Raw genomic sequence first — 54,830 nt, forward strand, 5'->3', positions numbered from 1 at the left:
GGTGCGTTCAACGCACCGAAGGCCACCTTGGGGCGCTCGTCAGGAGTCCAGCGCGAGCGGCAGCGTCCGCCGGACACCGGCACCGTGCCGCCCGTGCAGCGGCACCACCGGGATCCCCGGCGCGGGAACGGAAGCACCCGCGCGTGCCCCGACCCGGATCGTCACTTCGGCCTTCTCGCGCCCACCGGGCGTCCGGGTCAGCGTGTACGACGTCGCCGTGAAAGCCGCGCCCGGGACGGCGAAGTCCGGCACCCGCGGCGACCGCGGCCGGAAGCACGCCTGCGCGCCGCCACCCCACATCCACGACTTCCACCGGTCGGGCGGCTCGGACGCAGCTCCCTGGACGCCCAGCGCCACCCGAAGCTCCTTCGCCAGCTCCCCGGCTTCCAGCACCGTGCTCTGGTACCCGGCTTCGGCCAGCGAACCCATCAGGCTCAACGCCGCCGACGCCGTGCTCCGCAACGCGCCGAGCTCACCCCCGCCACGGGCCACGGCCGCGATCGGGGCCAAGTCCGGCCGGTAGCGCACCGCCAGCCACCGCACCCGCAGCACCTGTTCGCCGTGCGGGATCGCCCACGTCAGCAGCTGCGCCGACGCCAGGGGGACGTCCGTGCGCCGGTACGCCTCGCGAAGGGCGTCGACCAGCGGTTCGGGCGCACCCGGCCCGGACGTCAGCCGCACCAGAGCGCTCCACCCGCCGTCGACCTCGGCGACGCCGAAGCGGTTGCCCGCGCGGTCGACGTGCTGGCGTACCTTCACCGGCCCGGCCACGCACAGCAGCGGGTCCGGGCTCTCGCGGCGCGTGTCGTGGCGCCGCAGGCGGTAGGCCGTCCACGTCAGCGCCCAGCCCGCCGGGTGGCGGCCGGCGAACCGCACCGACGTCAGCAGCACGACCGACCCGGCGAGCACGCTCACGCCGATCCGCACCGGGTGCGGGACGGCGTCCACCAGCCACGCGAGCAGGACGGCGATCGCCGCGATCTCCCACAGCGCGGCCTGCAGCGGCCGGATCGGCAGGAGCCACGGCAGCGGCGTGGCCGCGGAGCGGGACGGTGCCGGGCGGACGGCGCCGGCGGTATCGACGGACACGGGTTCCCCTTTCCCCGGCCTTCGACGCTACTGCCTCCCCGGATGTGGCGTGGGCGTAAAAATTACCCTCGCCGCCCCGTGGTCGGGTGCCTACCATCGAGCGCTCGGAGGGTCGACGCACAGCCGGGGGGCGCAGCAGCGTGTGGACGCAGCGGGACCAGATCCAGGCGTATCAGTTCCTCCGCCGCAGGCTGGTTTCCGCGCTCGTCGCCGCCGACGCCAACCACCCCGTCTCGCCCAGCCGCCGGCTCGTGCTGGGCACGGTGCTGGGGGTCGTGGCCGCCCTCCTGGTCACCGCCGTCTTCGGCATCATCGGCCTGCTGAACCCGGCCGGCGGCAAGGACTGGCTGGCCGGCGGCAAGGTGATCGTCGAGGAGGGCACGGGCGCGCGCTTCGTGCTCGGCGCCGACGGCGTGCTGCACCCGGTGCTCAACTACGCGTCCGCGCGGCTGCTGGCCGGCGGCAACGGCGACGCGACCGTGTCCGTGTCGCCGGAGAACCTCGGCAAGGCGGGCCGCGGTACCGAGATCGGGATCCCGGGCGCGCCCGACTCGCTGCCGTCGTCGAACGCCCTCGTGCGCACCCCGTGGACGAGCTGCAGCCGGACCACCCAGGACGCGCCCGCGTCGGCCGAACCGCGCACCGCCGTGCTGCTCGCCGCGCCGGCGTCCGGTGTCGAACTGCCCCGGGACCAGGGCGTGATCGTGCGGCTGCCGCAGGGCGAGCGGTTCCTGCTCGCCGGCGGTCGTCGCCACCGGCTGAGCGACGAGGCCGCGACCGCACTGCAGTTCGACAGCTACCCGGCGATCGCGGTGTCGGCGCGGTGGATCGACACCGTCCCGGCCGGGCGCGATCTCACCGCGCTGCCGGTCGACGGCGCCGGCGACCCCGGACCCGCGGTGGGCGGCCGCGCCACCCGCGTCGGCGAAGTCCTCGCCGTCGTCGACGCAATGGCCGCGCCCGGCACCGCCGCGTCGTACTACCTGGTCCGCTCCGGCGGCCTCGAGCCGATCGGGCAGACCGAGGCGAGCCTGCTGGTGACGACGGAGGCCAACGCCGCCGCCTACCCCGGGCCGCCCGCGCCGGTGGAGGTCCGCGCGGCCGACGTCGCCGCGGTCGCGAAGGTCGCCGCGCCGCGTGCCGGCGGCGCCGATCCGGCCGCCTACCCGGACCGCATCCCCGGCAAGGCGCCGATCAGCGGGAACTCCGTGGCGTTGTGCGTTCAGGGCAGCCGGTTGCTCGTTTCGGCCGAATTCCCGCTTCCCGCGGGGGCCAAAGCCATCCAGGTCGCCACCCGGACCGAAGCACGGGTGGCGGACGAGGTGTTCGTCCCCCCGTCGGGGGGAGCGGTCGTCGTCGAAGCCGGTTCGGTCACCACCTACCTGGTGACCGATACGGGCCGGAAGTATCCGGTGGTGAACGCGCAGGCTTCGGCCTCGCTCGGCTACGGAGGGGTCGCCAAGCCGCCGGTCACAGGTAGTTTGCTGGCATTGGTGCCGACGGGCCCCGCGCTGGACCCGGCCACGGCCGGACGGCCGGCTCCGTCGGGTGGAACGGGGTGAAAGTCGTGCACATGACAGAAGAGCGTCCGACCGAGGGTGAACTGGACCAGGGGCGGGTCCGGGTCGCGGTCATCGAAGACCATCCGCTGTACCGCGTCTCCGTCCAACGCGTGCTGGCCGAGGCCGATTTCGTCGAGCTGGGCGCGGTCGTCGATTCGGTCGCCCGGTTCCACGTGCACCGGCAGCCGCCGGGCAGCGTGGTCCTGCTCGACCTGGGCCTGCCGGGCGTCGCGGGCGCGGCGGCGGTGCTGGAGGTGTGTGAGCTCGGGCACCACGTGCTCGTGGTCTCCGCGCAAGCGGAGCCGGAGGTCGTGCTCGGCGCGATCGCGGCCGGCGCACGCGGGTTCCTGTCGAAGGACGTCGACGCCGACGAGCTGCTGATCGCGATCAAGACGGTCGCCGGCGGCGGTGCGTACGTCTCGGCGGTGGTCGCCGGGATGATCATGAAGGACAACGCCGACCGGCCCGCGGTGTCGGCCGAAGCCGAGCTCTCGCCGCGCGAGGAGCAGGTGCTGCGGCTGGTGGCGGCCGGGGAACGGGACGTCGACATCGCGCTGATCCTCGGCATCGGTGTCCGCACCGTGCGCGGCTACCTCGACCGGATCCGCGACAAGACCGGCGAACGGCGGCGGCCGGGCCTGGTCAAGGAGGCCATCCGGCGCGGCCTGATCGGCGGCTCGGGCCCCCGGCGCGGCGGCCGGAAATGAGCGATCCCGCGCCCGCCGGCCGGCGCATCTCCGTCGGCGTGATCGAGGACCACCCGCTCTACCGGTACGCGCTGACCCGCGTGCTGACCGAGGCCCCGGACATCGAGCTGGGTGCGGTCGCCGACTCGGTAGCCAGGTTCGCGGTCCAGGACCAGCCGGCGGGCAGCGTCGTCGTCCTCGACCTCAAGCTCCGTGGCGTCCAGGACGCGGCCGCGGTCCTGGAAGTGGGCCAGCTGGGACACAAGGTGCTGGTGGTGTCCGCCCACGCGGAACAGCCGGAGGTCCTCGGCGCGATGCAGGCGGGCGCGAAGGGCTTCCTGTCGAAGGACGTCGACGGCGACGAGCTGCTGCGCGCGATCCGCACGATCGCCGACGACAACGCGTACGTGTCGCCGACGCTGGCCGGGATGATCATCCAGGACAGCGAGGATCGGCACGCGGGGCCGAAGATCGTGCTGTCGGAGCGGGAAAAGCAGGTGCTGCGCCTGGTGGCGGCGGGGGAGCGGGACGTCGACGTGGCGGAGATCCTCAACATCAGCGTCCGCACGGTCCGGTCGTACCTCGACCGCATCCGCGACAAGACCGGCGAACGGCGACGGGCGGGCTTCGTCCGCGTCGCCATCCGCGAAGGCCTGCTCCGCTAGCCGTAACTCGCGTGATCCAACCCGTCACCCACGTGACGGAACCCGTAACTCGCGTGACCAGAGCCGTATCTCGCGAGTTCCGGCTCCAATCACGCGAGTCACGGCCCTAATCACGCGGGTGACGGGTCCAGTCACGCGGGTGACGGGTTCAGAGGCGGCGGTTGGCCAGGGCTCCTGTTGCGGCGCGGGCCTTGGCCGATACCGCCGGATCCACGTCGACCAGCAGCGTCTCCGGTGCCGCGGCCGCCTGGGCCACCACGCGGCCGAACCCGTCGGCCACCAGCGAGTACCCGATCCCCGTCGGCGCCTTCGGGTTGACCGTGACGCCCGTCGCCGCGGGGTCGGCCTGGCCGCAGCCCAGCACCCAGCAGCCCGAATCCAGGGCCCGCGCCCGCACCAGGACCTCCCACTGGTCGCGCTTGCCCGCGCCCGCGCCCCACGACGTCGGGAGCAGGACGACGTCGGCGCCGTCGTCGGCCAGCGCACGGAACAGCTCCGGGAACCGCACGTCGTAGCAGGTCGCGACGCCGTAGACGACGCCGTCCAGCTCGAAGGTGGTCGCCGCGGAACCGGGCGCCACCGTGTCGGACTCGGCGAAGCCGAACGCGTCGTAGAGGTGGATCTTGTCGTAGCCGCGGTGGTGCCCGCCGCCGGTGATCAGCAGCGTGTTGCGGACCCGGCCGCCGTCTGCGGGCGTGAACATCCCGGCGACGACGACCACGTCGTGCTCGGCGGCCACCGAAGCCACCGCCGAGGCCCACGGCCCGTCGAGCGGCTCCGCGACCGGCTCGAGCGGCCGCCCGAACCGCGCCATGGTCGCTTCGGGGAACACGACGATCCGCGCGCCGTCGGCTGCCGCGGCCTCCACGCCGGAGCGAATCAGCTTCAGGTTCGCCTCCGGATCGTCACCCGAGTTGACCTGGCACAACGCGATTCGCGCCACCGCTGCCTCCTGCATGCTGGGATCGGCCGTCACCGGGGAGTATCGCCGAAAACCCGCTGGGCGTGACCTCGTACCCTGGTGGGCATGTTGAACCGCACCGACCTGCGTGGGCAGGTCCCGACCGCCGCCGAACTGCGCGCCACGCTCCCTCGCGCCGAATACGACGTGGACGCGGCGCTGCATCACGTGCGCCCGGTGGTCGAGGCGGTCCGTGACCGCGGTGTCGAAGCCGTCCTCGAGTACACCGAGAAGTTCGACCGGGTCCGCCCGGACGCCGTGCGCGTGCCGCGGGCCGAATTGACGCAGGCGCTGGAGCAGCTCGACCCGCAGGTGCGCGCCGCGCTCGAGGAGTCGATCGCCCGCGCCCGGAAGGTGCACGCCGAGCAGCGCCGCACCGACGTCACGACCACCGTCGTCGAGGGCGGCACGGTCACCGAGAAGTGGGTGCCGGTCGAGCGCGTCGGGCTGTACGCCCCGGGCGGGCTGGCCGTGTACCCCTCGACCGTGGTGATGAACGTCGTCCCGGCGCAGATCGCCGGCGTCGGCTCCCTCGTGGTGTGCTCGCCGCCGCAGGCCGCGTTCGGCGGGCGGCCGCACCCGACCATCCTCGCCGCGGCCGCGTTGCTCGGCGTCGACGAGGTGTGGGCGGCCGGCGGCGCGCAGGCCGTCGCGCTGCTGGCGTACGGCGGCACGGACACCGACGGCGCCGAGCTGACCCCGGTCGACCTCGTCACCGGGCCGGGCAACATCTACCTCACCGCGGCGAAGCGGCTCCTGCGCGGCCTGATCGGGATCGACTCCGAAGCCGGGCCGACCGAGATCGCCATCCTCGCCGACGAGACGGCGGACCCGGTGCACGTCGCCGCCGACCTGGTCAGCCAGGCCGAGCACGACCCCCTCGCCGCGAGTGTGCTGGTGACGACGTCGGCCGAGCTCGCCGACGCCGTCGACAAGGACCTGGCGAGCCGCGTCGCCGCGACGAAGCACAGCGAGCGGGTCGCCGAAGCGCTGGGCGGCAAGCAATCCGGCGTCATCCTGGTGTCCACCGTGGACGACGGCTTGCGCGTCGTCGACGCCTACGCCGCCGAGCACCTGGAGATCCAGACGGCGAACGCGCGCGAGGTCGCCGCCCGCGTCCGCAACGCCGGCGCGATCTTCGTCGGCGCGTACGCCCCGGTTTCGCTCGGCGACTACTGCGCCGGGTCCAACCACGTGCTGCCCACCGGCGGGTTCGCCCGCCACTCCTCGGGGCTGTCCGTGCAGAGCTTCCTCAAGGGCATCCACGTCGTGGACTACACCGAGGACGCGCTGCGCGAGGTCGCCGGCCGCGTCGTCGCGCTGGCCAACGCCGAGGACCTGCCCGCGCACGGCGAGGCCGTCGCCGCGCGCTTCGGAGGCGAGGCCCGATGACCATCGGCGAAGAGGTCACCCTGGACGCGCTGCCACTGCGCGACGACCTGCGCGGCAAGTCGCCGTACGGTGCGCCGCAGCTGGACGTCCCGATCCGGCTCAACACCAACGAAAACCCGTACCCGCCGCCGCCCGAGCTGGTCGCGGACGTGGCCGAGGCGGTCCGCGCCGAGGCCGCCGAGCTGCACCGCTACCCGGATCGCGACGCGGTGGCGCTGCGGCAGGACCTGGCCGACTACCTGAGCGTGTCGACGCGGGTCGTGCTGTCGGAGGCGAACGTCTGGGCCGCCAACGGGTCCAACGAGGTGCTGCAGCAGATCCTGCAGGCGTTCGGCGGTCCCGGGCGCAGCGCGCTCGGCTTCGAGCCGTCGTACTCGATGCACCCGATCATCGCGTCCGGCACCCGCACCGAGTGGGTGCCGTCGCCGCGCCGCGCCGACTTCACGCTGGACACGGCCGCGGCGGCGTCGGTGATCCGCGAGAAGCGGCCGGACGTCGTGTTCGTCACCAGCCCGAACAACCCGACCGGCGCTTCGATCCCCCTGGACGAGCTGCGCGCGGTGCTCGACGCGGCCACCGGGATCGTGGTGGTCGACGAGGCGTATGCGGAGTTCTCGCCGCAGCCGAGCGCGGTCGAGCTGCTCGCGGACTACCCGGCCCGGCTGATCGTCTCGCGCACGATGAGCAAGGCGTTCGCCTTCGCGGGCGGCCGGCTCGGCTACCTGGCGGCGGCGCCGGCGGTGGTCGACGCGCTGCAGCTGGTCCGGCTGCCGTACCACCTTTCGCGGCTGACGCAGGCGGCGGCGCGGGCGGCGCTGCGGCACGCGGACGCCACTTTGGCCAGTGTGCACAAGCTGGCCGCGGAACGCGAGCGAGTGGTCGAAGCGTTGGCGGGCCTGGGCTACGACCCGGTTCCGAGCGACTCCAACTTCGTCCTCTTCGGACGGTTCGCTTCGCCTGCGGACGCCTGGCAGTCCTATTTGGATCGTGGTGTGCTGATCCGCGACCCCGGTATCGAAGGGCACCTGCGCGTGAGCATCGGCACCCCGGAAGAGAACGACGCCTTCCTCGAGGCGAGTAAGGAAGTCTCGCGATGACCCGCATCGGCAAGGTCGAACGGACCACCAAGGAGTCCTCGATCTCCGTCCAGCTGGACCTCGACGGCACGGGCCAGGTCGAGATCTCGACCGGCGTGCCGTTCTACGACCACATGCTGACGGCGTTCGGCGTGCACGGTTCCCTGGACCTCAAGGTCGAGGCGACCGGCGACGTCCACATCGACGCGCACCACACGGTGGAGGACACGGCGATCGTGCTGGGCCAGGCGATCCGCCAGGCCCTGGGCGACAAGAGCGGCATCCGGCGCTTCGGCGACGCGTGGATCCCGATGGACGAGACGCTCGCCCACGCGGCGGTCGACGTCTCGGGCCGGCCGTACTGCGTGCACGTGGGCGAGCCGGAGCAGTTCAACACCTTCACGATCGGCGGAAACTACCCGTTCGTGCTGACCCGGCACGTGTTCGACTCACTGGCGTTCCACGCGCAGATCGCGGTGCACGTCCGGGTGATCCACGGCCGCGACCCGCACCACATCGCGGAGGCGGAGTACAAGGCGGTGGCCAGGGCCCTGCGCGCGGCGACCGAGCCGGACCCGCGCGCGGGCGGCATCCCGTCGACGAAGGGCGTGCTCTAGAAAACCGCGCCGGGCACGGCGATCGCGTCGGTTCCGGCGCGCTCGGCGGCTTCGTCCCGCGTCAGGAAGGGGCCGAGGTGGGTGAGCACGAGCTGCCCGGCCCCGTGCGCGGCGCGGGCCGCGTCCTCCGGTGTCAGGTGCACTTCGGACGGTTCGGGACTGTCGGCCTCGCAGAGGAAGAGGTCGGCGCCGGTGGCCAGTTCGGTGAGTGCGGCGCACGGGCCGGTGTCGCCGGAGTAGGCGAGCACGCGGTCGCCGTCGGTGACGCGGACCCCGAAGGCCGGGAAGCCGTGTTCGACCGCGGTCGTGGCCAGGGTGAGGCCGTTGACTTCGGCGAAGTGGCCGTCGTGCAGCTCGTGGACGTGAAAAGCCTGGCCGATCGGTGCGGGGCCGGTGTTGCTGAGGAAGGCAGCGAGTCGTTCCCCGATCCCCGGCGGCCCGTAGAGCGGCATCGGCTTCGCGGGCCGGAGATCGGCGAAGAGCAGGGCGTAGACGGCGGGCAGCAGATCGGCGACGTGGTCGGCGTGCAGGTGCGAGATCCAGATCGCGTCGACGTCGGTGAGCACGGTGTGCTCCTGCAGTGCGGCGAGGGTGCCGGGGCCGGCGTCCAGCCAGACGGTGGCGCTTTCACTGCGCACGAGATACCCGGAGCACGGCTCGCCGGGACGCGGATAGGGACTGGCGCTGCCCAGCACGGTCAGGTCGAACGGCATGTGGCACCCTAACCGGCGTGAACAGTGGTGTGGTCGGCGTGCTCCTGCTCGCCCTTGGTGGCTTTCTGGTGGGCGGCGTCTATTCGACCTGGAAGACGGCCAAGTTCATGGCGGTGGTGCTGGGCGTGGCCGCCTTGCTCGCCATCGGCGGCGCGATCTTCTGGTTCTCGAGCTGACCCCAGCCCCCACCCTCTCCGGGGGACCGGCCCCACGTCCATTCTATCGGGGCCACCCCGCGCAGAGCCGAAAACAGCCCGGCCGTGACGTGGTTGTCCACATCACGGCCGAGCTGGGGACAACCTCGGTCAGCGGCCGGCGCCGACCAGTTCCCGGCCGTCGTCGCCGGGGGCGTCGTCCAGCTGCTTCGTGAGCTTCTCGCCCTCCACGTCGACGTCCGGCAGGATGCGGTCCAGCCACTTCGGCAGCCACCACGCGCCGCGGCCGAGCAGGGACATCACCGCCGGGACCAGCGTCATGCGGACCACGAACGCGTCCACCAGCACGCCGAACGCCAGCGCGAAGCCGATCGACTGGATCAGCGACGACTCGGCGAGCACGAACCCGGCGAACACGCTGATCATGATCAGCGCCGCCGCGACCACGACGCGCGCCCCGTGCCGGAAGCCGGTGACCATCGCTTCCTGCGGCTCCGCGCCGTGCACGTGCTCCTCGCGCATCCGCGTCACCAGGAACACCTGGTAGTCCATCGCCAGCCCGAACAGCACGCCGATCAGCAGGAGCGGCAGCATGCTCATGATCGGCCCGGTCGAGGCGACCCCGAGCAGATCCGTGAGCCAGCCCCACTGGAACACCGCGACCACCGCGCCGAACGTCGCCGCGACCGAGCCGAGGAAGCCGATCGTCGCCTTCAGCGGGACCACGACCGAGCGGAACACCAGCATCAGCAGCACGAACGCCAGCCCGACGATCAGCGCCAGGTACGGCAGCATCGCGTCCGACAGCTTCTCGGAGACGTCGATGTTCGCCGCGGTCTGCCCGGTGACGGACAGCTTCGCGCCCGTCGCGTTCTCCAACGCACCGGATTCGGTGCGGATCGCGGCCACCAGGTCCTCGGTCTGCGTGCTGCTCGGGCCGCTCTTCGGGATCACCGTGAGCAACGCCGTGTCACCTGCCTGGTTGACGCGCGGCGGCGTGACGGCGGCGACGTCGGGCAGCTTCTGGATGTCGGCCGCGGCCCGGCCGAGCGCGGCCTGGCGGTTGGTGCTCGCGCCGGTGTCGACGACGACCAGCAGCGGCCCGTTGGAGCCTTCACCGAAACTGCGGCTGGCGATCTCGTAGGCCTTGCGCTGCGTCGACTCCGGCGCCGCGGTGCTGTCGTTGGGCAGGCCGAGCTGCATACCCAGCGCCGGCAGCGCGACGACGGCCATCCCGGCCAGCGCGACCAGCAGCACCGGGATCCGGTGGCGGGCGACGAACCGCGCCCAGCGCTCGCCGTGCGTCGGTTCGACCGGCTTGCGCCGCAGCCGGATGCGGCCGCCGGCAACCCGGGCCCCGGCGAAGCCGAGGATCGCGGGCAGCAGTGTCAAGGCGATGAGGACGGCGATCGCGACGGTGACGGCCGCGGCGACCCCCATCTGGCCGAGGAACGGGATGCCGACCACGGTGAGGCCGGCCAGCGCGATGATCACCGTGAGCCCGGCGAACACCACGGCGGACCCGGCGGTGCCCGCGGCGCGCCCGGCCGCTTCTTCGGGGTCGCGGCCGATGCCCAGTTCGTGGCGGTAGCGCGAAACGATGAACAGCGCGTAGTCGATGCCGACGGCCAAGCCGATCATCAGCGCGAGGATCGGTGTGTTCGAGTTCAGCTCCAGGAAGCCGGAGGCCAGCATGATGCCCGCCATCCCGGTGCCGACCCCGATCAGCGCGGTGAGCAGCGGGATCCCGGCCGCCAGCAGCGAGCCGAACGTGATGACCAGGACGACGGCGGCGACCGCGACGCCCAGGCCTTCGGTGGCGCCGGTCGCGGGCGCACCCTGCACGGCGTCGCCGCCGAACTCGACGGTGAACCCGGCGGCGCGGGCGGCGTTGGCGGTGTCCAGCAGCGCCTGACGATCCCCGTCGGTGAGCTCGTACGCCTTCGCTCCGTAACTGACCTGGGCGAGTGCGACGCGCTGATCGGGGGCGATCGACCGCGCCTGGAACGGGTCGACCACGGCAGCGACCTTCGGCGCCGTCTTCAGCTGCCCGACCAGGGCTTCGACGGCGGCCTTGCCCTTCGCGTCGGTCACCGTGGTCCCGGCCGGGGCCTCGATCACCACGCGGGCGGTGGCGCCACCGGCCTTGGCCTGCGGAAACTTCTCGGTGAGCTGGTCGATCGCCCGCTGCGACTCGGTGCCGGGGATCGTCACCGAGTTCGACAGCTGGCCCGACAGCGTCAGCGCGCCCAGCCCGAGCGCGACGAGGACCGCGGCCCAGACCGCCGCGACCAGCGCTCTCCGCCGGAAGGAAAACCGGCCCAGCCGGTACAGGAAGGTCGCCACGAGTCAGCTCCGTTTCGCCCGGACGGGGCCCATTCACTCCATCAGGTGGGTTCCACGCTAGCCGATCGGCAAGGAGACTCCAAGCCGATCGGCAAGTATGTGACTTGCCGAACAGCAAGGTTTGTCCCTAGCCGGTCGGCTAGTAAGGCGGTTTGCTGATCGACAAGGGCTGACGTAGGCTCCGACGGCTGCTGAGGAGGAAGAATGACCGCCGGCCCGGCCGAGGACACCCGGACCCGATTGCTGCAGACCGCACTGCGGCTGTTCACCGAACACGGGGTCGAGGGCACGTCGCTGCAGATGATCGCCGACGCGCTGGGCATCACCAAGGCAGCCGTCTACTACCACTTCAAGACGAAGGCGGAGATCACCGAGGCGGTCGCCGAGCCGGGCGTCCGCGACCTGGACGAGCTGGTGCGGCGCGCGGCCGCGCAGAAGCGCCGGGGCGCGCAGGTGGACCTGCTGCTGGAGGGTTTCGTCGACCTGGTGATCCGCCACCGGGCGCTGGTGGCGTTGTTCTCGAGCGACCCGGGGATCGCGCGCGCGATCGCGAAGTCGGCCCACGGGGGCATGGAGGGCTTCGGCCAGGCGCTGCTCGGCATCCTTTCGGGCCCCGACCCGAGCGCGACGGCCCGGGTCAACGCCCTGGTGACGCTGACAGGCATCGCCATGGCGGGCGGCTCCCCGGACCTGGCAGGCCTCGGCGCCGAAGAGCTCCGCACGGAACTGCTCGACGTGGGTCGCCGCCTCCTCGGCCGCCCCCGCCGCCGAGCCACGAGTCCCGTCCCAGCACTGTAAGCAGGGCGACGCCCGCCAATCCCGCGAGTTCCGTTTTCAATCACGCGAGATCCGCTCCGGGTCACGCGAGTTCCGGCTTTGGTCACGCGAGTTGCGTGTACCTGCACGGCCGGTTCGCGGACCGGAAGGGTCGGATCGCGTATCGGGAGGGTCGGTCCGCGTGCCTGGGGGCGGAACTCGCGTGTCTGGAGGCGGAACTCGCGTGATTGGAGGCGGAACTCGCGTGATTGGAGGCGGAACTTGTGTGATTGGGGGCGGAACTCGTGTGATTGGGGGCGGAACTTGTGTGATTGGTGGGGGATCAGGTGATGTGGAGGTGGTGCGGGGGGACTGAGGGGGTCAGCCAGACTCCGTTGGCGGAAATTTGGAACGTGTGGCCTGCCGCGGCCATTGCGGCGGCGTCGATCCGGAGGATCACCGGCTTGCCGCGGCGGGCGCCGACGATTCCGGCCGTTTCGGCCGTGGCCGAGAGGTGGACCGCGTGGCGGTTCATCGGGCGCAGGCCTTCGCGGAAGATCGCGTCGAGGTACTTCGCCACCGTGCCGTGGTAGAGCACGTCCGGCGGGGTGGCGTCCGGCAGCCGCAGATCGACCGGGACGCTGTGGCCCTGGCTCGCGCGGATGCGCGTTCCGGTTTCGTCGAAGGCGAAGCGGCGCTTGTTGTTGGTCTCGACCACTTCGTCGAGTTCCGCGCGAGTGATCGCGAGGGCGCGCACGAGCGCGTCGACCGAGGCCCAGCCGTCGGAAGTGAGGGTGAGGCCGAGGGTCGCGGGGTCGTGGCGCAGGTGCCGCGACAGCCGCTTCGAGATGCGGGTCGATTCTTTTTCGTTCATTGCCTTTCCAGCATCCTCCCCGCGCGCAAGCGGTTTAGATGCCACCCTCGACCGCGGGACGCAGTTTGCCGGCGCCCGGCCCGAACCGGGCGAGCTCGTCGTCGTTGTTGTACAACCCGCAGCTGCGCAGGGAGAGGCACCCGCAGCCGACGCAGCCGGTGAGCCGGTCGCGAAGCCGTTGCAGGGCGTCGATCCGCGCGTCGAGCTCGTGCTGCCAGTCGCGGGACAGGCGCGCCCAGTCCGCCTTCGTCGGGGCGTGGTCCACCGGCAGCGTCGCCAGCGCCGAGCTGATGTCCTCGAGGGAAAGCCCGACCCGTTGCGCGGCGCGGATGAACGCGATCCGGCGCAGCACCGAGCGGGCGTAGCGGCGCTGGTTGCCCGCCGACCGCTCCGAACCGATCAGCCCCTTCTCCTCGTAAAACCGCAGTGCCGTGTGCGGAACTCCGCTGCGATCCGCCACCTGTCCGATGCTGAGGTGTTCAGCGAGCCTGGTCACCGGGTCAGGCTATCCTTGACTTCGAGTTTAGTCGAGGTTGCATCGTCGGGTCATGACCACTGTGACCGAACCGGGTTACGCCGACCTGTCCCGGCTGATTGCGCTGATGACCGGCGACGAAAAGCACAGCGTCGCCGCGGAGTCCACTGTGGACGTCCTGTGGGTGCTCTACGACCGGGTGCTCGACGTGACGCCCGAAAACTTCCACGAGCCCGGCCGTGACCGGTTCCTGCTGTCGAAGGGGCACGGACCGATGGCGTACTACGCCGTGCTCACCGCGAAGGGCTTCATCGCCGAAGCGGAGCTGCCTACTTGGTCCGACGCGGTGTCGCGGCTCGGCCACCACCCCGACCGGCGGCGCGTCCCCGGCGTCGAGATCTCCAGCGGGTCGCTCGGCCACGGCCTGCCGATCGCGCTCGGGACCGCGCTCGGCCTGCGGGCCCGCGGCCTGACGCGCGCGAAGGTCGTGACGCTCGTCGGCGACGCCGAGCTGGACGAAGGCTCGAACCACGAGGCGATCGTCGTCGCGGCGCGCGACAACCTCGAAAACCTGACCACGGTCGTGCTCGACAACCAGTCGTCGACCCGGGGCTGGCCGGGCGGGATCGCGCGCCGGTTCGCCGTCGAAGGGTGGGAGACCCGCACGGTCTCCGGCCGCGATCACGACGCGTTGCACGACGCCTTCACCGCCGCCCACCCCGGCCGGCCGCTGGCCGTGGTCGCCGTCGTCGAACCGAAGGGCTGACCATGATGCCGATGCGGGAAACTTTCCTCGCCACCACCGGAGAGATCATCGACGCCGATCCGGACGTCGCGGTCGTGCTGGCCGACATCTCGGCCGCGCAGCTCGCCGGCGTCGCGCGGCGCCACCCGGACCGGGTGATCAACGTCGGGATCCGCGAGCAGCTGCTGGTCAGCACGGGCGCCGGGCTGGCGCTCGCGGGGCTGCGGCCGATCGTGCACACGTTTCCGTCGTTCCTGGTGGAGCGCGCGTTCGAGCAGATCAAGCTGGACTTCTCCCACCAGGAGCTGGGCGGGGTCCTGGTGTCGTGGGGCGCGTCGTACGACATGGCGGCCGAGGGGCGCACGCACCAGTCCCCGGGCGACGTCGCCCTGATCGATTCGCTGCCGGGCTGGACGGTGCACGTGCCGGGCCACCCGGAGGAGGCGCGGCGGCTGCTGCTGGAGTCCGTCCCGGGCGACGGGCGCGTCTACCTGCGGCTTTCGGCTCAGGAAAACGCTTCCCCGCAGCTGGGGGTGGGCTTCACCCGGCTGCACCGGGGCTCGCGCGCAGTGGTGGTGGCCGTCGGCCCGGTGCTGGACCGGGTGCTGCGGGCGACGGCGGGCCTGGACGTCACGGTGCTGTACGCGTCGACGATCCGGCCGTTCGACGCGGCGGGTCTGCGGTCGGCCGTGCTGGCGGCCTCCGCTTCGGTCGTGCTCGTGGAGCCGTACCTCGCGGGGACGTCGGCGCATTGCGTGGCGGAGGCGCTTTCCGCGGTGCCGCACCGGCTCAAGGCGCTGGGGGTGCGGCGGGACGCGGAGGTGCGGACCTACGGCGGGATCGCGGACCACGATCTGGCCCACGGGCTGGACGCGGGGTCGCTGGGATTGTCGATCAGGGAGTTCCTGGGGGAGTAGGCGGCCGGCCCGTGCTTCGGGGGCCACGGGTCGATAGCGTGGCCACCATGTCATCGATCCGGTCGATCGTGCTGGCCGTCATCCGGCGAGGGGACGCCCTTCTCGTCTTCGCAGCGCACGACGACGTCAAAGACGAGACCTTTCACCGGCCGCTCGGGGGTGGGATCGAGTTCGGGGAAACCAGCGTGGAGGCCCTCAAACGGGAGTTCGTCGAAGAGCTCGGTGCCGCGATCGAAGTCGGCCCCCGGCTCGGCGTGCTCGAGAACGTCTTCACCTGGCGAGACCGGCCCGGGCACGAGATCGCCTTCGTCTACGAAGCCGGGTTCGCCGACGAAAGCCTTTACCGGCGCGAGGAGATGAAGATCCTCGACGATCCCGCCACCGCGCGGTGGGTCGACTTCCGCGACTTCCGCGACGGCAGCAAGATCCTCTACCCCCACGGGCTCACCGAGCTGCTCTCAGCGCAGCAGTGACCGGGTGGTCGGTGAGAGCGCCACGGACGAAGGCGAAGCGAGCCGGCTGAACCACACCGAGAACGGGCCGTCCGTGCGGACCGGCAGCTGGAGAAACGTGTTCTCCGACGGCTCCGTCTCGAACGCCGCGAACGCCGAATCCGGTGGGGACACCGACCCCGCGGCGATCGTCACGTGCACCCCCGGGCCAGGGGGCGGCGCAGCGAGCCCTCGGCGGACCGGGCGCAGCAGCAGGACGTTGTCCGAGTCGATCATCGTCGCGTTCGCCGCCGACCGGTGGGCCTTCCAGACCGGGCCGGAGTAGAACGCCGTCAACGCCTCCTCGCGTGCCTCCATCGAGCGGAAACCGCGCAGCCACACGAACTCGTCCGGGGCCGCCGGGGACCGGAACAGCCCGAACAAGTGCGCGCCCACCGCTTCCTGCGGCTCGACGAACTCGCGCTCGAACAGCTCGATCAGCTCGTCGCGCCGGCCCGGGTGCAGCGTGTAGCGCCGCAGCTCCAGCACGGTCTCGAAATCAGCAGAAGTCACACCGCGGAACCTAGCGGCCACCACCGACAGAAACCGCTCAGCGGAACGCCGCCAGCCCCGTCACGGCCTGGCCGAGCGACAGCGCGTGCATCTCCTCGGTGCCTTCGTACGTCAGGACCGTCTCGAGGTTCGCCATGTGCCGCATCACCGGGTACTCCAGCGAAATCCCGTTCGCGCCGAGCATCGATCGCGCCGTCCGGGCCACGTCCAGGGCGGACCGGACGTTCGCCATCTTCCCGAAGCTGACGTGGTTGTGGTGCAGGGCGCCGGCGTCTTTCAGGCGGCCGATCTGCAGCGCCACCAGCCCGGCGCGGTTGACCTCGACGAGCAGGTCGGCGAGCTTGCGCTGGGTCAGCTGGAACCCGGCCAGCGGCTTCCCGAACTGCGAACGCGAGAGCGTGTACTCCAGCGCCGCTTCGTAGCACGCGCGCGCCGCGCCGACGACCCCGAACAGGATCCCGTAGCGGGCCTCGTTCAGGCAGGACAACGGTCCGCGCAAGCCCCGGACCTCGGGGAACGCGGCCGACGACGGCAGCCGGACGCCGTCCAGGACCAGTTCCGCGGTCAGTGACGCCCGCAGCGACAGCTTGTGCTTGACCTCGTTCGCGGTGAAGCCCGGTGCCGACGTCGGGACGACGAAACCGCGGATGCCGTCGTCGGTCTGCGCCCAGACGACCGCGACGTCGGCGACGGTCCCGTTGGTGATCCACATCTTCGTGCCCGAGAGCACCCAGTCGGACCCGTCGCGCACCGCGCGCGTCCGCATCGAGCCGGGGTCGCTGCCCGCGTCCGGCTCGGTCAGCCCGAAGCAGCCCAGCGCCTCGCCGGTGGCCATCCGCGGCAGCCACTCCTGCCGCTGGTCCTCGCTGCCCCACCGGTGGATCGCGTACATCGCCAGCGACCCCTGCACGGACACGAAGCTGCGCAGCCCCGAGTCGACGGCTTCGAGTTCGCGGCACGCGATGCCGTACGCGACGGCGCTGGTGCCGGCGCAGCCGTACCCCTCCAGGTGCATGCCGAGCAGGCCGAGCGAGCCGAAGTCCTTCGCCAGCTCCGCGGCGGGGAGCGCGCCCGTTTCGTACCAGCCGGCGACGTGGTCCAGCAGGTTGTCCTTCGCGTACGCGCGCACGGCGTCGCGGATGGCGCGTTCCTCCTCGGCGAGCCCGGCGTCGAGGTCGAGGAAGTCGTGCGGGTCAGGGCGGCGACTCATGAGGGCTCCCGGGGACGCGTCGATGCGGCCACCGCAGGAAACCACAGTCAGGCGTCTGTTCTCCGGGTGGCGTTCGTCACGCGCGCAACAGAGGCGCTGGGCGTGCACCGCGGGCGGACTTGCTGACGAGGGATCAGCAGCTCGCTGAACTGCGGAAACGGCACGCTTTCGATGTCGTCGCGCCAGGCGTGCAGCATCTGGGACAGCAGATCGTCCTCGGCCATCTTCGCCTCCCTGGCGCTCGGTCGTGGCGGGCTCGACGCACACGATCGGGTGAAGTGATACCCGGTCGCCGGGACGCTCAAACGGTCTTCTTCAAGATTCTTCCGGCCGGCGGCCCGTCCGTGGAAGAATCGCACCGCCGCCGCCAAGGCCTCAACTCCCGAGGAGCGCACATGCGCGCACTGCGGACGGCAAGTCTGCTCGCCCTCACCACCGCCACCCTGCTCGCGGCCACCGGCGTCGCCGCGGCGCACGGAACGCGCTGGCAGCAGGTCGGCCACACCACCGCCGAGAACCGGATCAGCGGCGAGGGCCTCGCCACCCTCCGGCTGCCGGGCCGCGCCCCCGAGCTCGTCTACCGCAACGGCGCCACCGTCCCGCAGCCGCTCAAGGACGAGGGCTGGGGCCACGTCGGCGACCCGGACTCGCTGCGCGGCTACGTCTTCGACGTCTACCAGGACACCCGCAGCCCGGTGCCCGCGACGAAGATGTACCTGGTCACGAAGCCCGACGGCACGACGACGGAGTTCGTCCACCCGCTGCAGCCCGACGAACCGGCCGCCAACGCCAACGCCCAGGTCGCGGTCACCCCCGACGGGCAGTGGCTCGTCTCCGGCCCGCTCGGCGAGATCGACCGCCTCTACGTCTCCCCGACGCCGTTCCTCAACCCGCGCGGCCCGAAGGTGGCCGGCGACCTCCCCGTCGCCGCCCGCATCCACCTCGACCACCACATCCGCAGCGCCCAGGGGTGTGACTTCGTCGGCGCCACGCGCCTGATCTGCGCCACGAGTGACCCGTACAACGACTTGTACCCGACCAACCTGCAGCTCCTGCAGATCGACCTCGCGCGGCCGGTGACCGGCCACGACGTCACCGCGCGGGTGCACGAAATCGGCCAGGTTCCGCTGGTCGGCACGTGCACGGGCACCTTCACCCCGGAAGGGGTCGACTACGACGACGGCGTGCTGCGGGTGGAGGTCGTGCCGCCGTCGCCGTGCAACACCGTGACCGACGTCTATTCGTTCGAGCGCCGCTGAGCCCGGCGGCTACGCTGGGTGGCGTGTCTCGTGTGGTGATTCTCGACTACGGTTCCGGCAACCTCCGCTCCGCCGAGCGCGCTGTGGCGCGCGCCGGGGCCGACGTCGAGGTCACCGCCGACCCGCATGCTGCGATCGAGGCCGACGGCCTGGTCGTGCCCGGCGTCGGCGCCTACTCCGCCTGCATGGCGGGTCTGCTGGACGTGCACGGGCACCGGATCATCGGCAAGCGGCTCGCGGGCGGGCGGCCGGTGCTCGGCATCTGCGTCGGCATGCAGATCCTCTTCTCCCGCGGCGTCGAGCACGGCGAGGAGACGGAGGGCACCGGCGAGTGGCCCGGTGTCGTCGACCGGCTGCACGCCGATGTCCTGCCGCACATGGGCTGGAACACCGTGCGCGCGCCGGCGGATTCGCGGCTGTTCGCCGGGCTCGACCCGGACGAGCGGTTCTACTTCGTGCACTCCTACGCCGCGCGCCGGTGGGAGCTCGACGGCCTGCCCGGCCAGGAGCCGAAGGTCACCTGGGCGAACCACGGCGAGGACTTCGTCGCCGCGGTCGAGAACGGGCCGCTGTGGGCCACCCAGTTCCACCCGGAGAAGTCCGGCGACGCCGGGGCGCACCTGCTGCGCAACTGGCTGGCGACCCTCTGACCGGGTGATCCGGGGCTCCGCCCTAGAGTTACCCCCGTGACTTTCACGCTGCTTCCCGCCGTTGATGTGGCCGATGGCCAGGCCGTGCGACTCGTCCAGGGCGAGGCCGGCACCGAGACCTCCTATGGCAACCCGCTGGAAGCGGCGTTCGCCTGGCAGCGCGACGGCGCCGAGTGGATCCACCTGGTCGACCTCGACGCCGCCTTCGGCAAGGGCAGCAACCGCGAGCTGCTCGCCGAGGTCGTCGGCAAGCTGGACGTCCAGGTGGAGCTGTCCGGCGGCATCCGCGACGACGCGTCCCTGAAGGCGGCCCTGGGCACCGGTGCCCGCCGAGTCAACCTCGGCACCGCCGCGCTCGAGGACCCGGAGTGGACCGCCCGGGTCATCGGCGAGTACGGCGACCGCGTCGCGATCGGCCTCGACGTGCGGATCACCGAGGCCGGCCACCGGCTTTCGGCCCGCGGCTGGACCTCCGACGGCGGCGACCTGTGGGAGGTCCTGGAGCGCCTGGACCGCGACGGCGCCTCCCGCTACGTCGTCACCGACGTCAGCAAGGACGGCACCCTGCGCGGCCCGAACCTCGACCTGCTGCGTGACGTCGTCGCCCGCACCGACGCGCCGGTGATCGCCTCCGGCGGGGTGTCGAGTGTCGCCGACCTCGTCGCGCTGGCGGGCCTGGCGGCCGACGGCGTCGAGGGCTCCATCGTCGGCAAGGCCCTCTACGCCGGCGCGTTCACGCTGCCGGAAGCCCTCGCCGCGGTCGCGGAGCTCTAACCGAGCAGGGACACCGCGGTCCGGCGCGGCAGCAGCCCGGCGACCGCGGTGATCACGGCGTTCGGCCGTCCCGAGACCACGGTCGGCCCTTGGCGGTCGTTCAGCGCGCGAAGGGCGCGCGCCGCGACTTCGCCCGGCGTCTGCACCAGCCAGGAGGGGACGTCTCCGGCCTGCTGCGACTCGGTCGTGGTGACGCCCGGGCACAGCGCCAGCACGTGCACCCCGCGGCCTTTCTGTTCGTGCCACAGGGTTTCGGAGAACGACGTCACGAACGCCTTGGTGGCGCTGTAGACGCCGAGGCCCGGCTTGGGCGTGAACCCCAGCGTCGAGGACACGTTCACCAGCGCGGAGCCCGGCCGGGCCCGGGTGAGGAAGGCGTGGGCCAGCGTGACCACCGCGCGGCAGTTGAGGTCCACCACGGCCAGCGAGTCCCGCAGCGACGTCTCCGCGAAGCCGCCGTGCACCGCCGCGCCGGCGTTGTTCACCAGCAGCGTGTACGGCTCGCGGGCCAGCCGGTCGGCGGTGGTCTGCAAGCCTTCGGCGGTGGCCAGGTCCGCGGCCAGGTGGTCGTGGCCCGGACCGAGCTCCGCCACGAGGTCCGCGAGGCGGTCTTCGCGGCGGGCCACGGCCGTCACCGAGTAGCCGGCCGCGGCCAGTGCCGTGGCGAATGCCCGGCCGATGCCCGCGCTCGCCCCCGTCACCAGCGCCTTCACCGCTTCGGCTTCGTGTCCGGCGCGAACGCGAACGAGATGCGTTCCATCAGCGGCTTGCGCTGGGTGTTGTGGAACGCGGCGACGAGCCAGCGGCCGTTGTCGCGGACCAGCGTGTACGTCTGGACCTTGGAAAGCTTGCCCGGCTGCGCGCCCTTGTGGGTGTCGCCGCTGGTGCTCACGACCGCGACGTCCGCGCCGAGGAACCGCACGTCCAGGACTTCGTGGGCGAGCTTGGTGCCCTTGAGGAACTTCTCGAACAGGACCCGGTGGCTGCCGGCGATGTCGTCGCGGCCGGTGTAGCGCGTGCCGACGAAGGTCACGTAGGTCGCGTCTTCGGTGAAGTGCGCGCCGTAGGCGTCGGCGTCTCCGCGGCCCCACGCGTCGGCGAGCGAGTCGAGCACGGCGGTGACAGCCGTCCGGTCGGTGGTCAGCATGGTCGTCTCCTATACTTAGCTTCACATGTGCAGTATCTGCACATGTGCAGATATTAGACAGGAGAGCGATCGGATGGCAAGTGAGCGGCACGTGCTCTTTCGGCGATACCTGGACGCGGTGGGCCTGCACGGCCTGGCCGGGGCGGAAGCCGCCGGCCTGCACGCCACCGAGTGGTACGCGCTCAGCCTGCTCGACCTGGAGGGCCCGCTGACCTCGGGCGAGCTGTCGGCGCGCACCGGCCTCACCACCGGCGCGACGACCCGGCTGATCGACCGGCTCGAGCGCGCCGGCTACGTCCGCCGCGCCGCCGACCCGGCCGACCGGCGCAAGGTGCTGGTCGAACCGGTGCCGGACGCGCTCGCCGGGGTCGAGGGGATCGTCGGCCCGGCCCGGGGCCGGATCGCCGAGGTCATCGGCCGGTACCCGCCGGAGCAGCAGGAGGTGCTGTTCGACTACTTCGCCCGCGCCGCGCCGGCCTACCGGGAAGCTTCGGAAGAGATCCGCAAGGCGACGCGGGAGCGTCAGCTCGACGCCGGACGGTAGGTGGTGATCGTGCCGCCGTGGCCGAAGGTCAGGACCTCGGCGGGGGTGAACCCGCGCGGCCCGAATCCGCCGCGGAACATCGGCACTCCGCCGCCTGCGACCACCGGGTAGGACTTGACCACCAGTTCGTCGATCTCCGGCAGCAGCTGCCCGGCCAGGTCCGCGCCGCCGCACAGCCAGATGCCGAGGCCGGTGTCCGCTGCCTTGAGCTGCTGCACCAGCGCCCGCGGATCGCCGGGCACGATCGTGACGGCCGGGTCGGCGACCTCGGTCAGCGAGCGCGAGACGACGTACTGTCGCAGGTGGGCGTACGGGCTGGCGACGCCCGCGTCCATGGCCGGCTGGTAGGTGCCGCGGCCCATGAGGACCGTGTCGTACCGCTTGTTCGGCGTGTCCGCTGCCATCCCGATGAGGGGGCGGATGTGGGTCGGCATGGTCTCCGGGAATTCCGCCCGCACGTGGGCGACCATGTCCGGGGCGAGCGGGTGGAAATCGGTCTCGCCGTCCGGTCCGGCGATCATGCCGTCGATGCTGACGCCGACGAAGTACGTGAGCTTGCGCATGGTGCCCCCGACCGGAATGACTCCGGTTATAGTACTTTGGTTGAAGTGGTTTGACCGTAGTACTACGTCTGGAGTGGTGTCAACATGGTGCGACGCAATCCCGGGCGCCGGGCGGCACTGCTCGACGCCGCGATCGAGGTCCTGGCCGACGAGGGCGCGCGGGGGCTCACCTTCCGCGCGGTCGACCAGCAGGCCGGAGTGCCGGTCGGTACGGCCTCCAACTACTTCTCCAGCCGCGGCGACATCCTCAAGGGCGCGGGGGAGCGGGTGTACGAGCGGCTGGCCGATGATGACGTCATCGCGGACGGCCTGCAGGGGCCGCGGGACCGGGCCCGCGTCACCGAGCTGATGCACGCGCTCGTGGACCGTGTCGCCGCGTTCCCGACGGGGTTCCTGGCGCTGCTGGAACTACGGCTGGAAGCCGTGCGCCGTCCGGAGCTGCGGGACGTGCTGACCCACCGCATCCGCGCGGACCTCGACTTCAACGTCGCCCACCACGAGAAGTCCGGCCTGCCCGGCGACGGCACGATGGTGGTGCTGCTGTGGCTGGCGCTGAACTGGCTGATCGTGGAACGGCTGACGCTACCCGAGCTGTTCACCGACGAGCAGCGCCACGACCTCGTCACCGCGCTGGTGGACCGCCTGCTGACCGGGCAGCCGCCGAAAAGCGGCTGACAGCGGCCTGCCGGCGTCGTAGGTTGCCGCGGGTGGAGGAGATCGTCACCGAGCTCGAAATGACCGGCCCCGATCAGCTCAACCCGGCTCCGCCCGTCGACGGTGTCGCGCTGCGGGCCACCGGGCCGGGGGCGCTGATCCGCGAGCTGCACGTCCGGATCGGGACGCCGTACCGGTGGCCGAGCGCGTCACGGGGCGACGAGGAGTGGGAACGCTGGTTCGCCGCCGCCCGCCGCGAGTACCGGCTCATCGAGTACCGCGGCGAAGTCGCCGGCGTCGCGGATTTCGAGCCGCAGCGGGAGCACGACGTCGAGATCACCACGTTCGGCTTGCTGCCGGAGTTCGTCGGCAAAGGACTCGGCGGGTACGCGCTCACCCTCGCCGTCGCCGACGCGTGGACGCTGCCGGGAGCGCGCCGCGTCTGGCTGCACACTTCGACGCTCGATCACCCGCACGCACTGCCGAACTACCTGCGGCGCGGCTTCCGCAGCTTCAGCCGTCCAGTTTGACGGCGATCCCGACCGTCCGGTCCGCCGGGCCGCGCAGCTTCGAGAAGAACATCGTGACGCGCCCGGTGATGCCGTACTTGCGGCCGATCGCCTGCCGGGCCCGTTCGGTGTCCCCGGCGTCCAGCAGCCGGGCCTGGCCGGACACCTTCGGGCCGTGCGTCTTCTGCCCGCGCACGTCGCAGGCCTGGACCTCGACCCGGCCGTCGTTGCGGATGCGCTTGACCTTGCCGGCCTTCCGCACCGACCACAGCAGGAGCTCGCCGCCGTCACCGGCCACCCAGACCGGGGTCGGCACGGCCCGCCCGTCGCGCCGGAACGTGGTCAGGACGACGTAGCGCTCGGCGGCGAGGCGGTCGGTCTCGGAAGTCATGGGCTCACCGTAGCCGGGTGGCGCGCGGCGATGCCGGGGGTAGCGGGTGATCAGACCGGACGGTCCGCGGCCGCACCGTAGCCGACGGGAAGAACGACTGGGCCTTTCGGCGCCCGAAGCCCACACGCCTGGCCGAAGCGTTTCGACACCCATGTCTGAAACGCTTTGTGTGCTGGATCATTCCGCACACTGGAGGGCGTAGATGGCGGTCATCCACGAAGTACCGGTTCATCCGCAGGCGAGGTTCTTCGGCGCCGGGCCGTATCCCGCGCGTCGCGCCGCCGTGGCTGTCGTCGCGGTCCTGGCGGGGTTCGCGCTGACCGTGATCTGGTCGGCCCCGTTCGTCGACTCCGTGATCGGCGACAGCGTCGCCAACGGGCTCCTCGGCTACGACGCCAAGGCCACGCCGATCAGCGGGGTCCTCGCCGGGACGCTCTTCGCGTTCGTCTCCGGCCTCGCGGGGTCGTTCACCGCCTGCAACATCGCCGCCTTCGGGGCGGTCGCGCCGCTGGTCGGCGGCCAAGCGGCGGAAAAGCGGCGCTTCGCCACCACGCTCAAGCCGCTCGGCTGGATCGCCGCGGGCATGCTCACCGTGTCGGTGGTCTACGGCGTGATCGTCGCGCTCGTCGGGACGCGGATGCCGCAGTTCTCCACCGCGAAGACCACCGGGCTGTCGCCGCGCAGCGTCCAGTCCATGGTCGCCTTCGGTGTCGTCGGCCTGGTCTTCCTGCTGCTGGGCCTGATCGCCCTCGGTCTCGTCCGCAACCCACTGGCCGGCTTCACCCGCCGCCACCCGGCGGCCCCGCTGGTGCTGATGGGCGCGCTCATCGGCGGGTTCCTCATCGGCAGGCCGTACCCGCTGTTCCGGATCATGTTCCGCAGTGCCGCGGAGGAGCACAACGTGCTGTACGGCGCCGCCGCGTTCGCCCTGCAGTCGGTCGGCAACATCGTCGTCATGGCGGTGCTGTTCCTCCTCCTGACGCACGCGACCGGCGGACGCGTGCACCGCTGGCTGGCCGCGAAACCGGCCCGGATCGCGACCGTGACCGGCGCGGCCCTGCTCGTCGGCGGCACGTTCACGCTGCTCTACTGGGACGTCCGGGTGCTCGGCAGGCTCGGGATCATCTGGTTCCCGGCGATCAACTGGTAGGCCGGCCGAGCCACCGGTAGTCGGGCGAGGGGTCGAGCTGGACGCCGTCGGCGATGGCGACCAGTTCGGCCTCCGGCAGCGGGCCCGTCACCCGCAGCCAGCGTCCTGACGGCAGCCGGACCGCGACCATCGCCGTCCGCTCGGTGCCCGGTGCCACGAAGAAGCCGCCGCTGCCGCGGACGGTCACCGGTGCGGCGCCGTGCACGCCGGGAAGGTCCGGGCCGACGACGGCGTGCACCACGGGCATCGACGGCCGGGCCGGGTCGGCCGCGGTGAGCTCGGTGCTCGCGTCGCCGGGACCGGAGCCCCGCACCGCGGCCGAGCGCTCGGCCAGCCCCGCCGGCAACGGGCCGAACCGCAGCTCGCCGCGGACGCCGACCGGTTCGGCGGCGACGTCGTCGGCGAACCGCTGGGCGACCGCGCGGGCATCCGGGATCCCGGCGATCGCCGCGCCCAGCACGTGCTCGTCGTCGGCCTGCCAGGTGAGCTCGGCGGCGTCGCCGGAGCCGGTGAGCATGGCGACCCGGCCGTGCACCAGGACCTGGTCGTGGATCGACGCGATCTTCAGCGCGGCCTGCGACCACGCGGGGTCGGCGGTGGAGTACGTCCGCAGCGTGATCGAGGCCGGACCGGCGAACCACCGCCGCACCTGCGGGGTGATCCCGGGGCCGCCTTCGCGGTACTGCTCGGTGAAGCCGTCCGGCAACCACCCGGGGCCGTAGGTGAGCACCGGGCGGCCCGCGGCAGGCACCGGGCTCGGCGTGGTCAGCAGCTGGGTACCCGCGACGACGCCGACGATCAGCGCGACCACGGCGGCGGCCACCAGCGCGAGCCGGGCGGTCCCCCGCGGGCGTCGACCGGCGCGGGCGAGGGCCTCGTGCACCGCGCGCCCGTCCGGGGCGCGGGCGGCGAGGCGGTCCAGGCTTTCCCGGATCAGTGTCTCGGTCTCGTGCTCGCTGCGCGTCATTCGGGGGCTCCGGTGGTGAGGACGGTGTGGTGCGACGCGGCCGGGCGCAGGGTGGCCAGTGCGCGCGAGATCTGGCTGCGCACGGTGGAGGCTCCGCAACGCAGGACCGCGGCGATCTCGGCGTCGGAGTAGTTCTCGTAGTAGCGCAGCACGATGGCGGCACGCTGCTTGCGGGGCAGCGTGGCGAGCAGGCCGAGCATCGCGTCCCGCTCGTCGTAGGCGGCGGCCGGATCGGGTTCCGGCGGGCTGAGCGCGTCGAGGACTTCGTGGCTGCTGGGCACCATCCGCCGCACCGCGCGCCGCCGCCACGACAGGTACTCGTTGGTGACCATCCGCCGCACGTAGGTCGGCGGGGTGGCGATGGTGTCCCACCGCTGTTGGGCGCGCAGCAGCACCTCCTGGACGATGTCCTGCGCGAGGTGCGGGTCGTTGGTCAGGACGGTGGCGTAGCGGAGCAGCCCGTCCAGCCGCTCCGCGACGAACTCTTCGAAGCTCACACGCGTCCTTTCCGTCACCCTGGTGGACGCATGTGGGGGCCGTGCCGATGCGCGGACGGTGAAGATTTCTCGCGCGACGATGTCCTCGCGCCACGCCCCCGGCCGTGCCATTGCCTGCGGTCCGGAGCCCCTTGACTACGCTGGTGGCATGTCTGTCGCGGTGCGGGTGATCCCCTGTCTCGACGTCGACGCGGGCCGGGTCGTGAAGGGTGTCAACTTCGCCGGCCTCCGCGACGCCGGTGACCCCGTCGAGCTGGCCCGGCGCTATGACGCCGAAGGCGCCGACGAGCTCACCTTCCTCGACGTCACGGCGTCCTCCGGGGACCGGGAGACCACCTACGACGTCGTCCGCCGCACGGCCGAGCAGGTCTTCATCCCGCTCACCGTCGGAGGCGGCGTGCGGAGCAACGACGACGTCAACCGGCTGCTGCGGACCGGGGCCGACAAGGTCAGCATCAACACCGCCGCCATCGCGCGGCCCGAGTTCCTCAGCGAGGCCTCCCGGCGGTTCGGGGCCCAGTGCATCGTGTTGTCCGTCGACGCCCGGCGCGTGCCGGAGGGCGGCGAGCCGACTCCGTCCGGCTTCGAGGTCACCACCCACGGCGGCCGCCGCGGGACCGGGATCGACGCCGTCGAGTGGGCCGCGCGGGGCGAGGAGCTGGGCGTCGGGGAGATCCTGCTCAACTCCATGGACGCCGACGGCACGAAGAACGGCTTCGACCTCGAACTCATCGAACTGGTGCGCAAGGCCGTGCGCGTCCCGGTGATCGCCAGCGGGGGAGCGGGTGCCCTCGAGCACTTCCTGCCCGCCGTCCGGACCGGTGCCGACGCCGTGCTCGCCGCCAGCGTGTTCCACTTCGGACAGCTGAAGATCGGGGACGTCAAGGACGCGCTGCGCGAAGGCGGGGTCGAGGTCCGGTGAAGTCCTGGCAGGCACCCGCCGAGGTGAAGGTCACCGCCGGCCTGCTGGTCGGGCTGCCCGTCGCGTGGGCGCTGCTCGACCTGATCCCCGTGCTCGGCGCCGGGGCGGGCCTGGCCATCTACCGGATGCCCGCGCTCGCGCTGATCCTCGGCGGCGTGGTGACCACCGGGCTGGTCCTCAAGCACGGCAGCGCGCGGATCGGCGGCCTGGTCGTCGCCGTCGTCTTCGCGCTGCTGCACGCGTTCCTGCTGCTCGGCGCCGAGCTGTGGTTCAACAAGCTGTTCTCCGGTCTTTCCTTCGCGGGCTACGGCTACGCGTTCGTCCTGTTGAACTCGATGCCGCTCAAGCGGCACATCCTGGGAGCGCAAGCATGACCCTGGACGCGGCCGTCTCGGCGCGCCTCAAGCGCAACGCCGACGGCCTGATCTCCGCGGTCGTCGTCGAACACGCCACTTCGGACGTGCTGATGATGGCGTGGATGAACGACGACGCCCTGGCCGCCACCCTCGCCACCCGCCGCGGCACGTACTGGTCACGCAGCCGGGGGAAGCTGTGGGTCAAGGGCGAGACGTCCGGGCACTACCAGCACGTCCGCGAAGTGCGGATCGACTGCGACGGGGATACGGTCCTGCTGCGCGTCGACCAGACCGGCCCGGCCTGTCACACCGGCACGCACACCTGTTTCGACACCGAGGAACGCCTCCTCCTGGCCGATGAGAAAGAGCTCGCGTGACCATCGTCACCGACATCCTGGTCGGGCTCGTCGCCCTGATCCACGTCTACATCGTCGTCCTGGAGATGTTCCTCTGGACGACACCCCGCGCCCGCGCCGCGTTCGGCACGACGAAGGAGTTCGCGGAAGAGAGCAAGACGCTCGCCGCGAACCAGGGGCTGTACAACGGCTTCCTGGCGCTCGCGCTGGTGTGGGGGCTCATCGCGACCGACCCGACCGGGTTCCAGCTCAAGCTGTACGGGGTCGTCTGCGTGATCGTCGCGGGCCTCTACGGCGCCGCGACGGCGAGCAAGCGGATCCTCTTCGTCCAGGTGCTCCCCGGCGCGCTGGCGCTGATCGCCCTGGTGCTGGCCCGGTAGGCGCTAACCTGCCTTCATGGGGGATTGGCTGCCGCCGAGGGAGCCGGGCGGGCCGGAGTGGGCGGCGCGGGGGACGGCCATGCTGGACACGAGCCTGCGGTGGTGCGTGGCCTCCACGGTCTTCGCGGTGCTGTTCGCCGCGGGCTTCCTGTTCTCCGGGCTCGTGCTGCCGTCGATCGGGATCCTGGTCGCCGCCGGGGTGCCCGGCTACTGGACCTTCGCGCGCGCCCGGCAGGCCGACGCCGCCCGCCGGACGGGCTGGCGCACGGCGCCGATTTCCCGACTGGCCGCCGGAGGAGGCCGCCGATGACCGGCCGGGCCGGGGCTCAGCCGATCTCGCCGGTGATGTAGCGCTGCAGGTTCGGCGCCACGGCCCGCACCAGGACCTCGACGTCCTCGGTGGCGAACGGCTCGAACTTCGCGACGTAGCGGATCATCCCGAGACCCACCATCTGGGACGCGCAGAGGTTCATCCGCAGCGGGATGCGGTCCGAGCCGATCGCGGAGATCAGGGCGCTGAAGAACCGCTGGAAGAAGTCGCGCAGCACGTGCCCGGCCTGCTCGTGGCCGGCGACGCTGCGGATGAGCGCCACGAACACGCCGCCGCCCGCGCTGTCCCAGCGGGTGATGAAGGTGCGGACGATCCGTTCGCCGAGTTCGTCGTCGGGGCCGTCGCGCAGGGTCTGCTGCAGCTCCACCGGGTCGAACGGCAGCTCGAGGACGGCGTGGGCGAACAGGCCCTCCTTGCCGCCGAACCAGTGGTTGACCATCGCCGCGTCGACGCCGGCGCGGGTGGCGATCGCGCGTACGGTCGCCCCGTCGTAGCCGTTTTCGGCGAACACGGCCCGCGCGGCTTCGACCAGCGCAGTGCGGGTGTCCTGGCCGGCGGGCCGCCGGCCGCGGCGGCGGGCCGTAGTCTCCGTGTTGTCCGTGGCGCTCACGGCTTCATCATGACCCAGGCCGGGCCAGAATTCAACATTCATTGAATTATGGCCCGGCGCCGCCGCGATCCGCCGGGGCGGCACAATGAGGTCCATGGTCAGCGCATCCGCCGGTTCGGCCGGTCCCGGCACGGTCAGCCCGTCTCGCGAGGACTTCCGCGTCCTCGCCGAGAGCCGCCGCGTGATCCCGGTCGTGCGCCGGGTCCTCGCCGACGGCGAGACGCCGATCGGGGTGTACCGCAAGCTCGCCGCCGACCGGCCCGGCACCTTCCTCTTCGAGTCCGCCGAAAACGGCGCGTCCTGGACCCCCTGGTCGTTCATCGGCGTCCGCAGCCGGGCCGCCCTCACCGTCCGCGACGGCGAAGCGGTCTGGACCGGCACCCCGCCGGTCGGCCTGCCGGGTGAGGGCAACCCGCTGGAAGTCCTGCGCGAGACCATCGAAGCCCTCCAGACCGAGCCGCTGCCCGGCATGCCGCCGCTCACCGGCGGCATGGTCGGCTACATCGGCTACGACGCCGTGCGCTGGCTGGAAAAGCTGCCGGAGCTGGCCGAGCGCGACCTGGACATCCCCGAGCTGACCATGTTCCTGGCCACCGACCTCGCGGCGTTCGACCACCACGAAGGCACGGTCACGCTCATCGCGAACGCCGTCAACTGGGACGACTCGCCCGAGCGCGTGGACGCGGCCTACGACGACGCCGTCGCCCGGCTGAGCGCCATGACCGAGCAGCTGCAGGTGGCCGCGCCCGCCACCGTCGCCGCGTTCGACCGGCCCGTGCCGGAATTCACCCGGAAGCGGTCCAAGGAAGACTTCCACGCCGCGGTCGAGAAGGCCGTCGAGGCGATCAAGGCCGGCGAAGCGTTCCAGATCGTGCCGTCGCAGCGGTTCGAGATCCCCACCGAAGCCGACGCGCTCGACATCTACCGCGTGCTCCGGACGTCCAACCCGAGCCCGTACATGTACCTGCTGCGGCTGGAGGGGTTCGACATCGTCGGCTCCAGCCCCGAGTCCCTGGTCACCGTGCGGGACGGCCGCGCGACCACGCACCCGATCGCGGGCACCCGCTGGCGCGGCGCCGACCCGGAGGAGGACGCGCAGCTGGCCAAGGACCTCCTCGCCGACGAGAAGGAGCGCGCCGAGCACCTGATGCTCGTCGACCTCGGCCGCAACGACCTCGGCAAGGTCTGCAAACCGGGCACCGTGCGCGTCGTCGACTTCTTCCAGATCGAGCGCTACAGCCACGTCATGCACATCGTGTCCACCGTCACCGGTGAGCTGGCCGACGGCAAGACGGCGTTCGACGCGGTCACGGCGTGCTTCCCGGCCGGGACGCTGTCCGGCGCGCCGAAGGTCCGCGCGATGGAGCTGATCGAGGAGCTGGAGCCGGTCCGCCGCGCGCTGTACGGCGGGGTCGTCGGCTACTTCGACTTCGCCGGCGACGCCGACACGGCGATCGCGATCCGCACCGCGCTGGTCAAGGACGGCATCGCGTACGTCCAGGCCGGGGGCGGGGTGGTCGCCGACTCGGTGCCGGACTACGAGGACACCGAATCGCTGAACAAGGCCAGGACCGTGCTCTCGGCGGTGGCCGCCGCGCAGACGATGGTGGCGGCCGGCCTCCTCGACCCGGACGCGGACACGGCTCGTGTCTGACGCGCCCGGGCGGCCGGACGCCCCCTCCCCGGCCCCGGCCGCCTCCCCGGCCGCGGCCGCTCCGGCGGTGGCGGCGGCCTCGAGGCGTCCGGTGTGGATGATCGTGGTCGCGCTCCTGCTGGGCGCGCTGGCCCTGTGGGGTGCGTCACGGCTGACCTGGTTCGCCGAGTTCCGCGACGGCGGCGTGCGGGGGACCGTGCTCCACCGCGAGACCGGCGAGCAGCGTGCCCCCGCGCTCGTGCCGCTGGCGCTGCTGGCCCTGGCCGGCGTGGCCGGGCTGGTGGCCACCGGCGGCTGGGCGCGGCGCGTGCTCGGTGTCGTGCTCGCGCTGGCGGGCGCCGCGGCCGTCTGGGCGGGGGTGGCCGGCGTCCGGTTCGGCGGTTACGCGGACGGGCTGCCGGTGACCGAGATGCTGCTGGGCCGCGGCCTCGCCGTCCTCGCGGGAATTCTCGTCGCCGCCGGCGGGTTGGCAGCCGTCAAGGGCGCGTCCCGAGCCGCGCGGCTCGGGACGAAGTACGCGGCCCCGGCCACGCGGAAAAAGGCCCGTGACCCCGACGCCGAGCTGTGGGAAGCCCTGACCGAAGGGGAAGATCCCACCGAGGCCGGTGGCAGGCATTCGGAGTAACGCGCACACCCGGAACCCGGCGTCCCGGATGCGGGGGTTAGCATCGTTTCGGCGGGAAGGGGAAGGTTTTTGTGAGCGACTTTGCGAGTGAATCCGTGAGCACGTGCCCTGGTGGGGGTGCCCGGTGAGCGTGCTCGAAGACATCGTCGCCGGCGTGCGGGAAGATCTCGCCGTGCGGGAATCCGCGCTGCCGTTCGACCAGCTGAAGATCCGCGCGGCCGCCGCCCCGGCGCCCCGCGACGTGATGGCCGCCCTGCGCGAGTCCGGCATCGGCGTGATCGCGGAAGTCAAGCGGCGCAGCCCGTCGAAGGGTGACCTGACCGACATCCCCGACCCGGCCGCGCTGGCGAAGGACTACGAAGCCGGCGGGGCGCGCGTGGTCAGCGTGCTCACCGAGCAGCGCCGCTTCGGCGGTTCGCTGGCCGACCTGGACGCCGTCCGCGCCGCGGTGGACATCCCCATCCTGCGCAAGGACTTCATCGTCAGCCCCTACCAGGTGCACGAGGCCCGCCTGCACGGCGCCGACATGGTGCTGCTGATCGTCGCCGCGCTGGAGCAGAACGCGCTCGTCTCGCTGCTCGACCGCGTCGAGTCGCTCGGGATGACCGCGCTGGTGGAGATCCACAACGCCGAGGAGGCCGACCGGGCCCTCGAGGCGGGCGCCAAGGTCATCGGCGTCAACGCGCGCAACCTGCACACCCTCGAGGTGGATCGCGACGTCTTCTCGCGGCTGGCCCCCGGCCTGCCGATGGACGTCTACAAGGTCGCCGAATCGGGTGTCCGCGGGCCGGGCGACCTGATGTCCTACGCCGGCCACGGCGCCGACGCGGTACTGGTCGGCGAGGGGCTCGTCGCCTCCGGCGATCCGAAGGGCGCCCTGATCAAGCTGGTCACCGCCGGTTCCCACCCCGCCTGCCCGAGGCCGTCGCGGTGACCGAGGAGCAGGGCAAGCACGACCCGGACGAGCGCGGCTACTACGGCCCGTACGGCGGGCGGTTCATGCCGGAGGCGCTGATCGGCGTCGTCGACGAGGTCGCCACCGAGTACGACAAGGCCCGGCACGATCCGGAGTTCCTGAACGAGTTCAACCGCCTGCTGAAGGACTACGCGGGCCGCCCGTCGCTGCTCACCGAGGCCAAGCGCTTCGGCGAGCACGCCGGCGGTGCGCGGGTCTTCCTCAAGCGCGAAGACCTGAACCACACCGGCTCCCACAAGATCAACAACGTGCTGGGCCAGGCGCTGCTCACCAAGCGCATGGGCAAGAAGCGCGTCATCGCCGAGACCGGCGCGGGCCAGCACGGCGTCGCGACGGCCACCGCGTGCGCGCTGCTCGACCTCGACTGCGTCGTCTACATGGGCGAGGTCGACACCGAGCGCCAGGCGCTGAACGTGGCCCGCATGCGGCTGCTCGGCGCCGAGGTGATCCCGGTCAAGACCGGGTCGCGGACGCTGAAGGACGCGATCAACGAGGCGCTGCGAGACTGGGTGACCAACTCCGACACCACGCACTACCTGTTCGGCACGGCGGCCGGTCCGGCCCCGTTCCCGGCGATGGTGCGCAACTTCCACCACGTCATCGGCACCGAGGCCCGGGAGCAGATCCTCGAGCAGGCCGGGCGCCTGCCCGACGTCGTCGCGGCCTGCGTCGGCGGTGGGTCGAACGCCATCGGCATCTTCTCGGGCTTCTACGACGACCCGTCCGTGCGGCTGGTCGGGCTGGAGCCGGGCGGCGAAGGCATCGAGGGCAACCGGAACGGGGCGACCCTGACCAAGGGCACCCCGGGCACCCTGCACGGCGCGATGACGTACCTGCTGCAGGACGAAGACGGCCAGACGGTCGAGTCGCACTCGATCTCGGCCGGCTTGGACTACCCGGGCGTCGGCCCGGAGCACGCGTGGCTCAAGGACACCGGCCGCGCCGAGTACCGCCCGATCACCGACGCCCAGGCGATGGACGCGTTCAAGCTGCTCTCGCGCACCGAGGGCATCATCCCGGCGATCGAGTCGGCGCACGCGCTGGCCGGCGTGCTGGACCTGGGCCGCGAGCTGGGCCCGGACGGCCTGATCGTCGTGAACCTCTCCGGCCGCGGCGACAAGGACATGGACACGGCGGCCAAGTGGTTCGGACTGGTGAACGGATGAGCGGGCTCGACGACCTCTTCGCCGCGACGCGCGCCGAAGGGCGTGGCGCGCTGATCGGCTACCTCCCGGCGGGCTTCCCGACGGTCGACGGTTCGAAGGACCTGATCGCGGCGACCATCGACGGCGGCGCGGACCTCATCGAGGTCGGCGTCCCGTACTCCGACCCGGTGATGGACGGCCCGACCATCCAGGCCGCTTCGGTGACCGCGCTGGACAACGGCTTCCGCCTCAAGCACCTGTTCGAGGTGGTCGAGTCGGTGTCGGCGCGCGGGGGCCGCGCGGTGGTGATGACGTACTGGAACCCGGTGAACCGCTACGGCGTGGACCGCTTCGCGCGTGACCTCGCTTCGGCGGGCGGGCTCGGCCTGATCACGCCGGACCTGATCCCGGACGAGGCAGCGTCGTGGATGACGGCGTCGAAGGAGCACGGCCTGGACCGGACGTTCCTGGTGGCGCCTTCGTCGTCGGAAGAGCGGCTCGCGCTCACGGCGGCCGCGTCGTCGGGCTTCATCTACGCGACCGCGGTCATGGGCGTGACGGGCGCGCGCGAGCAGGTCGGCGCGGGCGCGGAAGAGCTGGTCCGCCGCACGCGGGCGCACACGTCCCTGCCGATCGGCGTCGGTCTGGGTGTCCGGTCCGGTGACCAGGCGGCTCAGGTGGCTTCGTTCGCCGACGCGGTGATCGTGGGCTCGGCACTGGTGACGGCGGCAGCCGACGGTCCTTCGGGAGTCCGCGGCTTGGCGGAGGAACTGGCCGACGGCGTGCGCCGGGCGGTCGCCACCGCTTGAGCCGGCCGGAGCGCCGCGGCCCGCCACCTTTCCGTGCGGTAGCCGCCGTCCTCAAGGGCGGCCACGACGGCGGCTCAACCTCCTTTTCGCCTATTTTGCGATATGCCTATTTCCCGATATGCGGATCGATCCGTTGGGAATTGACTTTCCGGAAACGTCGAAGGCCGGCGAAGATCGCGCCACCTGAAGTTGGCTCTTACGGACGGGAAAGATCGGCGCTAGGGTCTTGCACGGCAGTCCGCCGGTTACCCCCTTCAGTGAATGCCCGCGCGAACCCCTGCGCGTTTTCCGCACCGCTCGATATCGGGTGTCGCTGCGTGGCGAGCTCCGGTTCCGCACCCCTGACGTTCCTGTCTCCGACCGCCCCACGAGGACCTGATCGATGTCAGTGCACTTACCCGCTCACGATCAGGCCGCGCGCCTGCCGGTGAGCCGAGCTCTGTTCGTTCTGCCGGTCGCGATCGTCATCACCGGCGGGCTCTGGTGGTGGATGACGGCCGGGGTGCCCGCGGCGGACCGGACGTTCGTGGCCTGGTACGGCGGGGTGGCGGCCGCTGTGGTGTGTGCGGCCGTCACGGTCGCCGCGTACTGCGCGCAGGCGGCGCGCCACTTCCGTGGCCGGCTCGCGGTCCTGGACGCGGAGGTCGCCCAGCTCGCCGACGACACGCTGCCCGCGGTGGTCGGGCGGGTGCGCGACGGAGCGTCGGCGGACACGGCGCTCGCCGAGGTGCCGGCTTCCGTCGACGGAGCCCGCCGGCGGGTGCTGGAGACGATCGCGCAGGAAATCAGCCGGGGAGAGCGCATGCGCGCGGCCACGATGGCGGCCTGCGCCAACGCCGCCGGCCGCGTTCAGGCGCTGGCCACCAGCATGCTGGCCGACCTGCGCGAGATGGAAGGCCGGTATGACGAAAACGTCCTCGGCGACCTGCTCGAACTGGACCACAGCACCGCGCAGGCGGGCCGCCTGGCGGACAGCATCGCGGTCCTGACCGGCGCACGTTCCGGCCGGCGCTGGACCAAGCCGATCGTGATGGAAAGCATCCTGCGCGGGGCGATGGGGCGCATCAGCGCCTACCAGCGGGTGCGGACGCACTCGACCAGCACGGTCGCGGTCGCCGGGTACGCCGCCGAAGGGGTCATGCACGCACTGGCCGAACTGATGGACAACGCCACCAGCTTCTCCCCGCCGTCGGAGGACGTGCACGTGTACGTGGAGGAGGTGCACGCGGGTGTCGTGGTCACGATCGAGGACAGTGGCCTCGTCATGAGCCCCGCCGCACTCGAGCGTGCCGTGCGGGCGGTTTCCGCCGAGCCGCTGGACCTGACGACACTGTCCGGGACCCGGCTGGGACTGGCGGTGGTGGGGTGCCTGGCGCGCAAACACGGCCTGACCGTGCACTTCCGGCCGTCCGCGCGGGGCGGCACCGGAGTGGTGGTCATGATCCCGCGGCAACTGATCACCCAGCCCGCACCGGAAGCCCGGCCGGTCACGCCGAGTGCGCCGCCCGCCGCGCCCGCTGTGCCCCCTGCGATCGAGTCCGAAGTGGAGAGTGCGTCGTCCGGGCTGCCGCAGCGACGTCGCGGGCAGACGCTGGCGGCCGCGCCCAAGACGGCGCCGCCGCCGGTGGCGAGCCCCGCACCGGCTCGGGCCGACGCCGGTGCGCGGTTCAGCGCCTTCCGCGCGGCCGGCCGGGGAACCCGCTCTTCTGCGCCTTCGGAGGACAGCCGATGAACACCACGGAACACGACCTGGACTGGTTGCTGGAAAACCTCCTGAGCAAGACGCCGGGCACGCGGCACGCCCTGGTGCTCTCCAAGGACGGCCTCAAGCTCTGCCACACCCGCGGGCTCACCATCGACCAGGCCGACCAGCTGGCCGCCATCTCCTCGGGCATCCAGAGCCTGGCGTACGGCACGTCCATCGAATTCGGCGACGGCACCGGCGGTGTGCGGCAGTCGATGACGGAGTTCCACGGCGGGATGCTGTTCATCGTGGAGGCAGGTGAAGGAGCCCACCTCGCCGTGATCGCCGCCGACGACGCGGACGTGGGTCTCATCGGCCACAACATGAACGAGCTCGTCGAGCAGCTCGGTGAGCACCTGACCGCGCCGCCCCGCCCGCAGCACAGCGGCGGGTGACATGACCTGGGAAGACCTGCACCGCGAGGACCCGGACCGGCTGTACACCGTCACCGGTGGGCGCAGCCGCGCGAACGAGAGCGCACTGGACCTCGTGACGCTGATCGTGAGCGAAGACGATCCGGTCCCGGGGATGCAGTCCGAGCACGTCAAGATCCTGCGGCTGTGCCGTCACCCGACGGCGATGGTGGAGGTCTCCTCGGAGCTGGGCCTCCCGGTGAGCGTCGTGAAGATCCTGTTGTGCGACTTGCTCGACACCGGCCGGGTCACCGCCCGCCATCCGACGTCGGCTCCGGCCGACGCCGGTCTGCCCGATCTCGAAACCCTGAAGCAGGTGCTTGTTGGACTCAAGAAGCTCTGAGCAAGACGCCCGTACGCCGCTGCCGAGCACCGCCAGGGACGGGCTGAAGATCGTGATCGTCGGCGGGTTCGGGGTGGGCAAGACGACCATGGTCCGTTCGGTCAGCGAAATCCGCCCGCTGAGCACGGAGGAAACCATGACGCAGGCGGGCGTCGGGATCGACGACGGCGCCTCGCACGGCAAGACCACCACCACGGTCGCGTTCGACTTCGGGCGGATCAGCCTGAACGAGCACATGGTGCTGTACCTGTTCGGCGCACCGGGCCAGGAGCGGTTCTGGTTCCTCTGGGACCGCCTGTTCGCCGGGACCCTGGGCGCCGTCGTGCTGGTGGACACCCGCCGGCTGGCCGACTCCTGGTACTCCATCGACCGCCTCGAACACCACGGGACGCCGTTCATCGTGGCGCGCAACAACTTCGGGCCGCCGGAACACACCCTGGACCAGGTACGGCAGGCACTCGACCTGTCTCCCGGCGTTCCGCTGATCGACTGCGACGCCCGGTGGCGCGACTCCGGCAAGACCGTGCTGCTCACCCTCGTCAACCACCTCGTCGCCCTGTCCTCCGCCCGGGAGACCGCCTCATGACCACCCCCCAGCCCGCACTGGCCACGCCGTTGTACGGGCCGCAGTTCCAGCAGAAGTCCGCGGATCTCTACGCGGAACTGCGGCGTGCGCACGGGCCGGTGGCCCCGGTCCTGCTCGACGGCGACGTGCCGGCGTGGCTGGTACTGGGCTACCGCGAGGTGCAGTACGTCGTGAGCAACCCGGAGGTCTTCGGGCGCGACTCCCGGCGCTGGAACGCCTGGGATCGCGTGCCGCCCGACTGGCCGTTGCTCCCGCTCATCGGCTACCAGCCGACGATGATGTTCGCCGAGGGTGCCGAGCACCGGCGCCGTGCCGAGGCGCTCGACGGCGCACTCGGCGCCGTCGACCAGTTCGAGCTGAGCGCGCGGGCCCAGCAGGTGGCCGACGAGCTCATCGACGCCTTCGCCGGATCGGGCGAAGCGGATCTGATCACCCAGTACGCCGACGGGATCCCGCTGCCCGTGGTCGCCCGGATGATCGGCGTGCCGGACGCGGAAACCGCCGACCTGGTCCGTGACGTGTACCAGACGCACGCCGCCGGCGAGGGCGCGAACGACGCTTACGCGCGCGTCCGGGACAAGGTGCGGCGGATGGTCGAGTCCAAGCGGCACGACCCCGGGCCGGATGTCACGTCGCGGCTGCTGGCCCACCCGGCCGGGCTCGCCGACGAGGAGATCACCGAGGACCTGCTCCACCTGATGAACGCGGGGCAGCTGCCCACCGCCTACTGGATCGGCAACACCCTGCGGCTGATGCTCACCGACGACCGCTTCGCGATGACGTTGTCCGGTGGGCGCCGGAGCGTCGGCCAAGCGCTGAACGAGGTGCTCTGGGAGGACACGCCGACCCAGAACTTCCCGGGCCGGTTCGCCGTCCACGACCTCCTGCTGGGCGGCAGGCAGATCCGCCAGGGCGACCTGCTCATCCTCGGGCTCGCCGCGGCCAACCAGGACCCGCTCGTCCGGCCGGTCCCGCAGGCCTCGACCGGCAACCAGGCGTACATGTCGTTCAGCCACGGCGAACACCGGTGCCCGTACGCGGCCCAGGAGATCGCCAAGGTCATCGCCGAGGCCGCGATCGAAGTCCTGCTCGACCGGCTCCCGGACGTGGTGCTGGCGGTGCCGCCCGACGCGCTGGAGTGGCGGCCGTCGCCGCTGTTCCGCGGCCTGTCGGCGCTGCCGGTGAAGTTCTCCCTGGCCTGGTGACGCGTCGGGCCTGACCGGCTTTTGTACGGAAGCTGTACGCCGCCGCGGCAGAGTCCGCGGCATGGACATCGCACACCTCCCGCGGCGCAGCTTCCTCCGGGGTGCCGCCGGGCTCGCCGTCGCCGGGGCCGCCGGACTCGTCCTCCCGAAGGCCGCCCGGGCCGCCACCGCGCCGCGGATCTACAGCTGCGCCGAGTGGGGTGCCCGGGCGCCCGCCGATGCGCTCACCACGCTCGACCACCCCGCGAACCGGATCCTCATCCACCACATCGCCAGCGCCAACAGCACCGACTACTCCCTGGCCCACGCCTTCCAGGTCGCGCGCGACGACCAGCACGACCACATCGACAACAACGGCTGGTCCGACACCGGCCAGCACTTCACCGTCAGCCGCGGCGGGTACCGCCTCGAAGGGCGGCACGGCAGCCTCGACGCGCTGCGCGGCCGCACCACGATGATCCAGGGCGCGCACTGCCCGGGGCAGAACACGAACGCCATCGGCATCGAAAACGAAGGCCTCTACACCAGCGTCGAGCCGCCCGAAACGCAGTTCGCCTCGCTCGTCGTCTTCTGCGCCTACATCTGCCGCCAGTACGGCATCCCCGTCGAAGAGATCAAGGGCCACCGCGACTTCTACAACACCGAATGCCCGGGCGACCGCCTCTACGCGAAACTCCCGCAGCTGCGCAGCGAGGTCGCCACGGCACTCAAGTCAATGTAGGTACCGCATCACGGCGCACAGCTCGTCCGGCGGCAGGGCGCCGAGCCGGTCGAGCTCGCCGCGGCGGACGTCGGCCAGCGTCGTCGCCAGCTCCGGGCCGAACGCCGTCGTCAACGCCGAGTCCGCTTCGAACGCCGCCACCGCGTCGGCCAGCGAAGTCGGCAGCCGCTCGGCGGAGGGGAGCGTTCCGGGGTCGACGTCGACCGGCTCCGGCAGGCTCTCCCCGGCCTCGACCCCGGCCAGGCCCGCGAAGATCAGCGCCGCCACCACCAGGTACGGGTTCGCCGTCAGGTCGAAGCACTTGACTTCGAAGTTCGCCGTCCGCTCGCGCTGCCCGGCCGGGCCCTGGACGAGCCGCAGCGGCGCCTCGCGGTTTTCCAGGCCCCACACGCGGAACACCCCGGCCCAGTGGTGCGGTTCGAGCCGCAGGTAGCTGACCACCGAGGGCGCACCGATCGCCAGCAGCGCCGGCAGCCGCGAGAAGATGCCGGCGCCGAACGCCTCCGCCGTCTCCGTGAGCCCGAACCGCCGGTCGCCGCCGGCGCACAGGTTGCGGTCGCCGTCCCACAGGCTCAGGTGGACGTGGCCGCCGTTGCCGACGCCGCCCGGGGCGAACTTCGGCGTGAAGGACGCCCGCAGCCCGTAGTGCTCGCTGACCGTCCGGATGGTCTCGCGGGTCAGCACCGCGACGTCCGCCGCCCGCACCGGCTCGCCGGCCGCCACCGACACCTCGAACTGCCCGGCCGCGTACTCCGGGTGGATCTGTTCCACCGCGACACCCTGGGCGGTCAACGTGGACACCAGCTTGCGCAGGTAGCCCGCCTGCGAAGAAAGCCGCGCGTAGCCGTAGGCCGGGCTCGCGGTGGCCGAGCGCGGGTCGTCCGGCGCGTCGGCCGCCGTGACGACCCACTCGATCTCGAACGCCGTTCGCGCGTGGTAGCCCAGCTCCGCGAGCCGGGCCGTCGCGGCCGCGGCCAGCGCCCGCGCGTCCTGCGGGTGCGGCGCGCCTTCCTGGTCGTACCGCCACGCCGGCGCCCACGCCCAGCCGGGCTGCGCGGCCAGCGGCACGAGCGCGTCGAGGTCCGGGTGCAGCCGCAGGTCGCCGACCGGGCCGCGCGAATGCGTGCCGTCGACGATGTCGTCGGTGGCCAGGAAGAAGTCGAACGAGTTCGACGCGCCGACGCCCCACGCCGCCGCCGACCACAGCCGGTCCACCGGGACGGCCTTCACCCGCGTGATGCCGCTGTTGTCCACGAAGGTCAACGCGACGAGCTCCACGCCGGCGGCGCGCAGGCCGTCGGCCCTGATCGCCCCTTGTTGCGCGAGTTCTGCCCGGTCGAGCTGGCTCATCCTGCCCCCGTCGATGTTCACTGGATCCGCTCACCTGAGAGAAGAGGTGAAGATCGTGTCAGACACCGTCGAAACCCGTCCAGGCTTGCGCCGATCCCTGTCCGTCTGGCAGGCCGTCGGCCTGTCCGTGGCGTTGATGGCCCCGAGCATGGCCGCCAACATCAACCCCCAGCAGACCGCGGCCGCCGCCGGCCGCGCCGTCCCGCTCGCCTTCCTGCTCTCGGCGGTCGGCGTCCTGCTGGTCGCGTACGGCTTCGTCAAGCTCTGCCGGTACTACCAGCACGCGGGATCGGTGTACGCGTTCGTCGGCGCCACCCTCGGCCCGCGCGCGGGCGTCGTCTCCGGCATCGGGCTCCTCGGCACGTACACGTTCTACGCGGTCGTCACGAGCTCGGCCGCGGGCACGCTGGGCACGGCTTTCCTGACGCAGGTGGGCATCTGGCCTGATCCGCCGTCCTGGGGGCCGTTCGTGCTGACGGCCGTCGCGCTGATCGGCGCGTGGCTGCTGGCCGTGCTGCCCGCCCGCCGCGGCACGAGCACCCTGCTGGCCGTCGAAGGCGCGACGATCGCGGTGATCCTGCTGGTCACCGTGGTGATCCTGGTCCGGCTGCTCGCGGGAAGCGCTCCCGGCGGCGCACGGTTCACGATGGCCGTCTTCGTCCCGCAAACCGGGCTGTCCGGGGTGTTCCTCGGCGCAGTCTTCGGCTTCCTGTCCTTCGCCGGGTTCGAAGCCGCGGCGACGCTCGGCGAGGAAACCCACGACCCGAAGCGCAACATCCCGCGCGCGATCCTCGGCACGGCGATCTTCGGCGGCGGTTACTTCGTCGTGGTGACGGCCGTCGAGATGATGGCCTTCGGCACCGACGCGGCGGCGTTCCACGACTCGCCGTCCCTGCTCGGCGACCTCGGCAGCCGGTACGCGGGCGCCTGGGTAGGCGACGTCATCAGCGTCGGCGCCGCGATCAGCGCGTTCGGCTGCTGCCTGGCCTGCGTCGTCGGCGGCTCGCGGCTGCTCTACGCCCTCGGCCGGGACGCGGTCGGCGGCCGCGGCATCGGCCGGACGTCCTCGCGCGGCACGCCGGTGGTGGCGGTCACGGCCGTGGCCGCCGCGGCGGCCCTGATCATCCTGGTGTGCGCGCTGTTCTTCGGCGCCACCGCGTCGGACACCTTCGCCTGGTCGGGCTCGATCGGGACGCTGGTCCTGCTGGTGATCTACCTGCTCACGACGGCCGGCGCGATCCTGCTGCTGTTCGTGAAGCGGCGGATGCGCGTGCCGGCGTGGCACCTCGTCTTCCCGATCGGCGCGCTCGCCGTGCTCGGCTACACCGTGTACGTCAACGTGGTGCCGTACCCCACCGAGGGCCCGGCGCGGTGGTTCCCGGTGGTGGCCGCCGCGGTGCTCGGGCTCGCGGTGATCTTGGTGCTGGCGGCGCCCGCCTACGCTCGTAGGGTGGGGGAGAGGCTGACGAGTGTGGACGGAGGCACATGACCGGTCTGCTCCCGTTCGTCGCGGACTTGCCGCTGGTGGACCACCACTGCCACGGCGTCGTCACCCGGGACGTCACCCGTGCGGACTTCGAGGCGATGCTGACGGAGGCCGACGCGCCGTCGCCGCTGGGCACCAGCCTGTTCGACTCGCTCATCGGGCTGGCCGTGCGCGCCCGCTGCGCGCCGGTGCTCGACCTGCCGAAGCACGCCCCCGCCGAGGCCTACCTGGAGCGCCGCGCCGAACTCGGCGCGGCCGAGGTGGCCCGGCGGTTCCTGCGGGCCACCGGCACGACCGACTTCCTGGTGGACGGCGGGTTCCTGCCGGACTCGCTGACCACGACCGCGGAGTTCGCCGGGCTTGCGAGCACCCGCGCGCACGACGTCGTCCGGCTGGAACAGGTCGCGGAGGCGGTGATCGGCGGGACCACCGCGGCCGGATTCGCCGCGGCCTTCGCCGATGAGCTGGGGAAACGCGCCGCGACGGCGGTCGGGCTCAAGTCGATCGCCGCCTACCGCACCGGGCTGGAACTGGCGGGGGAGCGGCCGTCGCCGTCCGAAGTCGAGGCCGCCGCCGGGCGGTGGCTCGCCGCGGGCGGCGGCCGGCTGGCCGACGAGGTGCTGCACCGGCACCTCGTGTTCACCGGACTCGACCTCGGCCTGCCGGTGCAGTTCCACGTCGGCTACGGCGATGCCGACGTCGACCTGCGCCGCGGCGACCCGCTGCTGCTCACCGGGCTGCTGCGGGCGACCCGTGACCTCGGTGTGCCCATCCTGCTGCTGCACAACTACCCGTTCCACCGCCACGCCGCGTATCTGGCGCAGGTCTTCGACCACGTGTTCGTCGACGCCGGGCTCATCACGCACAACGCGGGGTTCCGGGCGCCCGCCGTGCTGGCCGAGCTCCTGGAGATCGCGCCGTTCGGGAAGGTGCTCTTCTCCACCGACGCCTTCGGCCTGGCCGAGCTGTACCACCTGGGCACGGCCCTGTTCCGGCAGGGTTTGTCCGACTTCGTGCGCGCCGCGCTGGCCGCCGACGCGATGTCCGAAAAGGACGCCGTCCGGCTGTGTGCTTTGGTGGGACACCAGAACGCGAAGAGGATCTACCGCTTGGAGCACGTGTGAGTGATCTGTGGACCCGGTGGACGCGGGCGATCGCCGGCGAACTGCCCGCCGCCGTCGAGCTTCGGCACGCGGTGCACGCCGACCCCCGCGGGTCCGGCGACGAGGAGGACACCGCCCGACTGGTCACGGCCGCGCTCGGCGCCGGTGACGGGACCCGCGTCGCCAAGACCGGCCGCGCGATCCGGCTGCCCGGAACGTCGGACGGCCCGGCCGTGGCGCTGCGGGCCGAGCTCGACGCCCTCCCGGTGCTGGAAGGCACCGGCGTGCCGTGGGCGTCCGGGAACGACCTGATGCACGCGTGCGGCCACGACGTCCACCTCGCCGCGCTGGTCGCCGTCTGCCGGGCCGCGCAGCGCGTCGGCGTGCCGCGGCCGATCCTGGCGCTGCTGCAGCCACGGGAGGAGACGTCCCCGCCCGGCGCACTCGACGTCGTCGAGTCCGGGGTGCTGGCCGAGTGCGGGGTCGACACGGTGATCGGCGCGCACGTCCAGCCGCGGATCGCGCACGGAGTCGTCTCGGCGGCGCCGGGGCCGGTGAACGCCTCCACCGACGAGTTCGAGGTGACCATGCACGGCCAGGGCGGCCACGCCGGGTACCCGCACCTGCTGCGCGACCCGATCCTGGCGCTGTCGCAGCTGGTCGTGAGCCTCCAGCAGCTCGCGTCGCGCCGGATCGACCCGGTGTTCGGCGCGGTCTGCTCGATCGGCCGCATCCAGGGCGGCGCCGCGGCCAACGTCGTCCCGAACAGCGCCAGCGCGTTCGGCTCGCTGCGCCTGATGCGCACGAAGGACCGCGAGCGCGCTCTGGAAACGCTTGCGGACATCGTGCACGGCACCGCTCGGGCGCACGGCTGCACCGCCGAGCTGGAGATCAGGCCCTGCGAGCCGGTCCTGGACAACGATCCGGCGCTGGCGGCGGGCGCGCAGCACTGGCTGCGGCACGCGGGCTTCACCGTCGACGACCAGTTCCGGTCGTTCGGCGCCGACGACTTCGCCCACTACTGCGGCGGGCCGACCCGCGGCCTGATGCTGTTCGTCGGCCTCGGCGACACGGCAGGCGTGCCGAGCCTGCACGACGAACGGTTCCTCCCGCGCGACCAAGCCGTCACCCAGGTCGCGCACGCGCTGGTAGCGGGCTACCTGGCCGCCTTGGATGCTCCGGCGCCTTAGCGCTACGGTGGCCGCGTGATGAGCGCCTACCTCGCGACGATCCCCAGCCCCGACCAGGGGGTCTGGCACCTCGGACCGATCCCGCTCCGCGCGTACGCCCTCTGCATCATCGCCGGCATCATCGTGGCGATCTGGTGGGGCGAGCGGCGCTGGATCGCCCGCGGCGGCACCCAGGGCACGGTGATCGACATCGCGGTGTTCGCGGTGCCGTTCGGCCTGGTCGGCGGCCGGTTGTACCACGTGATCACCGACCCCGAGCTGTACTTCACCGAGGGCCGCAACCCGTGGAACGCCTTCGCGATCTGGGACGGCGGCCTCGGCATCTGGGGCGCCATCGCCCTCGGCGCGGTGGGCGCGTTCATCGCGTGCCGCCGCAAGGGCATCCCGCTGCCGGCGATGGCGGACGCGGTCGCCCCCGGCATCGTCGTCGCGCAGGCCATCGGGCGCATCGGCAACTACTTCAACCAGGAGCTCTACGGCGCCCACACCGACCTGCCGTGGGGCCTGGAGGTCTACCAGCGCTTCAACCCGGAAGACCCGGACAACCTGCTCAACGGCGTCGCGACGGGGCACATCCCGCTGCCGGACAGCCCGGTCCACCCGACGTTCCTGTACGAGCTGCTCTGGAACCTGCTGGTCGCGCTGCTGGTCGTGTGGGCCGACCGGAAGTTCAAGCTCGGGCACGGGCGGGCCTTCGCGCTGTACGTCGCGGGGTACACCGTCGGCCGCGGGTGGATCGAGATGATGCGGACCGACACCGCGAACCACATCCTCGGGCTGCGGGTGAACGTGTGGACGTCCATCCTGCTGTTCGCGGGCGCGGTGGTGTACTTCGTGGCCGCGGGCCGGCGGGGGCCGCGCGAGGCGCCGGAGAGCCTGCGGAGCAAGGACGCGCCGGGGCCGGACGAGACCCCGGTCGAGCCGGCTTCGGCTTCGGCAGAGCCTGAGCCTGAGCCCGCGGTCGACGATGAGCCCGGGCACGTCAAGGTGGCGGCCGATGCCCCGGCTCCGGTGGAGAAGCCCGCTGTGGAACCGCCGGCCGACGAGCCGAAGAAGACCGACGAGAGCTGACGGGTGCTGCAGGAGGTCTGCCGCGGCTTGTCGTGAGTGGTAATGAGGGGGTGGATTCAAGCGGTCGTCGCAACAGGATCCTTTTCGGACAGTAACATCGCCAGTCGCTCGGCCGGGGTATCCCAGCCGAGCGACTTGCGAGGACGACCGTTGAGCTCTGCAGCGACTTTGCCCAGGTCAGCGGTGGTGTGCACCGACAGGTCGGTGCCCTTTCGGGAAGTACTGACGCAGCAGACCATTGGTGTTCTCGTTGGAACCACGCTGCCACGGCGAGTGCGGATCACAGAAGAAGATCGCCATGTCGGTGGCCATCGTGATCCGGGCGTGCTGAGCCAGCTCGGTGCCCTGATCCCAGGTCAGCGACCGGCGCAGCTGCTCAGGCAACCGACGGATCACGGTGATCATCTCCTCGGCGACCGCCGCGGCGTTCTTGCCTTCGGGCAGGTGCAGCAGCAGACAGAACCGGGTGGTGCGCTCCACCAGGGTCCCGATCACCGAACGACTGTCCCTGCCGACGATCAGGTCCCCTTCCCAATGCCCCGGAACGGCCCGGTCGGCGGCCTCGGCGGGCCGCTCGGAGATCGGGACCATCCCGGCGATCTTGCCCTGACGGGCGCGGCGCCCATCAGGGGTGCGCCGGGGCTTGCGCAGGGCTCGTCCGGTGCGCAGGCACGCGGCCAGCTCACGCCGCAGCTCACCGCGGCCTTGGACGTAGATGGCCTGATAGATCGTTTCGTGGGTCACATACATCCTCGGCTGGTCGGGGAAGTCCCGCCTCAGCCTGGCAGCGATCTGCTCCGGGGACCAGCAGGCCCGCAGATCCTGCCGCACACGTTCCCGGAGCACCGGGTCGGTGGCCAGTTTCGTGGGTTTCGGTCGTGTCGCGCGCTGCTCGGCGGCGTGCTGGGCGCTGCTGGCCCGATAGCCGCCGGTGGAGGTGCTGTTGCGGGCCAGTTCCCGCCAGATGGTGGTCCGGTCTCGGCCCAGCCGCCGCGCGATCTCGGCGTTCGGCAGGTCCTGGGCGTGCAGGACCATGACTTCTTCGCGTTCGGCCAGCGAGAGGTAGCGGCCCGAGCAGGCCGTCGGCGCGTTGGTGATCACACCGCCAGCCTGCTCGAACAGTCGTCTCCCGCTGGCCGGCGACACACCCGCGGCCACCGCCGCTCGTTCTACCGGCAGCCCGGCCCGTAGCTGGTCCCAGAACGCCACCCGGGCATCCCGCGACAGCCAACGACAACGGTTTTCATTCATGGCAACACCTCTCGGGTCAGGTGTTGCGACGACCGCTAGAACCCAAGGGGTTCTAACCCTCATTACCACTCACGACCCTGTTCCGGGCGCGGCGAGGTCAGCCGAGGTCCGGCAGGCCGAGTTCGAGGTTCGGGGCCTGCAGGCCGCCGTCGACCTCGAGGATCTTGCCCGTGATGTAGCCGCCCGCGCGCGAGGCCAGGAACACCACCGTCGCCGCGATGTCCTCCGCTTCGCCGATCCTGTGCAGCGGGGTGGCGGACTCCATCTTCTCCTTCAGCTCCGGGTTGCCGACCACGATCTCCAGGGCCGACGTCGCCACCGAACCCACCGAGATCGCGTTCACCCGGACCTTCGGCGCGAGGTCCGCCGCCGCCAGGCGGGTGTAGTGGGCCAGTGCCGCCTTCGCCGTTCCGTACGCCGCGAAGCCGCGGCCGCTGACCCGGCCCATCACCGACGAGATGTTGACCACCGAGCCGCCCGTCTCCACCAGGGACGGCGCCGCCGCCACCGTCAGCGCGTGGGCCGTCGCGACGTTGAAGCGGAACGCCTCCTCCAGGAACTCGGGCGTCGTCTCCAGGAGGGGCCGCGGATACGTGCCGCCGACGTTGTTGACCACCAGGTCGAGGCGCCCGAACTCGGCCACCGCCGTCGCGGCCAGTGCCGCCGCGGCCTCGGGGGAGGAGAGGTCCACGGCGACGACGTGGGCCCGGCGGCCGGCGTCGGAAACACGCGAAGCGATCTCCGCGAGCTGGGCTTCGGTGCGGGAGGCGATGACGACGTCGGCGCCCGCTTCGGCGAGCGCGACGGCAGTGGCCGCACCGATTCCGCGTCCCGCGCCCGTGACCACCGCGACCTGGCCGGTGAGCTTGAACCGATCGAGGATCATGCGGCGAAATGTAACACGTTCTAGTGACCGGGGACACAGGGAGCCGACCCCGTCACGGGGGGCTCGACCGGCGTTTCCGGGCCTTATACTTAGCGGCACGAACTACCGGGAACCCATCAGGAACTATGTCGTTCCGCGCAGCCAGATCGTTACCGTCCGACGCCGTCCGGGACGCCCTGGAGAGCTGCTGGCCTGTTTCCCAGGTGTTAAAGTCGCGCTAACAAGCGGGCCATCGTCGTCCCGTGCGCTCCCCGGCCGGTAGCCCGGCCCCGCACGACAAGACGACGAAGGAGGTCCCTTCATGATCTTCTCCGCCATTCCCGGCAAGCAGGGTCTCTACGATCCGGAGACCGAACAGGACTCCTGCGGGGTGGCCATGGTGGCCGACATCCGCGGGCGGCGCTCCCACGGCATCGTCACCGACGGCCTGGCCGCGCTGACCAACCTCGACCACCGCGGCGCTGCCGGCGCGGAACCCACCAGCGGCGACGGTGCCGGCATCCTCCTGCAGCTGCCCGACGCGCTGCTGCGCGCCGAAGCCGGCTTCGCCCTGCCCGAACCCGACGAGTACGGCCACCACACCTACGCCGCCGGCCTCGCTTTCCTGCCCGAAGACGCCGAGGAGCGCCGCAAGGCCGTCGGGCTCGCCGAACGCATCGCCGTCGAAGAGGGCCTCGAGATCCTCGGCTGGCGCGAGGTGCCGGTCGACGCCGACCGCGCCGACATCGGCCCGACCGCCCGCTCGGTCATGCCGCACTTCGCCATGCTCTTCGTGACGGGTGACGGAAAATCGGGGGTGGAGCTGGACAGGCTCGCCTTCTGCCTGCGCAAGCGCGTCGAGAACGAGAGCGCGAACGCCGGCTGCGGCACCTACTTCCCGTCGCTGTCCTCGCGGACGATCGTCTACAAGGGCATGGTGACGCCGGAGCAGCTGCCCGCGTTCTTCGCCGACCTGCGTGACGAGCGGCTGGAAAGCGCCATCGCGCTGGTGCACTCCCGCTTCTCCACCAACACCTTCCCGTCGTGGCCGCTGGCGCACCCGTTCCGGTTCGTGGCCCACAACGGCGAGATCAACACCATCCGCGGCAACCGCAACCGCATGCGGGCCCGCGAGGCGCTGCTGGAATCCGACGTCATCCCCGGCGACCTGTCCCGGCTCTTCCCGATCTGCTCGCCGGAGGCGTCGGACTCCGCGTCCTTCGACGAGGTCCTCGAGCTGCTGCACCTGGGCGGCCGGTCGCTGCCGCACGCGGTGCTGATGATGATCCCGGAGGCGTGGGAGAACCACGCCACGATGAAGCCCGAGCGCCGCGCCTTCTACCAGTTCCACGCCAGCCTGATGGAACCGTGGGACGGGCCCGCCTGCGTCACCTTCACCGACGGCAGCCTCGTCGGGGCGGTCCTGGACCGCAACGGCCTGCGCCCGGCGCGCTGGTGGCGCACGGCCGACGACCGCGTCGTGCTCGCCAGCGAGGCCGGCGTCTTGGACGTCGCTCCGAAGGACGTCGTCGCCAAGGGCAGGCTCAAGCCCGGCAAGATGTTCCTGGTCGACACCGAGGCCGGCCGGATCGTGGACGACGAAGAGGTCAAGTCCGAGCTGGCCGCCGAGCTGCCCTACGACTCGTGGCTGCACGCGGGCCTGCTCAAGATCGCCGAGCTGCCCGACCGCGACCACATCGTGCAGAGCCACGACTCCGTGCTGCGGCGCCAGCTTTCCTTCGGCTACACCGAAGAAGAGCTCAAGATCCTGCTCGCGCCGATGGCCACCAACGGCGCCGAGCCGATCGGCTCCATGGGCTCCGACACCCCGCCCGCGGTGCTGTCGAAGCGGTCCCGGCTGCTCTACGACTACTTCAAGCAGAACTTCGCCCAGGTGACCAACCCGCCGCTGGACGCGATCCGCGAAGAGCTCGTCACCTGCATGGCGCGGATCATGGGCCCGGAGCGCAACCTCCTGGCCCCCGGCCCGGCGTCCTGCCGTCACCTCAAGCTGCCGTACCCGGTCATCGACAACGACGAGCTCGCCAAGCTCATCCACATCAACGACGACGGCGACCTCCCCGGCTTCGCGTGCAGTGTCCTTTCCGGACTGTACGAAGTGGACGGTGGGGCCGCGGCGCTGGCGTCCGCCATCGAGCGCGTCCGGCGTGAGGCGTCCGAGGCGATCGCGGCCGGCGCGCGCACACTCGTGCTCTCCGACCGCGACTCCGACCACCGGATGGCGCCGATCCCGTCACTGCTGCTGGTTTCCGCGGTGCACCACCACCTGGTCCGCACCAAGGAACGCCTGCGCGTCGCGCTGGTCGTCGAATCCGGCGACGCGCGCGAGGTGCACCACATCGCGCTGCTGCTCGGCTACGGCGCCGCCGCGGTCAACCCGTACCTGGCCTTCGAAACCATCGAGGACATGATCGGGCAGGGCGCGGTCACCGGCATCGAACCGGCCAAGGCGATCCGCAGCTACGTGTACGCGCTGGTCAAGGGCGTCCTGAAGATCATGTCCAAGATGGGCATCTCCACGGTCGGCGCCTACACCGCCGCCCAGGCCTTCGAATCCCTCGGCCTGAGCCAGGTCCTGCTCGACGAGTACTTCACCGGGACGTCGTCGAAGCTCGGCGGCGTCGGTCTCGAGGTGCTCGCCGAAGAGGTCGCGACGCGGCACCGCCGGGCGTACCCGGACAACCCGACCGACCGCGTCCACCGTGGACTCGACACGGGCGGCGAGTACGCCTACCGCCGCGAGGGCGAACTGCACCTGTTCACGCCGGAGACGGTGTTCCTGCTGCAGCACGCGTCCAAGACCGGCCGCGAAGAGGTCTACCGCAAGTACACCGACGAGGTGCACCGCCTCTACCGCGAGGGCGGCACGCTGCGCGGGCTGTTCGCCTTCCGCGACGGCGTCCGCGAGCCGGTGCCGCTCGACGAGGTCGAGCCCGCCGAGGCGATCTTCAAGCGCTTCAACACCGGCGCGATGTCCTACGGCTCGATCTCGGCCGAGGCGCACGAAACCCTGGCCATCGCGATGAACCGCATCGGCGGCCGGTCCAACACCGGCGAAGGCGGCGAGGACCCGGAGCGGCTCTACGACCCCGAACGACGCAGCGCGATCAAGCAGGTCGCGTCGGGCCGGTTCGGCGTCACGAGCGAGTACCTCGTCAACGCCGACGACATCCAGATCAAGATGGCGCAGGGCGCGAAGCCCGGTGAAGGCGGCCAGCTGCCGCCGAACAAGGTGTACCCGTGGATCGCGCGCACCCGGCACTCGACGCCGGGCGTGGGGCTGATTTCGCCGCCGCCGCACCACGACATCTACTCCATCGAGGACCTGGCCCAGCTGATCCACGACCTCAAGAACGCCAACGAGCACGCCCGCATCCACGTGAAGCTGGTGTCCTCGCTCGGCGTCGGCACGGTCGCAGCGGGGGTGTCCAAGGCGCACGCGGACGTCGTGCTCATCTCCGGCCACGACGGCGGCACCGGCGCGTCCCCGATGAACTCGCTCAAGCACGCGGGCACGCCGTGGGAGATCGGCCTCGCCGAGACCCAGCAGACGTTGCTGCTCAACGGCCTGCGTGACCGGATCACCGTGCAGGTGGACGGCGCCATGAAGACCGGGCGCGACGTCGTCATCGCGGCGCTGCTGGGCGCCGAGGAGTACGGCTTCGCGACGGCTCCACTCGTCGTCGCGGGCTGCATCATGATGCGCGTCTGCCACCTCGACACCTGTCCGGTCGGCGTCGCCACGCAGAGCCCCGAACTGCGCAAGCGCTACACCGGCCAGGTCGAGCACGTGGTGAACTTCTTCAAGTTCGTCGCCGAAGAGGTCCGGGAAACGCTGGCGGCACTGGGCTTCCGCACCCTCGACGAGGCCATCGGCCACGCCGAGCTGCTGAACACCGACGAGGCCGTCGACCACTGGAAGGCGTCCGGGCTCGACCTGGCGCCGATCTTCGAGATGCCGAAGGAAACCCCGTACGGCGGCGCCAAGCGGCGCACCCGCGGCCAGGACCACGGCCTCGAGCACGCCCTGGACCGCACGCTCATCCAGCTCGCCGAGGCGGCCCTGGAAGACGCGCACCACGTGAACATCGAGCTCCCGGTGCGCAACGTCAACCGGACGGTCGGCACGCTGCTCGGCTCGGAGATCACCCGCCGCTACGGCGGGGACGGCCTGCCCGAGGGCACCATCAACGTCACGCTCACCGGCTCCGCGGGCCAGTCGCTCGGCGCGTTCCTGCCGCGCGGCATCACCCTCGACATGGTCGGCGACGCGAACGACTACGTCGGCAAGGGTCTTTCCGGCGGCCGGATCGTCGTCCGCCCCGACCCGGAGGCGTCCTTCGCCGCCGAGGCGCAGACGATCGCGGGCAACACCATCGCCTACGGCGCCACCGGCGGCGAGATCTTCCTGCGCGGCCAGGTCGGCGAACGCTTCTGCGTCCGCAACTCCGGCGCCACGGTCGTCGCCGAGGGCGTCGGCGACCACGCCTTCGAGTACATGACCGGCGGCCGCGCGGTGGTGCTCGGCCCGACCGGGCGCAACCTGGCGGCCGGCATGTCCGGCGGCATCGCCTTCGTCCTCGACGTCGACGCGAAGAAGGTCAACCAGGACATGGTGGACCTCCTGCGCCCGACCGCCGACGACCTGGCGTGGCTCAAGAAAACGGTGCAGCAGCACTACGATCTCACCCGCTCCGCGGTGGCGGCCTCGCTGCTCGGCGACTGGCCGCGCCGCTCCGTGGCGTTCACGAAGGTGATGCCGCGCGACTACCAGCGGGTCCTGGACGCGGCGAAGGCGGCGCGCGCCGCCGGCCGCGACGTCGACGAGGCGATCATGGAGGCCGCTCGTGGCTGATCCGACCGGTTTTCTCAAGTACGAGCGCGAAGAGCCGAAGAAGAAGTCCACAGAGGAACGGCTGTCCTCGTGGGGCGAGGTCTACGCGGACGTCGACCCGGGCGAGCGCAACGAAAAGGTGCGCAAGCAGGCGTCGCGGTGCATGGACTGCGGCATCCCGTTCTGCCACTCCGGCGGCTCGGGCTGCCCGCTGGGCAACCTGATCCCGGAGTGGAACGACCTGGTCCGCCGCGGTGACTGGGCCGCGGCGAGCGACCGGCTGCACGCCACCAACAACTTCCCCGAGTTCACCGGGAAGCTGTGCCCGGCGCCGTGCGAGGCGGGTTGCGTGCTGTCGATCTCGCCGCTGTCGGGCGGGCCGGTCTCGATCAAGCGGGTCGAGCAGACGATCGCCGACCAGTCCTGGGAAGCGGGGTACGTCCAGGCGCAGGTGTCCGAAGTGTCCAGTGGACGGCGGGTCGCGATCGTCGGTTCCGGGCCGGCCGGGCTCGCCGCGGCGCAGCAGCTGACCCGTGCCGGGCACGAGGTCACCGTCTTCGAGCGCGACGACCGGCTCGGCGGCCTGCTGCGCTACGGCATCCCCGAGTTCAAAATGGAGAAGAAAGTCCTCGACCGGCGCCTTGCGCAGCTGCGCAAGGAGGGCACCCGGTTCGTCACCGGCTGCGAGGTCGGCGTCGACCTGTCGGTGGAGGACCTGCGGGCGCAGTACGACGCCGTCGTGCTCGCGGTCGGCGCGTTGCGCGGCCGCGACGACACGACGACGCCGGGCCGCGAACTGGCCGGCGTCCACCTGGCGATGGAGCACCTGGTGCCGGCCAACAAGTTCGTCGAAGGCGACGGCCCGCCGTCGATCGACGCGAAGGGCAAGCACGTCCTGATCATCGGCGGCGGCGACACGGGCGCGGACTCGTACGGCACGGCCACCCGCCAGGGCGCGCTGTCGGTGACGCAGCTCGACCAGTACTCGATGCCACCGGCGACCCGTGACGACGAGCGGTCGCCGTGGCCGACCTGGCCGTACATCCTGCGCACGTACGCGGCGCACGAGGAGGCGGGCGAGAGGAAGTTCGCGGTGGCGGTGAAGCGGTTCGTCGGCAACGACGAGGGCCGCGTCACGGCGGTGGAGCTGCAGCAGGTCCGCGTCCAGAAGGACCCGGCCACGGGCCGCCGCGAGGTGATCCCGGTGAACGACGAGGTCGAGACGCTCCCGGCGGACCTGGTATTGCTGGCGATCGGCTTCGAGGGCGTCGAGGAGATGCCGCTGCTGGACGGCCTCGGCCTGTCCCTGACCCGCCGCGGAACCCTGTCGTGCGGCGCGGACTGGCAGACGGAGACCCCCGGGGTGTTCGTCTGCGGCGACGCCCACCGCGGCGCGTCACTGGTGGTGTGGGCCATCGCGGAGGGCCGGTCGGTGGCCAACGCGGTCGACGCGTTCCTGACCGGCGCGTCGGACCTCCCGGCTCCGGTCCACCCGACCGCGCTGCCGCTCGCCGTCGTCTGATCAGGAGTTCGTGAAGGCCCTCTTGAGGAAGTCGAACTTCCTCAAGGGGGCCTTCACGGCTGTTAGGCCGGACGGCGGCTGTGCAGTGCGTACGCGGCCAATTACTTTCGAGGGGTTGTGTCGCCTTTGCGACGATTCACTTCTGCGGAAGGTGGGGCGTCTTGAAGCACACGAAACTCCGGGCCGCGGTGGTCACCGCCGTCCTTTCCCTCGCGTTCGCCCTGGCCGGTACGCCCGCTCAGGCCGCGCCGAAACCCTTCTGGACGCCCGATGCCATGCGCGCGGCCGTCCCGATGGAGTCGCTCGTCAAATCCCCGGCCGTCGCGCCGAAGGATGTGGCCAAAGGGCGGGCCGCGATCATCCGGAGCATTCCGAACGGCGGTGGGGCCTGGACCGGCGGTGGCAAGGTCACCCAGACCGCCGGGCGCGTGTTCTTCCTCTTCAACGGCCAGAAGGCGTCCTGCTCGGGGGACGCCGTCACCAGCGCCAACGGCAGCGTCGTCGTCACCGCCGGGCACTGCGTGAAGTACCAGGGCACCTGGCACACGCAGTGGGTGTTCGTGCCCGGCTACACCAACGGCAACGCCCCCTACGGCCAGTGGGCGGCGAAGAC

The 54,830-nt window shown here is 71.7% G+C and carries 59 protein-coding genes and 1 pseudogene (1 of these 60 running past the window's edge); 41 read left to right on the forward strand and 19 right to left on the reverse strand.

Features of this window, described 5'->3' with window-relative positions; all coding sequences use genetic code 11:
- Positions 1-39: 39 nt before the first annotated feature.
- Positions 40-1,089 carry a type VII secretion protein EccE gene (locus AB0F15_RS31475; protein ID WP_360278194.1) on the reverse strand — a complete coding sequence of 350 codons (1,050 nt, stop codon included), beginning with the start codon at positions 1,087-1,089 and terminating at the stop codon, positions 40-42.
- 140 nt (positions 1,090-1,229) lie between these two features.
- On the opposite strand from AB0F15_RS31475, the gene eccB reads away from it, so the two are divergent.
- The 3 genes from eccB to AB0F15_RS31490 are packed head-to-tail and all read left to right on the forward strand — an operon-like array spanning position 1,230 to position 4,002.
- A complete protein-coding gene (gene eccB, locus AB0F15_RS31480; RefSeq protein WP_360278197.1) occupies positions 1,230-2,651 on the forward strand; it encodes a type VII secretion protein EccB in 1,422 nt (473 codons plus the stop codon).
- An 11-nt stretch (positions 2,652-2,662) separates the two neighbouring features.
- The gene (locus AB0F15_RS31485) at positions 2,663-3,358 is read left to right on the forward strand and encodes a response regulator transcription factor (protein ID WP_360278200.1); all 696 of its coding nucleotides are present in this window, start codon (positions 2,663-2,665) and stop codon (positions 3,356-3,358) included.
- The gene (locus AB0F15_RS31490) at positions 3,355-4,002 is read left to right on the forward strand and encodes a response regulator transcription factor (protein ID WP_360278202.1); all 648 of its coding nucleotides are present in this window, start codon (positions 3,355-3,357) and stop codon (positions 4,000-4,002) included. The genes AB0F15_RS31485 and AB0F15_RS31490 overlap by 4 nt, the downstream gene beginning before the upstream one ends.
- 148 nt (positions 4,003-4,150) lie before the next feature.
- On the opposite strand, the gene AB0F15_RS31495 is transcribed toward AB0F15_RS31490, so the two are convergent.
- Positions 4,151-4,945 carry a carbon-nitrogen hydrolase family protein gene (locus tag AB0F15_RS31495; RefSeq protein ID WP_360278205.1) on the reverse strand — a complete coding sequence of 265 codons (795 nt, stop codon included), beginning with the start codon at positions 4,943-4,945 and terminating at the stop codon, positions 4,151-4,153.
- Positions 4,946-5,029: 84 nt separating this feature from the next.
- Between AB0F15_RS31495 and hisD the strand changes: the two genes are divergently transcribed.
- Genes hisD through hisB form a run of 3 tightly spaced genes read left to right on the forward strand, consistent with a single transcriptional unit; the run spans position 5,030 to position 8,048 of the window.
- Complete coding sequence (gene hisD, locus AB0F15_RS31500; protein WP_360278208.1) at positions 5,030-6,355, forward strand: histidinol dehydrogenase; 1,326 nt, start codon at positions 5,030-5,032, stop codon at positions 6,353-6,355.
- On the forward strand, positions 6,352-7,452 hold the full coding sequence (locus tag AB0F15_RS31505; RefSeq protein ID WP_360278210.1) for a histidinol-phosphate transaminase: 1,101 nt from the start codon (positions 6,352-6,354) through the stop codon (positions 7,450-7,452). The genes hisD and AB0F15_RS31505 overlap by 4 nt, the downstream gene beginning before the upstream one ends.
- Entirely contained in the window at positions 7,449-8,048 is a 600-nt protein-coding gene (hisB, locus tag AB0F15_RS31510) for an imidazoleglycerol-phosphate dehydratase HisB (RefSeq protein WP_360278213.1), read from the forward strand. Before AB0F15_RS31505 ends, hisB begins: the two co-directional genes overlap by 4 nt.
- Here hisB and AB0F15_RS31515 read toward each other — a convergent pair.
- Positions 8,045-8,761 carry an MBL fold metallo-hydrolase gene (locus tag AB0F15_RS31515; RefSeq protein WP_360278216.1) on the reverse strand — a complete coding sequence of 239 codons (717 nt, stop codon included), beginning with the start codon at positions 8,759-8,761 and terminating at the stop codon, positions 8,045-8,047. The two genes, hisB and AB0F15_RS31515, sit on opposite strands and share 4 nt — an antisense overlap.
- A 17-nt stretch (positions 8,762-8,778) precedes the next feature.
- On the opposite strand from AB0F15_RS31515, the gene AB0F15_RS31520 reads away from it, so the two are divergent.
- Entirely contained in the window at positions 8,779-8,937 is a 159-nt protein-coding gene (locus AB0F15_RS31520) for a hypothetical protein (protein WP_199191405.1), read from the forward strand.
- A gap of 129 nt (positions 8,938-9,066) precedes the next feature.
- Here the strand turns inward: AB0F15_RS31520 and AB0F15_RS31525 are convergent, their stop codons facing one another.
- Positions 9,067-11,262 carry an MMPL family transporter gene (locus tag AB0F15_RS31525; protein WP_360278219.1) on the reverse strand — a complete coding sequence of 732 codons (2,196 nt, stop codon included), beginning with the start codon at positions 11,260-11,262 and terminating at the stop codon, positions 9,067-9,069.
- 204 nt (positions 11,263-11,466) lie between these two features.
- Between AB0F15_RS31525 and AB0F15_RS31530 the strand changes: the two genes are divergently transcribed.
- Positions 11,467-12,060, forward strand: a complete 594-nt coding sequence (locus AB0F15_RS31530; RefSeq protein ID WP_360278222.1) for a TetR family transcriptional regulator — start codon at positions 11,467-11,469, stop codon at positions 12,058-12,060.
- A gap of 301 nt (positions 12,061-12,361) precedes the next feature.
- Here AB0F15_RS31530 and AB0F15_RS31535 read toward each other — a convergent pair whose 3' ends face one another.
- Complete coding sequence (locus AB0F15_RS31535; protein WP_360278225.1) at positions 12,362-12,892, reverse strand: RNA 2'-phosphotransferase; 531 nt, start codon at positions 12,890-12,892, stop codon at positions 12,362-12,364.
- A gap of 34 nt (positions 12,893-12,926) precedes the next feature.
- Positions 12,927-13,388, reverse strand: coding sequence for a redox-sensitive transcriptional activator SoxR (gene soxR, locus AB0F15_RS31540; RefSeq protein WP_360278227.1), 462 nt, complete (start codon positions 13,386-13,388; stop codon positions 12,927-12,929).
- A 52-nt stretch (positions 13,389-13,440) separates the two neighbouring features.
- On the opposite strand from soxR, the gene AB0F15_RS31545 reads away from it, so the two are divergent.
- The 3 genes from AB0F15_RS31545 to AB0F15_RS31555 are packed head-to-tail and all read left to right on the forward strand — an operon-like array spanning position 13,441 to position 15,502.
- Positions 13,441-14,133, forward strand: a complete 693-nt coding sequence (locus tag AB0F15_RS31545; protein WP_360278230.1) for a thiamine pyrophosphate-dependent enzyme — start codon at positions 13,441-13,443, stop codon at positions 14,131-14,133.
- Positions 14,134-14,138: 5 nt separating this feature from the next.
- The gene (locus AB0F15_RS31550; protein WP_360278357.1) at positions 14,139-15,029 is read left to right on the forward strand and encodes a transketolase; all 891 of its coding nucleotides are present in this window, start codon (positions 14,139-14,141) and stop codon (positions 15,027-15,029) included.
- Positions 15,030-15,076: 47 nt separating this feature from the next.
- Positions 15,077-15,502, forward strand: a complete 426-nt coding sequence (locus tag AB0F15_RS31555) for an NUDIX domain-containing protein (protein WP_360278232.1) — start codon at positions 15,077-15,079, stop codon at positions 15,500-15,502.
- Here AB0F15_RS31555 and AB0F15_RS31560 read toward each other — a convergent pair.
- From AB0F15_RS31560 to AB0F15_RS31570, 3 genes are read right to left on the reverse strand one after another with little or no spacing between them, the layout of a single operon-like run.
- On the reverse strand, positions 15,488-16,033 hold the full coding sequence (locus tag AB0F15_RS31560) for an NIPSNAP family protein (RefSeq protein ID WP_360278235.1): 546 nt from the start codon (positions 16,031-16,033) through the stop codon (positions 15,488-15,490). The genes AB0F15_RS31555 and AB0F15_RS31560 overlap by 15 nt on opposite strands.
- A gap of 37 nt (positions 16,034-16,070) precedes the next feature.
- Positions 16,071-17,243 (reverse strand): acyl-CoA dehydrogenase family protein, encoded by a 1,173-nt coding sequence (locus tag AB0F15_RS31565; RefSeq protein ID WP_360278238.1) that lies wholly within the window; start codon positions 17,241-17,243, stop codon positions 16,071-16,073.
- A 47-nt stretch (positions 17,244-17,290) separates the two neighbouring features.
- Positions 17,291-17,467, reverse strand: coding sequence for a hypothetical protein (locus tag AB0F15_RS31570; protein WP_360278241.1), 177 nt, complete (start codon positions 17,465-17,467; stop codon positions 17,291-17,293).
- Between the two features lie 171 nt (positions 17,468-17,638).
- On the opposite strand from AB0F15_RS31570, the gene AB0F15_RS31575 reads away from it, so the two are divergent.
- From AB0F15_RS31575 to priA, 3 genes are read left to right on the forward strand one after another with little or no spacing between them, the layout of a single operon-like run.
- Complete coding sequence (locus AB0F15_RS31575; RefSeq protein WP_360278244.1) at positions 17,639-18,502, forward strand: hypothetical protein; 864 nt, start codon at positions 17,639-17,641, stop codon at positions 18,500-18,502.
- A gap of 32 nt (positions 18,503-18,534) precedes the next feature.
- The gene (gene hisH / locus AB0F15_RS31580; RefSeq protein WP_360278359.1) at positions 18,535-19,152 is read left to right on the forward strand and encodes an imidazole glycerol phosphate synthase subunit HisH; all 618 of its coding nucleotides are present in this window, start codon (positions 18,535-18,537) and stop codon (positions 19,150-19,152) included.
- A 36-nt stretch (positions 19,153-19,188) separates the two neighbouring features.
- Positions 19,189-19,926 carry a bifunctional 1-(5-phosphoribosyl)-5-((5-phosphoribosylamino)methylideneamino)imidazole-4-carboxamide isomerase/phosphoribosylanthranilate isomerase PriA gene (gene priA / locus AB0F15_RS31585; RefSeq protein WP_360278247.1) on the forward strand — a complete coding sequence of 246 codons (738 nt, stop codon included), beginning with the start codon at positions 19,189-19,191 and terminating at the stop codon, positions 19,924-19,926.
- Here the strand turns inward: priA and AB0F15_RS31590 are convergent.
- Both AB0F15_RS31590 and AB0F15_RS31595 read right to left on the reverse strand, forming a co-directional pair.
- Positions 19,923-20,639, reverse strand: coding sequence for an SDR family NAD(P)-dependent oxidoreductase (locus tag AB0F15_RS31590; RefSeq protein ID WP_360278250.1), 717 nt, complete (start codon positions 20,637-20,639; stop codon positions 19,923-19,925). The genes priA and AB0F15_RS31590 overlap by 4 nt on opposite strands.
- Complete coding sequence (locus tag AB0F15_RS31595; protein WP_360278253.1) at positions 20,636-21,073, reverse strand: SgcJ/EcaC family oxidoreductase; 438 nt, start codon at positions 21,071-21,073, stop codon at positions 20,636-20,638. The genes AB0F15_RS31590 and AB0F15_RS31595 overlap by 4 nt, the downstream gene beginning before the upstream one ends.
- Positions 21,074-21,164: 91 nt before the next feature.
- On the opposite strand from AB0F15_RS31595, the gene AB0F15_RS31600 reads away from it, so the two are divergent.
- Positions 21,165-21,617, forward strand: a complete 453-nt coding sequence (locus AB0F15_RS31600; protein WP_360278256.1) for a MarR family transcriptional regulator — start codon at positions 21,165-21,167, stop codon at positions 21,615-21,617.
- Here the strand turns inward: AB0F15_RS31600 and AB0F15_RS31605 are convergent.
- Complete coding sequence (locus AB0F15_RS31605) at positions 21,596-22,180, reverse strand: dihydrofolate reductase family protein (protein WP_360278258.1); 585 nt, start codon at positions 22,178-22,180, stop codon at positions 21,596-21,598. The genes AB0F15_RS31600 and AB0F15_RS31605 overlap by 22 nt on opposite strands.
- Positions 22,181-22,264: 84 nt before the next feature.
- Here AB0F15_RS31605 and AB0F15_RS31610 point away from each other — a divergent pair, with 84 nt between their 5' ends.
- On the forward strand, positions 22,265-22,855 hold the full coding sequence (locus AB0F15_RS31610) for a TetR family transcriptional regulator (RefSeq protein WP_360278260.1): 591 nt from the start codon (positions 22,265-22,267) through the stop codon (positions 22,853-22,855).
- Between the two features lie 32 nt (positions 22,856-22,887).
- On the forward strand, positions 22,888-23,364 hold the full coding sequence (locus AB0F15_RS31615; RefSeq protein ID WP_360278263.1) for a GNAT family N-acetyltransferase: 477 nt from the start codon (positions 22,888-22,890) through the stop codon (positions 23,362-23,364).
- Here AB0F15_RS31615 and AB0F15_RS31620 read toward each other — a convergent pair.
- Positions 23,348-23,734, reverse strand: a complete 387-nt coding sequence (locus AB0F15_RS31620; protein WP_360278266.1) for a PPOX class F420-dependent oxidoreductase — start codon at positions 23,732-23,734, stop codon at positions 23,348-23,350. The two genes, AB0F15_RS31615 and AB0F15_RS31620, sit on opposite strands and share 17 nt — an antisense overlap.
- A gap of 202 nt (positions 23,735-23,936) precedes the next feature.
- On the opposite strand from AB0F15_RS31620, the gene AB0F15_RS31625 reads away from it, so the two are divergent.
- A complete protein-coding gene (locus tag AB0F15_RS31625) occupies positions 23,937-24,884 on the forward strand; it encodes a hypothetical protein (protein ID WP_360278269.1) in 948 nt (315 codons plus the stop codon).
- Here the strand turns inward: AB0F15_RS31625 and AB0F15_RS31630 are convergent.
- The gene (locus tag AB0F15_RS31630) at positions 24,874-25,851 is read right to left on the reverse strand and encodes a hypothetical protein (RefSeq protein ID WP_360278272.1); all 978 of its coding nucleotides are present in this window, start codon (positions 25,849-25,851) and stop codon (positions 24,874-24,876) included. The two genes, AB0F15_RS31625 and AB0F15_RS31630, sit on opposite strands and share 11 nt — an antisense overlap.
- Positions 25,848-26,348, reverse strand: a complete 501-nt coding sequence (locus AB0F15_RS31635) for a SigE family RNA polymerase sigma factor (RefSeq protein ID WP_360278275.1) — start codon at positions 26,346-26,348, stop codon at positions 25,848-25,850. Before AB0F15_RS31635 ends, AB0F15_RS31630 begins: the two co-directional genes overlap by 4 nt.
- A gap of 148 nt (positions 26,349-26,496) precedes the next feature.
- On the opposite strand from AB0F15_RS31635, the gene hisF reads away from it, so the two are divergent.
- Genes hisF through AB0F15_RS31660 form a run of 5 tightly spaced genes read left to right on the forward strand, consistent with a single transcriptional unit; the run spans position 26,497 to position 28,672 of the window.
- The gene (gene hisF / locus AB0F15_RS31640; RefSeq protein ID WP_360278278.1) at positions 26,497-27,270 is read left to right on the forward strand and encodes an imidazole glycerol phosphate synthase subunit HisF; all 774 of its coding nucleotides are present in this window, start codon (positions 26,497-26,499) and stop codon (positions 27,268-27,270) included.
- Positions 27,267-27,644, forward strand: a complete 378-nt coding sequence (locus AB0F15_RS31645) for a hypothetical protein (RefSeq protein ID WP_360278281.1) — start codon at positions 27,267-27,269, stop codon at positions 27,642-27,644. The genes hisF and AB0F15_RS31645 overlap by 4 nt, the downstream gene beginning before the upstream one ends.
- Positions 27,641-28,003 carry a phosphoribosyl-AMP cyclohydrolase gene (gene hisI / locus AB0F15_RS31650; RefSeq protein ID WP_360278284.1) on the forward strand — a complete coding sequence of 121 codons (363 nt, stop codon included), beginning with the start codon at positions 27,641-27,643 and terminating at the stop codon, positions 28,001-28,003. The genes AB0F15_RS31645 and hisI overlap by 4 nt, the downstream gene beginning before the upstream one ends.
- Positions 28,000-28,362, forward strand: coding sequence for a DUF1304 domain-containing protein (locus AB0F15_RS31655; protein WP_360278287.1), 363 nt, complete (start codon positions 28,000-28,002; stop codon positions 28,360-28,362). The genes hisI and AB0F15_RS31655 overlap by 4 nt, the downstream gene beginning before the upstream one ends.
- Before the next feature lie 16 nt (positions 28,363-28,378).
- A complete protein-coding gene (locus AB0F15_RS31660) occupies positions 28,379-28,672 on the forward strand; it encodes a hypothetical protein (RefSeq protein ID WP_360278290.1) in 294 nt (97 codons plus the stop codon).
- A gap of 16 nt (positions 28,673-28,688) precedes the next feature.
- On the opposite strand, the gene AB0F15_RS31665 is transcribed toward AB0F15_RS31660, so the two are convergent.
- Positions 28,689-29,303: a TetR family transcriptional regulator gene (locus AB0F15_RS31665; protein ID WP_360278293.1), complete on the reverse strand. Its 615-nt coding sequence runs from the start codon at positions 29,301-29,303 to the stop codon at positions 28,689-28,691.
- Positions 29,304-29,397: 94 nt separating this feature from the next.
- Here AB0F15_RS31665 and AB0F15_RS31670 point away from each other — a divergent pair, with 94 nt between their 5' ends.
- The 11 genes from AB0F15_RS31670 (at position 29,398) to AB0F15_RS31720 (ending at position 39,524) form a co-directional block, all read left to right on the forward strand.
- Complete coding sequence (locus tag AB0F15_RS31670; RefSeq protein ID WP_360278296.1) at positions 29,398-30,957, forward strand: anthranilate synthase component I; 1,560 nt, start codon at positions 29,398-29,400, stop codon at positions 30,955-30,957.
- Positions 30,958-31,054: 97 nt separating this feature from the next.
- Positions 31,055-31,582, forward strand: a complete 528-nt coding sequence (locus AB0F15_RS31675; protein WP_360278361.1) for a Trp biosynthesis-associated membrane protein — start codon at positions 31,055-31,057, stop codon at positions 31,580-31,582.
- A gap of 124 nt (positions 31,583-31,706) precedes the next feature.
- On the forward strand, positions 31,707-32,516 hold the full coding sequence (trpC, locus tag AB0F15_RS31680) for an indole-3-glycerol phosphate synthase TrpC (protein ID WP_360278299.1): 810 nt from the start codon (positions 31,707-31,709) through the stop codon (positions 32,514-32,516).
- On the forward strand, positions 32,513-33,724 hold the full coding sequence (gene trpB / locus AB0F15_RS31685) for a tryptophan synthase subunit beta (protein WP_360278302.1): 1,212 nt from the start codon (positions 32,513-32,515) through the stop codon (positions 33,722-33,724). The genes trpC and trpB overlap by 4 nt, the downstream gene beginning before the upstream one ends.
- Positions 33,721-34,512: a tryptophan synthase subunit alpha gene (trpA, locus tag AB0F15_RS31690; protein ID WP_360278305.1), complete on the forward strand. Its 792-nt coding sequence runs from the start codon at positions 33,721-33,723 to the stop codon at positions 34,510-34,512. Before trpB ends, trpA begins: the two co-directional genes overlap by 4 nt.
- A 382-nt stretch (positions 34,513-34,894) precedes the next feature.
- The gene (locus tag AB0F15_RS31695) at positions 34,895-36,244 is read left to right on the forward strand and encodes an ATP-binding protein (protein ID WP_360278307.1); all 1,350 of its coding nucleotides are present in this window, start codon (positions 34,895-34,897) and stop codon (positions 36,242-36,244) included.
- Complete coding sequence (locus tag AB0F15_RS31700) at positions 36,241-36,651, forward strand: roadblock/LC7 domain-containing protein (RefSeq protein WP_360278310.1); 411 nt, start codon at positions 36,241-36,243, stop codon at positions 36,649-36,651. Before AB0F15_RS31695 ends, AB0F15_RS31700 begins: the two co-directional genes overlap by 4 nt.
- Position 36,652: 1 nt before the next feature.
- The gene (locus AB0F15_RS31705) at positions 36,653-37,012 is read left to right on the forward strand and encodes a DUF742 domain-containing protein (RefSeq protein WP_360278313.1); all 360 of its coding nucleotides are present in this window, start codon (positions 36,653-36,655) and stop codon (positions 37,010-37,012) included.
- A 52-nt stretch (positions 37,013-37,064) separates the two neighbouring features.
- Positions 37,065-37,598, forward strand: coding sequence for an ATP/GTP-binding protein (locus tag AB0F15_RS31710; protein ID WP_360278364.1), 534 nt, complete (start codon positions 37,065-37,067; stop codon positions 37,596-37,598).
- Positions 37,595-38,803, forward strand: a complete 1,209-nt coding sequence (locus AB0F15_RS31715; RefSeq protein WP_360278316.1) for a cytochrome P450 — start codon at positions 37,595-37,597, stop codon at positions 38,801-38,803. The genes AB0F15_RS31710 and AB0F15_RS31715 overlap by 4 nt, the downstream gene beginning before the upstream one ends.
- Before the next feature lie 61 nt (positions 38,804-38,864).
- The gene (locus AB0F15_RS31720) at positions 38,865-39,524 is read left to right on the forward strand and encodes a peptidoglycan recognition family protein (protein ID WP_360278319.1); all 660 of its coding nucleotides are present in this window, start codon (positions 38,865-38,867) and stop codon (positions 39,522-39,524) included.
- On the opposite strand, the gene AB0F15_RS31725 is transcribed toward AB0F15_RS31720, so the two are convergent.
- Positions 39,516-40,874, reverse strand: coding sequence for a glutamine synthetase family protein (locus tag AB0F15_RS31725; protein ID WP_360278322.1), 1,359 nt, complete (start codon positions 40,872-40,874; stop codon positions 39,516-39,518). The two genes, AB0F15_RS31720 and AB0F15_RS31725, sit on opposite strands and share 9 nt — an antisense overlap.
- 55 nt (positions 40,875-40,929) lie before the next feature.
- Between AB0F15_RS31725 and AB0F15_RS31730 the strand changes: the two genes are divergently transcribed.
- From AB0F15_RS31730 to lgt, 4 genes are read left to right on the forward strand one after another with little or no spacing between them, the layout of a single operon-like run.
- On the forward strand, positions 40,930-42,363 hold the full coding sequence (locus tag AB0F15_RS31730; protein ID WP_360278325.1) for an APC family permease: 1,434 nt from the start codon (positions 40,930-40,932) through the stop codon (positions 42,361-42,363).
- A complete protein-coding gene (locus AB0F15_RS31735) occupies positions 42,360-43,484 on the forward strand; it encodes an amidohydrolase family protein (protein WP_360278328.1) in 1,125 nt (374 codons plus the stop codon). Before AB0F15_RS31730 ends, AB0F15_RS31735 begins: the two co-directional genes overlap by 4 nt.
- Positions 43,481-44,653, forward strand: a complete 1,173-nt coding sequence (locus tag AB0F15_RS31740) for an amidohydrolase (RefSeq protein ID WP_360278331.1) — start codon at positions 43,481-43,483, stop codon at positions 44,651-44,653. The genes AB0F15_RS31735 and AB0F15_RS31740 overlap by 4 nt, the downstream gene beginning before the upstream one ends.
- A gap of 18 nt (positions 44,654-44,671) precedes the next feature.
- A complete protein-coding gene (gene lgt, locus AB0F15_RS31745; protein WP_360278334.1) occupies positions 44,672-45,724 on the forward strand; it encodes a prolipoprotein diacylglyceryl transferase in 1,053 nt (350 codons plus the stop codon).
- A 56-nt stretch (positions 45,725-45,780) separates the two neighbouring features.
- Here the strand turns inward: lgt and AB0F15_RS31750 are convergent.
- Positions 45,781-46,975: pseudogene (locus AB0F15_RS31750) on the reverse strand (IS30 family transposase).
- 97 nt (positions 46,976-47,072) lie between these two features.
- Complete coding sequence (locus tag AB0F15_RS31755) at positions 47,073-47,861, reverse strand: SDR family oxidoreductase (RefSeq protein ID WP_360278337.1); 789 nt, start codon at positions 47,859-47,861, stop codon at positions 47,073-47,075.
- Positions 47,862-48,162: 301 nt separating this feature from the next.
- On the opposite strand from AB0F15_RS31755, the gene gltB reads away from it, so the two are divergent.
- From gltB to AB0F15_RS31770, 3 genes are all read left to right on the forward strand, one after another.
- Positions 48,163-52,716, forward strand: a complete 4,554-nt coding sequence (gltB, locus tag AB0F15_RS31760) for a glutamate synthase large subunit (RefSeq protein ID WP_360278339.1) — start codon at positions 48,163-48,165, stop codon at positions 52,714-52,716.
- Positions 52,709-54,217, forward strand: a complete 1,509-nt coding sequence (locus AB0F15_RS31765; protein WP_360278342.1) for a glutamate synthase subunit beta — start codon at positions 52,709-52,711, stop codon at positions 54,215-54,217. Before gltB ends, AB0F15_RS31765 begins: the two co-directional genes overlap by 8 nt.
- 161 nt (positions 54,218-54,378) lie before the next feature.
- Positions 54,379-54,830, forward strand: partial view of a peptidase gene (locus AB0F15_RS31770; protein WP_360278345.1) — the 5' portion only. 436 nt of this gene lie beyond the right edge of the window; only the first 452 of its 888 coding nucleotides appear in the window; the start codon lies at positions 54,379-54,381; its stop codon lies off the right edge, out of view.

It is taken from the genome of Amycolatopsis sp. NPDC026612 (genome assembly GCF_040638285.1).
In the GTDB taxonomy this organism is placed as follows: Bacteria; Actinomycetota; Actinomycetes; order Mycobacteriales; family Pseudonocardiaceae; genus Amycolatopsis.

Excerpts from the sequence above, each read along its gene's own strand:
- AB0F15_RS31700 (WP_360278310.1), top strand. The coding sequence starts at position 36,241 with ATGAACACCACGGAACACGACCTGGACTGGTTGCTGGAAAACCTCCTG.
- AB0F15_RS31555 (WP_360278232.1), top strand. The coding sequence starts at position 15,077 with ATGTCATCGATCCGGTCGATCGTGCTGGCCGTCATCCGGCGAGGGGAC.
- AB0F15_RS31570 (WP_360278241.1), bottom strand. The coding sequence starts at position 17,467 with ATGGCCGAGGACGATCTGCTGTCCCAGATGCTGCACGCCTGGCGCGAC.
- AB0F15_RS31530 (WP_360278222.1), top strand. The coding sequence starts at position 11,467 with ATGACCGCCGGCCCGGCCGAGGACACCCGGACCCGATTGCTGCAGACC.
- hisI (WP_360278284.1), top strand. The coding sequence starts at position 27,641 with ATGACCCTGGACGCGGCCGTCTCGGCGCGCCTCAAGCGCAACGCCGAC.
- AB0F15_RS31755 (WP_360278337.1), bottom strand. The coding sequence starts at position 47,861 with ATGATCCTCGATCGGTTCAAGCTCACCGGCCAGGTCGCGGTGGTCACG.
- AB0F15_RS31605 (WP_360278258.1), bottom strand. The coding sequence starts at position 22,180 with ATGCGCAAGCTCACGTACTTCGTCGGCGTCAGCATCGACGGCATGATC.
- AB0F15_RS31545 (WP_360278230.1), top strand. The coding sequence starts at position 13,441 with ATGACCACTGTGACCGAACCGGGTTACGCCGACCTGTCCCGGCTGATT.
- AB0F15_RS31705 (WP_360278313.1), top strand. The coding sequence starts at position 36,653 with ATGACCTGGGAAGACCTGCACCGCGAGGACCCGGACCGGCTGTACACC.
- AB0F15_RS31630 (WP_360278272.1), bottom strand. The coding sequence starts at position 25,851 with ATGACGCGCAGCGAGCACGAGACCGAGACACTGATCCGGGAAAGCCTG.
- AB0F15_RS31735 (WP_360278328.1), top strand. The coding sequence starts at position 42,360 with ATGACCGGTCTGCTCCCGTTCGTCGCGGACTTGCCGCTGGTGGACCAC.
- AB0F15_RS31620 (WP_360278266.1), bottom strand. The coding sequence starts at position 23,734 with ATGACTTCCGAGACCGACCGCCTCGCCGCCGAGCGCTACGTCGTCCTG.
- AB0F15_RS31505 (WP_360278210.1), top strand. The coding sequence starts at position 6,352 with ATGACCATCGGCGAAGAGGTCACCCTGGACGCGCTGCCACTGCGCGAC.
- AB0F15_RS31660 (WP_360278290.1), top strand. The coding sequence starts at position 28,379 with ATGGGGGATTGGCTGCCGCCGAGGGAGCCGGGCGGGCCGGAGTGGGCG.
- AB0F15_RS31575 (WP_360278244.1), top strand. The coding sequence starts at position 17,639 with ATGCGCGCACTGCGGACGGCAAGTCTGCTCGCCCTCACCACCGCCACC.
- AB0F15_RS31565 (WP_360278238.1), bottom strand. The coding sequence starts at position 17,243 with ATGAGTCGCCGCCCTGACCCGCACGACTTCCTCGACCTCGACGCCGGG.
- AB0F15_RS31595 (WP_360278253.1), bottom strand. The coding sequence starts at position 21,073 with ATGCTGACCACCGACCGGACGGCTGTCACCGCCGTGCTCGACTCGCTC.
- AB0F15_RS31485 (WP_360278200.1), top strand. The coding sequence starts at position 2,663 with ATGACAGAAGAGCGTCCGACCGAGGGTGAACTGGACCAGGGGCGGGTC.
- hisB (WP_360278213.1), top strand. The coding sequence starts at position 7,449 with ATGACCCGCATCGGCAAGGTCGAACGGACCACCAAGGAGTCCTCGATC.
- hisD (WP_360278208.1), top strand. The coding sequence starts at position 5,030 with ATGTTGAACCGCACCGACCTGCGTGGGCAGGTCCCGACCGCCGCCGAA.
- AB0F15_RS31610 (WP_360278260.1), top strand. The coding sequence starts at position 22,265 with ATGGTGCGACGCAATCCCGGGCGCCGGGCGGCACTGCTCGACGCCGCG.
- AB0F15_RS31625 (WP_360278269.1), top strand. The coding sequence starts at position 23,937 with ATGGCGGTCATCCACGAAGTACCGGTTCATCCGCAGGCGAGGTTCTTC.
- AB0F15_RS31550 (WP_360278357.1), top strand. The coding sequence starts at position 14,139 with ATGCCGATGCGGGAAACTTTCCTCGCCACCACCGGAGAGATCATCGAC.
- AB0F15_RS31515 (WP_360278216.1), bottom strand. The coding sequence starts at position 8,761 with ATGCCGTTCGACCTGACCGTGCTGGGCAGCGCCAGTCCCTATCCGCGT.
- gltB (WP_360278339.1), top strand. The coding sequence starts at position 48,163 with ATGATCTTCTCCGCCATTCCCGGCAAGCAGGGTCTCTACGATCCGGAG.
- AB0F15_RS31715 (WP_360278316.1), top strand. The coding sequence starts at position 37,595 with ATGACCACCCCCCAGCCCGCACTGGCCACGCCGTTGTACGGGCCGCAG.
- AB0F15_RS31535 (WP_360278225.1), bottom strand. The coding sequence starts at position 12,892 with ATGAACGAAAAAGAATCGACCCGCATCTCGAAGCGGCTGTCGCGGCAC.
- trpA (WP_360278305.1), top strand. The coding sequence starts at position 33,721 with ATGAGCGGGCTCGACGACCTCTTCGCCGCGACGCGCGCCGAAGGGCGT.
- AB0F15_RS31725 (WP_360278322.1), bottom strand. The coding sequence starts at position 40,874 with ATGAGCCAGCTCGACCGGGCAGAACTCGCGCAACAAGGGGCGATCAGG.
- AB0F15_RS31695 (WP_360278307.1), top strand. The coding sequence starts at position 34,895 with ATGTCAGTGCACTTACCCGCTCACGATCAGGCCGCGCGCCTGCCGGTG.
- AB0F15_RS31720 (WP_360278319.1), top strand. The coding sequence starts at position 38,865 with ATGGACATCGCACACCTCCCGCGGCGCAGCTTCCTCCGGGGTGCCGCC.
- AB0F15_RS31675 (WP_360278361.1), top strand. The coding sequence starts at position 31,055 with ATGATCGTGGTCGCGCTCCTGCTGGGCGCGCTGGCCCTGTGGGGTGCG.
- AB0F15_RS31490 (WP_360278202.1), top strand. The coding sequence starts at position 3,355 with ATGAGCGATCCCGCGCCCGCCGGCCGGCGCATCTCCGTCGGCGTGATC.
- AB0F15_RS31670 (WP_360278296.1), top strand. The coding sequence starts at position 29,398 with ATGGTCAGCGCATCCGCCGGTTCGGCCGGTCCCGGCACGGTCAGCCCG.
- hisF (WP_360278278.1), top strand. The coding sequence starts at position 26,497 with ATGTCTGTCGCGGTGCGGGTGATCCCCTGTCTCGACGTCGACGCGGGC.
- lgt (WP_360278334.1), top strand. The coding sequence starts at position 44,672 with ATGAGCGCCTACCTCGCGACGATCCCCAGCCCCGACCAGGGGGTCTGG.